At 33.6% G+C, this 57,671-nt stretch carries 51 protein-coding genes, 1 other RNA gene and 1 riboswitch (1 of these 53 running past the window's edge); of the genes, 27 read left to right on the forward strand and 25 right to left on the reverse strand.

Features of this window, described 5'->3' with window-relative positions:
• Positions 1 to 2,043 (reverse strand): hypothetical protein (locus tag ACFFGL_RS13665; protein ID WP_378928627.1); only part of this gene is annotated, 2,043 nt, incomplete at its 3' end.
• Positions 2,044 to 2,669: 626 nt separating this feature from the next.
• The gene (locus tag ACFFGL_RS13670; protein WP_309727608.1) at positions 2,670 to 3,701 is read right to left on the reverse strand and encodes a threonine aldolase family protein; all 1,032 of its coding nucleotides are present in this window, start codon (positions 3,699 to 3,701) and stop codon (positions 2,670 to 2,672) included.
• 103 nt (positions 3,702 to 3,804) lie between these two features.
• Between ACFFGL_RS13670 and prfB the strand changes: the two genes are divergently transcribed.
• The 4 genes from prfB to ACFFGL_RS13690 all read left to right on the forward strand — a co-directional run bounded on the left by prfB (position 3,805) and on the right by ACFFGL_RS13690 (position 8,347).
• Positions 3,805 to 4,900, forward strand: a protein-coding gene (prfB, locus tag ACFFGL_RS13675) for a peptide chain release factor 2 (protein ID WP_309727609.1) whose coding sequence is annotated in 2 segments (ribosomal slippage) — positions 3,805 to 3,867 and positions 3,869 to 4,900 — 1,095 coding nt in all. Because the reading frame shifts where the segments join, the coding sequence is not laid out codon by codon here.
• Between the two features lie 41 nt (positions 4,901 to 4,941).
• Positions 4,942 to 5,283, forward strand: a complete 342-nt coding sequence (arsC, locus tag ACFFGL_RS13680) for an arsenate reductase (glutaredoxin) (protein WP_309727610.1) — start codon at positions 4,942 to 4,944, stop codon at positions 5,281 to 5,283.
• Positions 5,284 to 5,352: 69 nt separating this feature from the next.
• The gene (locus ACFFGL_RS13685) at positions 5,353 to 5,733 is read left to right on the forward strand and encodes a hypothetical protein (protein WP_309727611.1); all 381 of its coding nucleotides are present in this window, start codon (positions 5,353 to 5,355) and stop codon (positions 5,731 to 5,733) included.
• A gap of 121 nt (positions 5,734 to 5,854) precedes the next feature.
• The gene (locus ACFFGL_RS13690; protein WP_309727612.1) at positions 5,855 to 8,347 is read left to right on the forward strand and encodes a TonB-dependent receptor domain-containing protein; all 2,493 of its coding nucleotides are present in this window, start codon (positions 5,855 to 5,857) and stop codon (positions 8,345 to 8,347) included.
• A gap of 75 nt (positions 8,348 to 8,422) precedes the next feature.
• Here ACFFGL_RS13690 and ACFFGL_RS13695 read toward each other — a convergent pair whose 3' ends face one another.
• On the reverse strand, positions 8,423 to 8,602 hold the full coding sequence (locus ACFFGL_RS13695) for a hypothetical protein (protein ID WP_309727613.1): 180 nt from the start codon (positions 8,600 to 8,602) through the stop codon (positions 8,423 to 8,425).
• A gap of 241 nt (positions 8,603 to 8,843) precedes the next feature.
• Between ACFFGL_RS13695 and fumC the strand changes: the two genes are divergently transcribed.
• On the forward strand, positions 8,844 to 10,229 hold the full coding sequence (fumC, locus tag ACFFGL_RS13700; protein WP_309727614.1) for a class II fumarate hydratase: 1,386 nt from the start codon (positions 8,844 to 8,846) through the stop codon (positions 10,227 to 10,229).
• A 277-nt stretch (positions 10,230 to 10,506) separates the two neighbouring features.
• Complete coding sequence (locus ACFFGL_RS13705; RefSeq protein ID WP_309727615.1) at positions 10,507 to 11,232, forward strand: PI-PLC domain-containing protein; 726 nt, start codon at positions 10,507 to 10,509, stop codon at positions 11,230 to 11,232.
• Positions 11,233 to 11,234: 2 nt separating this feature from the next.
• On the opposite strand, the gene ccsA is transcribed toward ACFFGL_RS13705, so the two are convergent.
• Positions 11,235 to 14,459, reverse strand: a complete 3,225-nt coding sequence (gene ccsA, locus ACFFGL_RS13710) for a cytochrome c biogenesis protein CcsA (protein WP_309727616.1) — start codon at positions 14,457 to 14,459, stop codon at positions 11,235 to 11,237.
• Between the two features lie 126 nt (positions 14,460 to 14,585).
• On the opposite strand from ccsA, the gene ACFFGL_RS13715 reads away from it, so the two are divergent.
• The 7 genes from ACFFGL_RS13715 (at position 14,586) to ACFFGL_RS13745 (ending at position 22,433) form a co-directional block, all read left to right on the forward strand.
• A complete protein-coding gene (locus tag ACFFGL_RS13715) occupies positions 14,586 to 15,335 on the forward strand; it encodes a Rossmann-like and DUF2520 domain-containing protein (RefSeq protein WP_309727617.1) in 750 nt (249 codons plus the stop codon).
• Positions 15,328 to 15,834: a KdsC family phosphatase gene (locus ACFFGL_RS13720; protein WP_309727618.1), complete on the forward strand. Its 507-nt coding sequence runs from the start codon at positions 15,328 to 15,330 to the stop codon at positions 15,832 to 15,834. Before ACFFGL_RS13715 ends, ACFFGL_RS13720 begins: the two co-directional genes overlap by 8 nt.
• 12 nt (positions 15,835 to 15,846) lie before the next feature.
• Entirely contained in the window at positions 15,847 to 16,758 is a 912-nt protein-coding gene (locus ACFFGL_RS13725) for a geranylgeranylglycerol-phosphate geranylgeranyltransferase (RefSeq protein WP_309727619.1), read from the forward strand.
• Position 16,759: 1 nt separating this feature from the next.
• A complete protein-coding gene (locus tag ACFFGL_RS13730) occupies positions 16,760 to 17,347 on the forward strand; it encodes a Maf family nucleotide pyrophosphatase (protein ID WP_309727620.1) in 588 nt (195 codons plus the stop codon).
• Positions 17,348 to 17,425: 78 nt separating this feature from the next.
• Positions 17,426 to 17,965, forward strand: coding sequence for a mechanosensitive ion channel domain-containing protein (locus ACFFGL_RS13735; RefSeq protein ID WP_309727621.1), 540 nt, complete (start codon positions 17,426 to 17,428; stop codon positions 17,963 to 17,965).
• A 172-nt stretch (positions 17,966 to 18,137) separates the two neighbouring features.
• Positions 18,138 to 20,627 carry a PIG-L family deacetylase gene (locus ACFFGL_RS13740; RefSeq protein ID WP_309727622.1) on the forward strand — a complete coding sequence of 830 codons (2,490 nt, stop codon included), beginning with the start codon at positions 18,138 to 18,140 and terminating at the stop codon, positions 20,625 to 20,627.
• 120 nt (positions 20,628 to 20,747) lie between these two features.
• Positions 20,748 to 22,433 carry a sodium:solute symporter gene (locus ACFFGL_RS13745; RefSeq protein ID WP_309727623.1) on the forward strand — a complete coding sequence of 562 codons (1,686 nt, stop codon included), beginning with the start codon at positions 20,748 to 20,750 and terminating at the stop codon, positions 22,431 to 22,433.
• 52 nt (positions 22,434 to 22,485) lie between these two features.
• Here the strand turns inward: ACFFGL_RS13745 and ACFFGL_RS13750 are convergent, their stop codons facing one another.
• Positions 22,486 to 23,325 (reverse strand): DUF2911 domain-containing protein, encoded by an 840-nt coding sequence (locus ACFFGL_RS13750; RefSeq protein ID WP_309727624.1) that lies wholly within the window; start codon positions 23,323 to 23,325, stop codon positions 22,486 to 22,488.
• Positions 23,326 to 23,471: 146 nt separating this feature from the next.
• On the opposite strand from ACFFGL_RS13750, the gene ACFFGL_RS13755 reads away from it, so the two are divergent.
• On the forward strand, positions 23,472 to 25,709 hold the full coding sequence (locus tag ACFFGL_RS13755) for a zinc-dependent metalloprotease (protein ID WP_309727625.1): 2,238 nt from the start codon (positions 23,472 to 23,474) through the stop codon (positions 25,707 to 25,709).
• A gap of 33 nt (positions 25,710 to 25,742) precedes the next feature.
• On the opposite strand, the gene ACFFGL_RS13760 is transcribed toward ACFFGL_RS13755, so the two are convergent.
• Positions 25,743 to 26,255, reverse strand: coding sequence for a hypothetical protein (locus ACFFGL_RS13760; RefSeq protein ID WP_309727626.1), 513 nt, complete (start codon positions 26,253 to 26,255; stop codon positions 25,743 to 25,745).
• A 122-nt stretch (positions 26,256 to 26,377) separates the two neighbouring features.
• On the opposite strand from ACFFGL_RS13760, the gene ACFFGL_RS13765 reads away from it, so the two are divergent.
• Genes ACFFGL_RS13765 through ACFFGL_RS13775 form a run of 3 tightly spaced genes read left to right on the forward strand, consistent with a single transcriptional unit; the run spans position 26,378 to position 28,850 of the window.
• A complete protein-coding gene (locus tag ACFFGL_RS13765; protein WP_309727627.1) occupies positions 26,378 to 26,842 on the forward strand; it encodes an SRPBCC family protein in 465 nt (154 codons plus the stop codon).
• Positions 26,842 to 27,540, forward strand: coding sequence for an SDR family NAD(P)-dependent oxidoreductase (locus tag ACFFGL_RS13770; protein WP_309727837.1), 699 nt, complete (start codon positions 26,842 to 26,844; stop codon positions 27,538 to 27,540). Before ACFFGL_RS13765 ends, ACFFGL_RS13770 begins: the two co-directional genes overlap by 1 nt.
• A complete protein-coding gene (locus ACFFGL_RS13775) occupies positions 27,540 to 28,850 on the forward strand; it encodes a cryptochrome/photolyase family protein (protein WP_309727628.1) in 1,311 nt (436 codons plus the stop codon). Before ACFFGL_RS13770 ends, ACFFGL_RS13775 begins: the two co-directional genes overlap by 1 nt.
• On the opposite strand, the gene kdsB is transcribed toward ACFFGL_RS13775, so the two are convergent.
• Complete coding sequence (gene kdsB, locus ACFFGL_RS13780; protein WP_309727629.1) at positions 28,847 to 29,596, reverse strand: 3-deoxy-manno-octulosonate cytidylyltransferase; 750 nt, start codon at positions 29,594 to 29,596, stop codon at positions 28,847 to 28,849. The two genes, ACFFGL_RS13775 and kdsB, sit on opposite strands and share 4 nt — an antisense overlap.
• A gap of 6 nt (positions 29,597 to 29,602) precedes the next feature.
• Positions 29,603 to 31,024, reverse strand: coding sequence for an ATP-dependent DNA helicase (locus tag ACFFGL_RS13785; protein ID WP_309727630.1), 1,422 nt, complete (start codon positions 31,022 to 31,024; stop codon positions 29,603 to 29,605).
• A 120-nt stretch (positions 31,025 to 31,144) separates the two neighbouring features.
• Here ACFFGL_RS13785 and ACFFGL_RS13790 point away from each other — a divergent pair, with 120 nt between their 5' ends.
• Genes ACFFGL_RS13790 through rsmD form a run of 3 tightly spaced genes read left to right on the forward strand, consistent with a single transcriptional unit; the run spans position 31,145 to position 33,121 of the window.
• Positions 31,145 to 31,795, forward strand: coding sequence for a hypothetical protein (locus ACFFGL_RS13790; RefSeq protein WP_309727631.1), 651 nt, complete (start codon positions 31,145 to 31,147; stop codon positions 31,793 to 31,795).
• On the forward strand, positions 31,776 to 32,594 hold the full coding sequence (locus tag ACFFGL_RS13795; RefSeq protein WP_309727632.1) for a DUF3822 family protein: 819 nt from the start codon (positions 31,776 to 31,778) through the stop codon (positions 32,592 to 32,594). Before ACFFGL_RS13790 ends, ACFFGL_RS13795 begins: the two co-directional genes overlap by 20 nt.
• Entirely contained in the window at positions 32,585 to 33,121 is a 537-nt protein-coding gene (rsmD, locus tag ACFFGL_RS13800) for a 16S rRNA (guanine(966)-N(2))-methyltransferase RsmD (RefSeq protein ID WP_309727633.1), read from the forward strand. Before ACFFGL_RS13795 ends, rsmD begins: the two co-directional genes overlap by 10 nt.
• Positions 33,122 to 33,512: 391 nt before the next feature.
• Here the strand turns inward: rsmD and rnpB are convergent.
• Positions 33,513 to 33,819, reverse strand: an RNA gene (gene rnpB, locus ACFFGL_RS13805) — RNase P RNA component class A.
• Between the two features lie 134 nt (positions 33,820 to 33,953).
• Between rnpB and dnaX the strand changes: the two genes are divergently transcribed.
• Both dnaX and miaE read left to right on the forward strand, forming a co-directional pair.
• Positions 33,954 to 35,672: a DNA polymerase III subunit gamma/tau gene (dnaX, locus tag ACFFGL_RS13810; protein ID WP_309727634.1), complete on the forward strand. Its 1,719-nt coding sequence runs from the start codon at positions 33,954 to 33,956 to the stop codon at positions 35,670 to 35,672.
• A gap of 3 nt (positions 35,673 to 35,675) precedes the next feature.
• Positions 35,676 to 36,257, forward strand: a complete 582-nt coding sequence (gene miaE, locus ACFFGL_RS13815) for a tRNA-(ms[2]io[6]A)-hydroxylase (RefSeq protein ID WP_309727635.1) — start codon at positions 35,676 to 35,678, stop codon at positions 36,255 to 36,257.
• A 3-nt stretch (positions 36,258 to 36,260) separates the two neighbouring features.
• On the opposite strand, the gene ACFFGL_RS13820 is transcribed toward miaE, so the two are convergent.
• The 10 genes from ACFFGL_RS13820 to dnaK all read right to left on the reverse strand — a co-directional run bounded on the left by ACFFGL_RS13820 (position 36,261) and on the right by dnaK (position 46,403).
• On the reverse strand, positions 36,261 to 37,166 hold the full coding sequence (locus ACFFGL_RS13820) for a Ppx/GppA phosphatase family protein (RefSeq protein ID WP_309727636.1): 906 nt from the start codon (positions 37,164 to 37,166) through the stop codon (positions 36,261 to 36,263).
• A 9-nt stretch (positions 37,167 to 37,175) separates the two neighbouring features.
• On the reverse strand, positions 37,176 to 39,245 hold the full coding sequence (gene ppk1 / locus ACFFGL_RS13825) for a polyphosphate kinase 1 (protein WP_309727637.1): 2,070 nt from the start codon (positions 39,243 to 39,245) through the stop codon (positions 37,176 to 37,178).
• Positions 39,246 to 39,731 (reverse strand): SixA phosphatase family protein, encoded by a 486-nt coding sequence (locus tag ACFFGL_RS13830; RefSeq protein ID WP_309727638.1) that lies wholly within the window; start codon positions 39,729 to 39,731, stop codon positions 39,246 to 39,248.
• A 19-nt stretch (positions 39,732 to 39,750) separates the two neighbouring features.
• Complete coding sequence (pdxH, locus tag ACFFGL_RS13835) at positions 39,751 to 40,398, reverse strand: pyridoxamine 5'-phosphate oxidase (protein WP_309727639.1); 648 nt, start codon at positions 40,396 to 40,398, stop codon at positions 39,751 to 39,753.
• Positions 40,399 to 40,457: 59 nt separating this feature from the next.
• Positions 40,458 to 41,366 (reverse strand): ribonuclease Z, encoded by a 909-nt coding sequence (locus ACFFGL_RS13840; RefSeq protein ID WP_309727640.1) that lies wholly within the window; start codon positions 41,364 to 41,366, stop codon positions 40,458 to 40,460.
• Between the two features lie 10 nt (positions 41,367 to 41,376).
• The gene (locus tag ACFFGL_RS13845; RefSeq protein WP_309727641.1) at positions 41,377 to 41,715 is read right to left on the reverse strand and encodes a ribonuclease Z; all 339 of its coding nucleotides are present in this window, start codon (positions 41,713 to 41,715) and stop codon (positions 41,377 to 41,379) included.
• A 4-nt stretch (positions 41,716 to 41,719) separates the two neighbouring features.
• A complete protein-coding gene (locus ACFFGL_RS13850; protein ID WP_309727642.1) occupies positions 41,720 to 42,649 on the reverse strand; it encodes an aspartate carbamoyltransferase catalytic subunit in 930 nt (309 codons plus the stop codon).
• Between the two features lie 3 nt (positions 42,650 to 42,652).
• The gene (pyrR, locus tag ACFFGL_RS13855) at positions 42,653 to 43,192 is read right to left on the reverse strand and encodes a bifunctional pyr operon transcriptional regulator/uracil phosphoribosyltransferase PyrR (RefSeq protein ID WP_309727643.1); all 540 of its coding nucleotides are present in this window, start codon (positions 43,190 to 43,192) and stop codon (positions 42,653 to 42,655) included.
• A gap of 113 nt (positions 43,193 to 43,305) precedes the next feature.
• Positions 43,306 to 44,301 carry an LLM class flavin-dependent oxidoreductase gene (locus ACFFGL_RS13860; protein ID WP_309727644.1) on the reverse strand — a complete coding sequence of 332 codons (996 nt, stop codon included), beginning with the start codon at positions 44,299 to 44,301 and terminating at the stop codon, positions 43,306 to 43,308.
• A 176-nt stretch (positions 44,302 to 44,477) separates the two neighbouring features.
• Positions 44,478 to 46,403, reverse strand: coding sequence for a molecular chaperone DnaK (gene dnaK / locus ACFFGL_RS13865; RefSeq protein WP_309727645.1), 1,926 nt, complete (start codon positions 46,401 to 46,403; stop codon positions 44,478 to 44,480).
• A 241-nt stretch (positions 46,404 to 46,644) separates the two neighbouring features.
• Between dnaK and ACFFGL_RS13870 the strand changes: the two genes are divergently transcribed.
• Positions 46,645 to 48,078 carry an L-serine ammonia-lyase gene (locus ACFFGL_RS13870; RefSeq protein ID WP_309727646.1) on the forward strand — a complete coding sequence of 478 codons (1,434 nt, stop codon included), beginning with the start codon at positions 46,645 to 46,647 and terminating at the stop codon, positions 48,076 to 48,078.
• A gap of 101 nt (positions 48,079 to 48,179) precedes the next feature.
• On the opposite strand, the gene ACFFGL_RS13875 is transcribed toward ACFFGL_RS13870, so the two are convergent.
• The 4 genes from ACFFGL_RS13875 to ACFFGL_RS13890 are packed head-to-tail and all read right to left on the reverse strand — an operon-like array spanning position 48,180 to position 50,190.
• Positions 48,180 to 48,710 carry a DUF4252 domain-containing protein gene (locus ACFFGL_RS13875; RefSeq protein WP_309727647.1) on the reverse strand — a complete coding sequence of 177 codons (531 nt, stop codon included), beginning with the start codon at positions 48,708 to 48,710 and terminating at the stop codon, positions 48,180 to 48,182.
• Position 48,711: 1 nt separating this feature from the next.
• The gene (locus ACFFGL_RS13880; protein WP_309727648.1) at positions 48,712 to 49,236 is read right to left on the reverse strand and encodes a DUF4252 domain-containing protein; all 525 of its coding nucleotides are present in this window, start codon (positions 49,234 to 49,236) and stop codon (positions 48,712 to 48,714) included.
• A 5-nt stretch (positions 49,237 to 49,241) separates the two neighbouring features.
• Positions 49,242 to 49,694, reverse strand: coding sequence for a hypothetical protein (locus tag ACFFGL_RS13885; RefSeq protein ID WP_309727649.1), 453 nt, complete (start codon positions 49,692 to 49,694; stop codon positions 49,242 to 49,244).
• Positions 49,681 to 50,190 carry an RNA polymerase sigma factor gene (locus ACFFGL_RS13890; protein WP_309727650.1) on the reverse strand — a complete coding sequence of 170 codons (510 nt, stop codon included), beginning with the start codon at positions 50,188 to 50,190 and terminating at the stop codon, positions 49,681 to 49,683. Before ACFFGL_RS13890 ends, ACFFGL_RS13885 begins: the two co-directional genes overlap by 14 nt.
• Before the next feature lie 109 nt (positions 50,191 to 50,299).
• On the opposite strand from ACFFGL_RS13890, the gene ACFFGL_RS13895 reads away from it, so the two are divergent.
• Positions 50,300 to 51,688: a S41 family peptidase gene (locus tag ACFFGL_RS13895; protein ID WP_309727651.1), complete on the forward strand. Its 1,389-nt coding sequence runs from the start codon at positions 50,300 to 50,302 to the stop codon at positions 51,686 to 51,688.
• Positions 51,689 to 51,741: 53 nt separating this feature from the next.
• Here the strand turns inward: ACFFGL_RS13895 and ACFFGL_RS13900 are convergent, their stop codons facing one another.
• Both ACFFGL_RS13900 and ACFFGL_RS13905 read right to left on the reverse strand, forming a co-directional pair.
• Complete coding sequence (locus ACFFGL_RS13900; protein WP_309727652.1) at positions 51,742 to 52,839, reverse strand: YncE family protein; 1,098 nt, start codon at positions 52,837 to 52,839, stop codon at positions 51,742 to 51,744.
• A 6-nt stretch (positions 52,840 to 52,845) separates the two neighbouring features.
• Positions 52,846 to 54,669: a TonB-dependent receptor plug domain-containing protein gene (locus tag ACFFGL_RS13905; protein WP_309727653.1), complete on the reverse strand. Its 1,824-nt coding sequence runs from the start codon at positions 54,667 to 54,669 to the stop codon at positions 52,846 to 52,848.
• 33 nt (positions 54,670 to 54,702) lie between these two features.
• Positions 54,703 to 54,913, reverse strand: a riboswitch (cobalamin riboswitch).
• A 68-nt stretch (positions 54,914 to 54,981) separates the two neighbouring features.
• Between ACFFGL_RS13905 and ACFFGL_RS13910 the strand changes: the two genes are divergently transcribed.
• The 3 genes in view from ACFFGL_RS13910 to ACFFGL_RS13920 are tightly spaced (at most 1 nt apart) and all read left to right on the forward strand, a layout consistent with a single transcriptional unit that may run on beyond the window.
• On the forward strand, positions 54,982 to 56,118 hold the full coding sequence (locus ACFFGL_RS13910; RefSeq protein WP_309727654.1) for an ABC transporter substrate-binding protein: 1,137 nt from the start codon (positions 54,982 to 54,984) through the stop codon (positions 56,116 to 56,118).
• Between the two features lies 1 nt (position 56,119).
• Positions 56,120 to 57,142, forward strand: a complete 1,023-nt coding sequence (locus tag ACFFGL_RS13915; protein ID WP_309727655.1) for a FecCD family ABC transporter permease — start codon at positions 56,120 to 56,122, stop codon at positions 57,140 to 57,142.
• Positions 57,143 to 57,671: the 5' portion of an ABC transporter ATP-binding protein gene (locus ACFFGL_RS13920; RefSeq protein WP_309727656.1), read on the forward strand. The gene runs 251 nt beyond the window's last position; 529 of the gene's 780 nt are visible here — the first part of the coding sequence; it begins with the start codon at positions 57,143 to 57,145; its stop codon lies beyond the right edge, outside the window.

Below are 57,671 nucleotides of genomic sequence, written 5' to 3' on the forward strand. Positions count from 1 at the left end.
GTCTTGGGTTAAAGCTCCCGTTTCATCATCATAATAAGTGATCTCATAGTTACCTTGCTCTGAAGCAGGAATGTTCGATAAAATATCCGAATCACGGCTAGTTAGATCATAAGAGATAGGGTTTGGATTACCTCCTGCATTACATTCCGGTGGAAATGGTGTTGGACAACCCGCAACAGGGCAGAATTTAAAACCGTTACTTTGAGCTTGAACATAATAGTTATAAGGAGTTCCACAGTTCATCGTGAATTCTAATTCCCCCTCAATGGTAAATTCTCCATAAGGATTAGAAATATCACTTTGGTTGATCGTGATACAAAACTCTCCAGGACTAGGCTGGGTAAAGGTACTGGCAGAATAAACAACCGTACCATTGGAAACCACGTCAATCGTAATATCCGTTACCGGAGCATCGCCTCCGTTTGGGTTACCTATTGGAGAACTATACGTTCCACAAATCTCTATTGGGAAAGTAACATTGTTTGCTGCCAAAGCTGGCGCACAATTAGGGTTTACTCCTACAGTCCCACCAAACAAAGAACAGTTCGCATAATTTCCACTGGGCTGATCGATCGGGTTTACCGCCATATAACCAAAAGCTGAGTCACAAAGACCGGGACTATCATCACCTACATAAAAATTATCAAAATAACCCACGCCCCAGTGACCAGTTAAATCACAATCACCTGTAGTAATTTCCACTCGAGCTGCTTGCCCTTGCAATTCAATAGTATTTAGTTTAATACAAGACCAATCAGTATAAACAACTGGATTAGTAATGGGAATTACTCCATTGGGATTCGTAGCAGCAGGTATCAAATTGAATATACAGTTGTCAGGATCTGCATTAATACAACGCTCCTGCACCAAATTCCCTTGTTGGTCAATAAGCCTTATGGTAACAAAAGGCTTCTCTCGTGGGAGATGATTAGCGGGGTCATTCATCAGAAAAAGAAAATCAAAAGATATTACTTCGCCAGCGACAAACTCTTTTACCATAGTTGTTCCTGTTCTTAATCCTGCAGCATCATCATTTAGTTTAATAGAACGTTCTGAACAACCAAAGGGGGAAGTTCCTGAAATATTTACACCATTTGCAGCTAACCAAGGAATATTTGCCGGGGTAGCATAGGTAACCGCCACATTATTATTATTAAAATCATATTGTTGTATTGTATTTGTATATTGAGGAGTTCCTGATAAATAATTCATGCCTTGGCAAGCACTAATACCACCCGTGAAGTTTTTAGAAAAGAAAGTGTAACCTTCTAAATTAACATTTCCAGATGCATCTTGAAAACTAGGGTTTTCTATACAAGCACATTCATTTTCAGTCATTGTAACCGGAAGAAGTGCACTTTCACATCCATTTATTTCTTGGGAGATATAGTAAACATCCCCATCGGCTAGCGTTACACTACTAGGATTAGTTATGGGTGTCGTACCAGCTGAATCACTATACCACTGCAAATTACTACCACATACAACAACTTTACTTAAATCATCACCAGAATTTGAAAAACCTGCAGCTTGCCATGTTGCCTGAGTACAAAAATCCTGCATTAATTCAACTTCAGGAGTGGGTGTAGCGTATTCAATATCTACCGGAAAAACTTGGGAACAACCGGCAATTCCTAAATCTACATAATAAGTTTGCCCTCCCTGAATCTGAGTGGTCCCTGGAATTGAAGTTGAACCTGTATCATCACTATACCAGTTTAAGTTTCCTGCACTATTATAATTTAACAAAGAAATATCATTTAAGGCTGTTACATCTCCTCTACAGAAATCATCATACGTAAAACCACCGGTTACTATGGTCAGCTGACCGGAAGTAGGTGAGCATCCGGCAGAGCCTGGAATCGTGTAGTTATAAGTATAAATATCGTGTATATTTGCACCCGCTGTAGGATGCGGATTAGAAGGGTTACTATGTGAATTACCGTTGAAATAAATATTTCCGGTAGGGTTATTACCATTGTTAGGAAGAGGGAAATTCTGATTAGCACTTACATATAAAAATGTATTAGGGGACCAATTCACAAAAGCGATAGGATTCCCACTAGCATTTTCAAAAGTAATATCAAAATCTGTGGTCGGATCAATAATGTAAACATTATTCGCAGGGTCTGAACACAGCGTTGGACCTGTATTTACATTACACTGAGCTTTAACGGCTTGCGAAGCAACTATAAGCACTAATAAGAGTAAAATTCTTCTCATCATAATCTGATTTATTTAAAAACGACTTCTTCTATTCTTAAAACAATTGAAAGTAAAAAATCCTCCTTAACAATTAAGAACATGTAAACTAATAATTTGGAAAATACCAAAACTCTTTATAATATGAAATTTATTTTGAGTGTATTTTTTGGGTCTTATAACAGTTGTCTACCCAAATTTTTATAAAAATTAATAAGTAACTGGGTAGTAAAGTAAGTGCTAGTGTATAGCTAAAGTATGGCTAGGATACGAAATCGTAAAGTGAATTAATATTTAAAAAAATCTAACATTACGTAAAGAGATGACGGAATACGAACAGAAGTGTAAACTAATTTTTAGCACAAGACTTCTGGAACCCAAAAATAGTACGTGTTAACGAATAAACACCGGCTCTTTTTATTGTTCGGTATATTTTTCACTAAACTGAAAATCATCATAATTGAAATCTATAACGTGTTTGAACCTAAATTCTTTAAAACCGACATAAATTCTTGATGCATTTGATCGGTATAATCTAAATGCGTAACAATTCTTAATTTTCCTTGTCCCATTGCGCTAATGATAATTCCTTTTTCTTCTAGCTTTTTAAGAAAATCAGCTTCTTTTATAGAATCATTTAGATAGAAAATCACAATATTGGTTTCGACCGTTTCCACTTCTTTCACATAGAATTGTTCAGCTAGGAGATTCCCTAATTCTTTCGCTTTTTGATGATCCTCAGCTAAACGCTCAATATTATTTTCTAAGGCATACAAACCGGCGGCAGCCATAAAACCAATTTGACGCATTCCGCCGCCTAAAACTTTACGAACACGCATCGCATTTTTCATCAATTTTTCATTACCAATTAAAACGGAACCCATTGGCGTTCCTAATCCTTTTGATAAACAGATAGAAATGGTATCGAAAATTTCGCCATATTGTTTTGGTGATTCGTTTTTAGCTACCAACGCGTTAAAAAGTCGAGCGCCATCTAAATGCAAACCCAAATTATGAGAATCACAAACTGCTTTTATTTTTTTTATTTCCTCAAAATCATAACAAGCTCCGCCCCCTTTATTCGTCGTATTTTCTAAACAAACAAGTGAAGTTAACGGACTATGATAAAAATCTGGTGGATTAATTGCTTCTTCAACTTGCGAAGCGGTAATCATTCCTCTATTTCCATCGATTAATTTACACGAAACTCCGCTATTAAAAGAAACTCCACCGCCTTCATAATTATAAACGTGTCCCCATTTATCGCAAATTAATTGTTCGCCGGGTTGCGTATGAAGTTTTATGGCAGCTTGGTTTGCCATGCTTCCGGTAGGAAAAAACAACGCGCTTTCTTTTCCGAACATTTCGGCTAGTTTTTCTTCTAATAAATTTACTGTTGGATCTTCTTTATAGACATCATCACCAACTTCAGCATTCATAATAGCCTCTAACATTCCAGGAGTTGGACGCGTTACCGTATCGCTTTTTAAATCTATCATTTTTTCTTTTTCATATTTAGGATAAAACTATAAAATTCCGCGGAAATAATTTTGCCAAAACCTGCGAAATCCTATTTTTGTTGAAGTATACAAAATTTCAATTATGATAACGCAAGACAGCTTAAAAGAACTCAAAGATCGTGTAACCGCCCTAAAACAATATCTTTGACATCGATGCGAAACGTGTTGAAATAAGTAACGAAGAAGAAAAGACTTTTGCCCCAGATTTTTGGGACAAACCGCAAGAAGCCCAAAAAATTGTAAGAGCGCTCAACCAAGAAAAAAAATGGGTTGAAGATTACGAAGCTGCCGTAACTTTTTATGAAGATTTAGAAGTTATTTTTGAATTTTACAAAGAAGATGAAGCTTCTGAAGAAGATTTAAATCAGCGTTACGATAAATTAAAAAACCTTTTAGAAGAATTAGAATTTAAAAATATGCTTTCTGAAGAAGGCGATGATCTTTCTGCGATCCTTCAAATAACTGCTGGCGCCGGCGGAACCGAAAGTTGTGATTGGGCACAAATGCTGATGCGCATGTATTTAATGTGGGCAGAAAAACACGGTTTTAAAGTTAAAGAACTCAATTACCAAGAAGGTGATGTTGCAGGAATTAAAACCGTTACTATTGAAATTGATGGCGATTATGCTTTCGGTTGGTTAAAAGGAGAAAATGGCGTTCATCGTTTAGTGAGAATTTCGCCGTTTGATAGCAATGCAAAACGACACACTTCATTTGCTTCTGTTTATGTATACCCAATGGTAGACGATTCTATAGAAATTGAAATTAATCCTTCTGATATTGAAATCACAACCGCGAGATCAAGCGGCGCGGGCGGACAAAATGTAAATAAGGTAGAAACTAAAGTACAATTGGTGCATCATCCCACCGGAATTCATATTTCTTGTTCAGAAACCCGCTCGCAACACGAAAATCGCGAACGCGCAATGCAAATGCTAAAATCGCAATTGTATGAAATTGAACTTCAAAAACAATTAGAACAACGCGAAGATATTGAAGCCAGCAAGAAAAAAATTGAATGGGGTTCACAAATTAGAAATTATGTAATGCATCCCTATAAATTAATAAAAGATGTACGAACTGCGGAAGAAACTGGAAATGTAGATGCGGTAATGGATGGAAATATTGATGCTTTTTTAAAAGCTTATCTTATGATGATGGGACAAAAGGAGGAATAATAATAAATTATTTTTTATATTAAGACCAAAATCAATATAAAATGATAAAAATATACCACAATCCACGTTGTCAAAAATCACGTGAAGGACTTAAAATTTTAGAAGAATCAGGAAAAACTTTTACGATTGTAAAATACTTGAATCAACCACTTTCCAAAGAAGAAATCGAAGAGCTACTAGATTTATTAGACATTTCTGCTGAAGAACTTATACGGACTAAAGAAAAAGTTTGGAAAGAAAACTACAAAGGGAAAGAACTTTCAAAAGAAGAATTGATTGAAGCGATACAAGAGCATCCAAAACTAATTGAACGACCAATTGTAGTAAAAGATGATAAAGCCATAATTGGCAGACCTCCTGAAAAAATTAAAGAAATTCTATAATATTTTAACTAGACATTAACGGGCTTCGAGTATGTTTTAAAGTAAATTGTGTTCAAAATTAAATTTGTTATGAAAAAAATAATATTACTTTTTACAGTTACTTTACTCTCGTTTCAATTTGGAGCTGCACAAGATTTGTTGCAAGGAAACCCTAGCAATACTGCTGAAGAAAACGCTAAAGAATACACACAATATCTTAAAAAAGAATTGAACTTATCAGGAAAACAGGAGGTGTTAGTCGCAAATACATTGAAAGAACATTACATGCAATTACATACTTTGCAAGAGCAAAAAAAAGCTAAAGACATGTCTAATAAGAGTTTCAGTAGTCGCTACGAAGTTCTCAAAGAGAATAACATGAATAGAATGCATAATATTTTAACTGAACCACAGTATAATAAATATATTGCGGTTACAGAAAGACAAATGAAAAAAGCTAAAAAAGAATAATTTTAGTTTTAATCATCTGAAAAAGCCACCTAAAATTTAGGTGGCTTTTTTATTAACGCAATTTTAACGACTGTCGAATTAAACGTAAAAAGCTTTCAGAAGTCAAATAATAAAACGCTAAATGAATTTAAGAACTAACGCTCTAAAAAATTCCTTAACCGGATTATTATTTTTATTTTCAACCTTACTTTTTGCTCAGCAAGAACATACTGTTTCAGGAACAGTAGTTGATAAAGACGCTGGAATTCCTTTAGAATATGCAACAATTACGTTTAAAGACCCCTCCGGAGAACTAAGTGATCAAGGTGGTGTTACCGATTTTGACGGAAATTTTAGTATTGAAGTAAAAGAAGGAACTTACAATATTTTAGTAGAATATATTTCTTTTAAGCCCAAAACTTTTAAAAATAGAACTATAAATCGTGATATTGATTTAGGCAAAATAGTTTTAGGAATTAGCGCAGATAATCTCGATGAAGTTGTGGTTACAGCTGAAACCACTCAAGTAGATGTTCGGCTAGATAAAAAGATTTATAACATCGGGAAAGATCTTACCACACAAGGCGCAACAGTTAGCGATGCATTAAGTAACGTTCCTTCGGTAACTGTAGATATTGAAGGCGGAATTAGTTTACGTGGAAATGAAAATGTTCGGATTCTTATTAACGGAAAACCTTCAGCAATGGCAGGTTTTGGTGATACAAATGTCTTTCAGCAATTGCCAGCCGATGCTATTGAACGTGTAGAAGTAATTACGAGTCCATCCGCGCGTTACGATGCCGAAGGTTCCGCAGGAATTTTAAATATTATTCTTAAAAAAGAGAAAACACTTGGTTTTAACGGTTCTGTTTCTGCCAATTTAGGATATCCTACAAATAGTCAGATTTCTACAAATTTAAATTTAAGAACAGACGATTATAACATTTTTACAACTATAGGTCGTTATTATAGAAATTCTCCGGGAAATGCTTATTTCAACAACACCTATGTAAATGATACCGGAGATTTTGATCGAATTATTGAAGATCGCGAATATGATCGACTTTATACTGGTTTCAATACAAATGTAGGAATGGAATATTTTTTAAATGATCGATCTTCCATCACAGGTAGTGTTTTTATGCGATTTGGGGATGATAAAGATGTGACGACAAATAACACAGATCGTTTTAATAACGATGTATTAGATAGTAAAACATACCGAGAGCAAATTGAAAAAGAGAGCGACGAGAGTTATCAAGGTTCTTTAAACTATGTAAATAAATTTAATGATGAAGGTCATAAATTAACTGCAGATTTTCAATATTCTTATGATAATGAAGAAAGACCTACACAAATTGAAGAAAATCAATTTTCTCCTGTAAACTCACTTCTTGCAAGAGAACGAATTTTTGAAGTTGAAACGCAAAACGAATATCTTATTCAAGCAGATTATGTTTTACCAATGGGAGAAGCTCAATTTGAAGCTGGTTTCCGTAGTAATTTTGAAGAAGAAAAAACCGATTACAAACTCAGCATTTTTGAAGACAATCAATATACGTTAGATACGTTATCGAACGTGTTTACCTACAATGAAAATGTAAATGCAGTTTATTCACAATACGGAAATAAACTTGGTGATTTTTCATTCCTTTTAGGCTTACGCTTGGAACATACACAATTAAAAGGAGATATCGATCCTTATTATAGTGAAGCAGTACTCGAAGATTTTCTTCAAATTGATTTCGATACCAATTTCGATAAAAATTATTTAGGTTTATTTCCGACGGTAAATTTAATTTATGAATTAAAAGAAGATGAAAATATTACTTTAGGCTATAACCGAAGAATTAATAGACCACGTGGTTGGTATATTAATCCGTTTCCTTCTCGTTCCAGTAGAACTAATGTTTTTCAAGGAAATCCAGACTTAGATCCAGCTTTTTCCAATCAATTCGATTTGGGTTATCTCCGAAAATGGGAAAAACTCACCTTAACAGGTTCGGTTTATTATCAGCATGAAACCGGCTCTTTTGAACGTGTTCAACTTGATCCTGAAGAAGATGAAGGTAGCGGACTCACAAAAGACGGAATTCCTATTGTGCGTATGCTTCCTATTAATTTAGCTACCGAAGATAGATTTGGTGGTGAAATTGGTACCATTTACAATCCTGCCGATTGGTTACGGTTAAACGCAAGTTTCAATTTCTTCCGTTCAATAAAAGAAGGAGAATACGATGGCGTAGATTATGGAAATGAAAACACCAGTTGGTTTGGTCGTTTTAGCGGGAAAGTAACCTTACCCGGAAAAATCGATTGGCAAACTAACGCCTTTTATCGCGGTCCAACCCAAAACGCACAAACGGAAACCGAAGGAATTTTCTCTATGAATTTAGCGTTGAGTAAAGAATTAATTCCAAATAATTTAACCGCTTCATTTAATATTAGCGACGTTTTCAATTCAAGAAAAAGGAGATCATTAACTATTACAGACGATGTAATTACCGATAGTGAATTTCAATGGAGAGTTAGACAATATACCGTTTCATTAATTTACAGATTCAATCAACCTAACAAACAAAATAGAAGAAACGAAAGTGGAAATAGTGATTTCGAAGGTGACGACGGATTTTAAAATCACCCTTCATAATACCCCAAGAAAAAGGGAAGCAAAATTGCTTCCCTTTTTCTATGATTATATTTAATTGAATTATGAATTCAATTCTTTCTTTTTACGCTTCTCCTCTCTTTTCTCCTTAATCATTTCCATTATAGAACCTCCAATCCAGTAAGGAACTACAAAACTGATTAAAAAAATCATTAACCAAAAACCAATAGTTGCAATGGTTAAAAACGCTAAAAACCCAAGATACTGATCAAATTCAAACATAATTTTTTCTTTTAACGTTAGCAAAGATAAATATTCTCTATTAGTTAACCTTCAAAAAATTTTATTTTTTTTAGCATTTCCCTTCCTCTCGTCAGGGTCGGGCTATTCGCTATATCTTTTTTGGGCAAAAAACCCAAAAAAGGATGTCGCTGCTATCCCTAATGCAAAACGTAAAAAACCAATTTAACTCACAAAAAAAAGCATCTAAATATGTAAATTTGTAAGCCTAAAATAAAAATTTATGGAATACAGAATAGAAAAAGATACGATGGGCGAAGTAAAAGTCCCAAAAGATAAATTATGGGGCGCTCAAACAGAACGTTCTAGAAATAATTTTAAAATAGGAACTCCTGCTTCAATGCCGTTAGAAATAATTTATGGCTTCGCTTACTTAAAAAAAGCCGCCGCTTATACCAACCAAGCTGCCGGGGTTTTACCTACCGAAAAAAGAGATTTAATCGCTAAAGTTTGTGACGAGATTTTAGAAGGAAAACACGACGATCAATTTCCTTTGGTAATTTGGCAAACAGGTTCTGGTACGCAAAGTAACATGAATGTAAACGAAGTAATCGCAAATCGTGCACATCAATTAGCCGGAAAAACCATTGGCGAAGGTGATAAAACGCTTCAGCCTAACGACGATGTAAATAAATCACAATCTTCTAACGATACTTTCCCGACCGGAATGCATATCGCGACTTATAAAAAGGTGGTGGAAACTACAATTCCGGGAGTAAAAAAATTACGCAATACACTTCAGAAAAAAGCAGAGGAATTTAAAGAAGTTGTAAAAATTGGGCGTACGCATTTTATGGACGCTACTCCCCTAACCTTAGGTCAAGAATTTAGCGGTTACGTTTCTCAACTTGATCACGGGTTAAAAGCCTTAGAATCAACTTTACCACATTTAGGAGAACTTGCTTTAGGCGGAACTGCCGTGGGAACAGGTTTAAACACACCAGAAAATTATGCTGAAAATGTAGCAAAATTTATTGCAGATTTTACTGAACTTCCATTTACTTCAGCAGAAAATAAATTTGAAGCCTTGGCAGCACACGATGCTTTAGTAGAAACGCACGGCGCTTTAAAACAATTGGCGGTTTCTTTAAATAAAATCGGGAACGATATTAGAATGTTAGCTTCCGGACCAAGAAGTGGAATCGGAGAAATTAACATTCCTGCAAACGAACCAGGTTCTTCAATTATGCCGGGAAAAGTAAATCCTACGCAATGTGAAGCCTTAACCATGGTTTGCGCACAAGTTATTGGTAACGATGTTGCGATGAGCGTTGGCGGAATGCAAGGTCAATTTGAATTGAACGTTTTTAAACCGGTGATGGCGGCAAATTTATTGCAAAGCGCTCAATTATTGGGTGACGCTTGTGTTTCTTTTGAAGAACATTGCGCTGCTGGAATTGAACCAAACCAAGAACGCATAGATGAGCTTTTAAAAAACAGCTTAATGTTAGTAACTGCACTCAATACAAAAATTGGTTATTATAAAGCTGCGGAAATTGCTGGAGCGGCTCATAAAAATGGAACTACACTTCGTGAAGAAGCTGTAAAATTAGGCTATACTACTGAAGAAGAATTCGATAAATGGGTAAATCCTAAAGATATGGTGTAATATATTATATCAAGTTATTTCAATTTAACCCAAATATTTTATATAATAACATTTCCACTAATCATTTTTTATGGTTAGTGGATTTTTTTATTTCAGCAACTTCAGACTCCATTTACAAAGTTTCGGATTTTTTCTGTTTACTGAAATTATCCAGTTTTGATTTTATTGTTTTTAAAATTATTAGCTTATTTTTCTTTGACTTTGTAATCAAATAAAATATAGATTTACTTTTAAAAAGAGCTACAAATTAATCCTATTTCCAACGGAATAAAAAATTATGATTCTTATCTATATATTCTTTGTTTTCGCTATTCTAATTGTAGCTTATCGATACAGTTCAAAACGAATTGAATTTTATGGCGGTTACCAAAAATTATGGGCGCATCGTGTAAATGATTTTAAAAAATTAAAGGCTAGTCAAGAAAAATTTCCAGGAATTGAATTAGATCTGGTCTATAATTCTAACGGAAATTGGCTCGATATTTATCATCCGCCTTCCAAATCAAAAAATATAAATCTTCGAGATTATATTAAGAAAATACATAAAAATAATTTGGGAGTTTGGTTAGATATTAAAAATATGGATGCTTCTAATTCAGATGAAATTTTTACCGAAATTAACGCTTCACTCGAAAACTCTTTTTTCAAAAAGGAAAATATTATTATAGAATCGCCAAACCCTTATACTCTGGAAAAATTCCACCAAAATGGTTTTAGAACAAGTTATTACTTACCCCAAAATTTATCTAGAAGCAATAAACACGAGATTGAAAATATAAAAGAATTTCTACAAAAATATCCTTTTCTAGAGATTTCAACCAGTTACGAAGATTACCAAGTTCTAAAAAAATATTTCCCTACAATTACGAAAAATTTTTGGATTTTAAACAGCAGCTATTCCATAGATATTTTAAAGAATTATAAAAGTATCCGAGAAATGGTAAATGACTCTACCGTAAAAACTTTGCTTACTCCTTATAATAACTTCAACAAATACTTTTAAGATTATTTCTTAAAAAAGCGTTTATATTTTCTGTTTGCAAAGAAACCAAGTAACAACCAAAGAACTACTGCAATTCCTATAAATTTATAACTAATTATCTGATCTCCGCTCGCGTAGGAATGTAAACCGGTAAGGTAAAAATTCACACCAAAATAAGTCATCATAATCGAAGAAAACGCAAAAACCGCTGCCCAATTAAAAGCAAATTTTCCGCGTAAACCAGGAACTAAACGCATATGAATTACAAAAGCATAAACCATTATACTTATTATAGCCCAAGTTTCTTTAGGGTCCCAACCCCAATATCTTCCCCAACTTTCATTTGCCCATTGTCCGCCTAAAAAGTTTCCAATCGTTAACATTACTAAACCAACGGTTAGCGAAAGCTCAGTAATTATGGTTAGTTCATTAATATTAAGTTTCATTTTTTTACGATTTTTTTCATTCGTAAGAATCATTAAAATCAGCGAAACCAAACCTAAAATCATACCTAAAGTAAACGGACCGTAACTGGCAACAATTACTGCCACGTGAATCATTAACCAATAGGAATCTAATACGGGAACTAAGTTAGCGATTGCTGGATCCATCCAATTCCAATGGGCGATCATTAAAATCATGGATGTAACAAAAGCTGTAGAAGCGAATGTTAAATCGCTTTTTCTTCCGAAAGCTAACCCAAAAAACATTGTTGCCCAAGCCACATAAATCATACTTTCGTATGCATCACTCCAAGGTGCGTGACCTGAAATATACCAGCGCGCAATTAAACCTGCACTATGAAGAATAAATAGAATTAATATTACAATTTTGCTAATATTCACTACAATTCTAACGCCTTTTTTATCGTAGAAAATCTGAAGAATTACAAATAAGAACATGAGCAATCCTGCCGACATATATTGCCAAAATAATCCTCTAAAAACATCATATTTGTTATAAAGAATTTCGGTGTTTATTTTCTGATCAGAAGGCATTACTTCAGCTCCGTATTTTTTCTGATAATCTTTAATACTCGCTAAAATTTCATTCGCTTTTTCATAATTTTCAGTCGATCTAGCCGTTTGCGAAACTTGCATGTAAATTGGTAAAATCTTGTTTACATAGAGCGAATCTGCTCCTTTAAATTTTCCCGTACTTTCTCGAATTTCCATATAAGAAAGCCATTTGTTATTTTCCGCATTCGGAATTGGAAAAATTTTCAGCACTTTTCCTTCTAACGCATTGTAAAGCAAATTCACTTTTTCATCGGCTGAAATAAAATCTTTTTGAAACTGATTCTTAACCTCTGCCCGGTATGCTTCTTCTAAATAAGGTGATAATTTATAAGTTCCGGTTGCATCGAAAAAGCGAGCTAACGGAATATGTTTTTTTCCTTCTTCCACTCCTAAAATATGATGCAAACTATCGTTTTTCGCTTTTACATAAATTAACGGAACATTATACCATAAACTCGGGTTTTCAGTCATCGAGAATAAAACCTGATCGCTATTTAAACCTTCGTAAGAATCGCTTTTACTGATTTTTCGTAATAATTCTGAAGAATACGTATTTGCAGGTTTCATTCTTCCGCCGGCATCTTGAATTACCAATCTTCCGAATTTTGACGCGTGTTCTTCTGAAATCGCATTTTTTTGTAAAACCGAATCAATTTTTTCTTTTGGAAACTGCATCGGTAAAGTTTGGTGAGCTTCGTGCGCGTCAACTTCAGCAATTGTATCGTGTTGTTCATTTATTTCACCCGACGTTACGTCTTGGGAAAAACCTGAAAAACTTACCAAAAGTAACAGTAAGCTTAACATTTTTGCTTTTTTACTTTTCACTTTATCAAGTTGTTTTTTGAGGTTCCCGAAGCGCGAACCTTTATCAAATAAAATAAGCATTAATCCTAAATAAAGTAAGAAATAACCGATGTAAGTAATCCAAGTTCCCCACCAATCGTGATTTACAGAGAGAATTGTTCCTTTTTCATCGGGGTCGAAAGAAGCTTGAAAAAAGCGATAACCTTCGTAATCGAGAATGTGATTCATATAAATTTCGTGCGCTGTGGTTTCTCCGTTATCTACCAAATCTACTTTACTTTTAAACGATTGGTAACTTGGTGTTGGGTTGTCTTCGGTTCCTGGATATTTTTTAGCTATAAAATCTTTTAAGCGAATAGCAAAAGGAAGCTCAAATTCTTTACTTCCATAACGCAAATTAATATCTAAACCGCCGACTTTAATAGGTTTTAAGTTATTTACAATTCCTTTAGCTCCAAGTAAATTCACGGTTTTAGATTCGCCATTACTGCTAACTTTTACAACAACGCCATCGGGTTGACCTTTTTGTTTTGTTTCCGAAGGGATCATATCGTATTTTCCTTTTACTACGGGATCTGGAAACACAAATTGCATTCCAGCCATATTATATAAAGACCGCATCATTAACGGTTGCAAAGAGTCTGAAGTAACTTCGCCTTGCTTACGATCTGCCATTCGCATATACGTTCCTTCAAAAGGGGAAGAAATTTGATAACCTTCATCGGTAACTTTAATATTTATAGCGCCTTCTGTGGGTTTATTATAAGCGAATAAAACATTGTGAATACTGCTTACTTCGCCTTCTTCTAAGTAATGATCGTGACGATTTCCGCCGCCGGCTTCAACAATTTTTAAATAATTTTTTCCGTTTTCATCTTCAACTAATCCTTCTTCGGCTCCTTCAATAAATTTTACGACTTCAAATTCAACTTCTTGTCCTTTAAAATCAGTTGTAATAGTTTTATGATTATCGATTCCAGGAGCTAATAATAATTCGTGTTCTTGCGAGCGACGAAGCGGTTTATCATTATATTCGCCATCGATTACCGTTGTCAAATAGGTTTTTTCAGAAAGCATTTTATTGGTAATCTCTCCTTCTCGAATGGGCATAATTCCTTCATAGCCAATATAACGCGTAACGCCTGCACCAATAATTATTAAGAAAAAAGCAGCATGCAATAAAAGTGTGCTCCATTTTTCACGCTTCCAGAGTTTATACCGATTAATATTTCCGGCAAAATTTATGGCAAAAAGTACCATAATGGCTTCAAACCACCACGCATTATAAATCCAAGCTTTTGCTGTTGCTGTTGTATAAGAATTTTCGACGAATGTACCAATTGCCATCGCTACAGCAAAAACAATAAATAAAAGAGCCATTAATCGTGTAGAGAAAAGAAATTTTGCAATCTTCTTTTGAATCATGAGAAGGGTATTTAAAAACGCTGCAAAGTTATTGATTTTTGTCTGATTAACGTTGCGATAATCGATTCAAAAAAGGCTAAAAATGTTAATTTTAGTCAGCTTAAAGATTTTTAATAATTTAGCGGAATGATAAAAATTGTACTTATTGGCGCGGGAAACGTTGCTTCACATTTATTTAAAGCATTTCAAACTTCAGAAAAATGTAGTGTTGCGCAAGTTTTTAGTAGAACGAAAACTAGCTTAGAAAATTTTGAAACTTCAACAGAAACTACTACAGATTTAAAAAAATTAAAAGAAGCCGATATTTATATTATTTCGGTTAAAGACGACGAGGTAGAAAATGTAATTGAACAAATAAAACACAAAAACGGATTAATTGTGCATACTTCAGGAAGCGTTCCGATGTTGAATTCAGGAAAACGAAATGGTGTTTTTTATCCGTTGCAAACATTTTCTAAAAATACTGAAATAGATTTTTCTAAAATTCCGCTTTGTATTGAAGCTGAAAATGAAAACGATTTACAAATTTTAGAAGAATTAGCAAATTCAATATCTAAATCGGTTTATAAAATTTCTTCTGAACAACGAAAATCCTTGCATTTATCGGCTGTTTTTGTGTGCAATTTTGTAAATCACCTTTATAGTATCGGCGAAGATTTGTGTAAAGAAAATAAAGTTCCGTTTGAAATTTTACACGAATTAATGAAAGAAACCACTCGAAAAGCGACGTTAAATTCTCCCGCGAAAGTACAAACCGGACCGGCAATTAGAAATGATAAAAAAACAATTGCTTTTCATTTACAACAATTAAACAAGGCTGATTATTCGAAAATTTATACCTTGCTCACCGATTCAATTCAGCATAAAAATGGATAAAAATTATAAAGAAATACTCAACGATATTACAACGTTCGTTTTTGATGTCGATGGCGTTTTAACCAACGGTTCAATTTTAGTTTCAACCGAAGGCGATTTGCTACGATCGATGAATATTAAAGATGGTTACGCTTTAAAAAAAGCGGTTAAACAAGGTTATACGGTTTGTATAATTTCCGGCGGAAAAAATGAAGGCGTGCGTAAACGTTTACGCGGATTGGGAATTACCGATATTCATTTAGGCGTTGAAAATAAAGTAGATTGTTTGGACGAATTTTTTGATGTCTACAATATAAACCCGAATCACGTAGCCTATATGGGCGATGATATTCCTGATACGCACCCAATGAAATTAATTGGTTTGCCAACTTGTCCTCAAGACGCAGTTTCTGAAGTAAAAGCGATTTCTAAATATATTTCGCATAAAAAAGGCGGTGAAGGTTGCGCACGCGATTTAATTGAACAAGTTTTGAAAGTTCAAGGAAAGTGGAATCTATAAAAATTTAAACTATTGAAATATTTAAAACTCATTCGGTTACCGGAAATTTTCTTGGTCATTTTTGTTCAATTTCTAATTAAATATTATTTATTTGAACCTTTTGCGGTTTCCATTACTTTAAACGGATTTGGCCTTTTTCTTGTGACTCTTTCTTCGGTTTGTTTAGTGATGGGAAGTCAAGTAATTTCGGCAATTTTTCAAGCAAGAGCCATTCGGGTAAATAATCCTGAAGAAGTCACCGTAGGAAAAGAAATTTCTGAAAAAGGCGCGTATAATTTTTTCATTATTTTAAATGTTATCGCTGTTGGCGTTGGTTTTTATCTTTCCAATATTATTGGACGACCGATGTTTTCAGCTATTTTTATTGTAATTTCTGCATTAACCTATATTCACGCTTCTTTTTTAAAAAATTACGCGTTAATCGATAATATTGTTATTGCTGCATTAAGCGCTTTTAGCATAATTATTTTAGCGCTTTTCGATTTACTTCCTGCAATTACACCGGAAAATCAAGTATCGCAAAACACGCTATTTTCAATTTTATTAGATTATTCACTTTTTGCTTTTTTAATGGTTTTATTAATTGAAGTCATTAACGATCAAGAAAATATAAACGGCCATCACAAAATCGGAATAAAAACCTTACCAATTCTGTTAGGAAAAGAACGTACCAATAAATTAATTTGCGCGTTTACCATTTTACCGATTTTAGCGGTCATTTATTATATGTATACATATCTTTATCACAATCAATACGCGTTACTTTATGCGTTGTTTTTAATTTTGGCTCCACTACTCTATTTTGTGGTAAAAACGTGGAATGCTTCAACCCAAAAAAATTACCGCCATTTGTCTTTTGTGTTGAAAATGATAATTTTACTAAGTATTATGTCTATCGGTTTATATCAATTTATTCTGCTGTAAAATGTTAAAAGAAAAACTTAAAAATCACCAACTCATTTTAGCATCGGGTTCGCCGAGAAGACAACAATTTTTAACAGATTTAGGACTCGATTTTTCAATTGAATTAAAACCGGTTGAAGAAATTTATCCACCAGAATTAAAAGGCGCACAAGTAGCTGAATATTTAGCTGAACTAAAAACAACACCTTTTAAAAATAAATTGAAGGAAAATGAAATTTTAATCACCGGCGATACCATTGTTTGTCTAGAAGAAAAAGTTTTAGGAAAACCCGCCAATGAAGAAGAAGCGCACCAAATGTTAGAATCTTTATCTAATAGAAGTCACGAAGTTATTTCTTCAGTTTGTTTAACTTCAGCAAAAAAAAGTGTTGTTTTTCACGATGTAACTAAAGTATTTTTTAAAGAATTAACCACGGAAGAAATTAGCTTTTATATTCAAGCGCATCAACCGTATGACAAAGCCGGAGCTTACGGAATACAAGAATGGATTGGTCAAATTGGCGTCGATAAAATTGAAGGTTCCTATTTTAATGTTATGGGGATGCCACTTCATTTATTCTACAAAGAAATTCTTGAATTTATCTCATAATCTGGGCACATAATTGTTTGCGAAAAACTATTTTTGCAAAGAAGAAAAACCGTATTTGGTTTGCTAAACCTATAACTTATGGAGGAGCTTTTTTATCCACATGTATCTGAAATTAAATATACCGTCGCGGTAATTATAATTTTATTAATACTTAGGTTTAGTTTAAAAACAACAGCAAATAGAGTTGGTAAACGCCAAGACATCAATTTAGCGCGTATAAAATTGATGTTTCGTTACATAAATTTTCTGGTCGTTTTTATAGCTATTTTCCTATTATTATTAGTTTGGGGCGTAGAAGTTACGCAACTCTCTCTGGTGTTTTCTTCTGTTTTTGCGGTAGTTGGTGTCGCTTTATTTGCGGTTTGGTCTATTTTAAGCAATATAACTTCTGGCGTTATCCTGTTTTTTTCCTTTCCTTATAAAATTGGCGATCAAATTAAAATTCATGATAAAGAAGCGCCTATTGAAGCAATTATTGAAGATATAAAAGCTTTTCAACTTCATCTTAGAACTTTAGAAGGCGAACTTATTACGTATCCAAATAGTTTACTGTTACAAAAACCGGTAACGCTTATTAAAAAAGATGCTTTTGCAGACGAAGGAAAAGACGCGCTTTAACAAAAGTTAAAAAGCTTTTCGATGCACCCAAAGTTATTATATTTGAAGTGATTTTGAAATCAAGAACCTCGGGGCAAGCCTATGAGGTATGAACTGTAAAACCTTTTTATAATTTCGAGGCAAGCCTTGCGGGCATTATACCTTTTGGCGGCGCCAGTAAAAAACCCTTCAAATGAAGAAAATTCTAGTTTTAGGTTTAGCATTTTCCATAAACTTTAGCAACGCCCAAACCCCAGAAAAACTCAACAGTTCCGAAATTTATCAAGCAATTGAACAACTCAATTTTTTGGGTTCGGTATTATATCTTGCGGCGCATCCAGACGATGAAAACACAAAACTAATTTCTTATTTTTCAAATAAAGTTCACGCCAGAACTGCTTATCTTTCTTTAACGCGTGGCGATGGCGGACAAAATTTAATTGGTCCCGAAATTAGAGAATCGCTAGGTTTAATTAGAACACAAGAATTATTAGCAGCACGTAAAATCGATGGCGGACAACAATTTTTTTCTCGTGCAAATGATTTTGGCTATTCAAAAACGCCACAAGAAACCTTAGAAATTTGGAATGAAAATGAAGTTTTAAGCGATGTAGTTTGGGTAATTCGAAAATTTCAACCCGATGTAATTATTAATCGTTTCGATCATAGGACCGAAGGAACTACACACGGTCATCATACCGCATCAGCGCAATTAAGTTTGGAAGCTTTTAAAATTGCAAATGATAAAAATGCGTTTTCCGACCAATTAAAGTTTTACGATACGTGGCAACCTAAACGCTTATTTTTTAATACGTCGTGGTGGTTTTATGGAAGCCAAGAAAAATTTGAAGAAGCCGATAAATCTTCGATGATGAGCGTAGATGTTGGAACTTATTTTCCGTTAAAAGGAATATCTAACACTGAAATTGCTTCAAAAAGTAGAAGTCAGCATAAATCGCAAGGTTTTGGAAATACACCAAATCGCGGAACTGAAAACGAGTATATTGAATTAATTAAAGGCGATTTTCCTAAAAATTCTAACTCTGTGTTTGAAGGAATCGATACCAGCTGGAATCGTGTAAAAGGCGGAAAGAAGATTGGCGAAATATTAGAAGAGGTTTTAAATAATTATGATTTTAAAAATCCTTCTAAAAGTTTACCTAATCTTGTAAAAGCTTATCAATTCGTACAGAAACTTGAAAATGAACATTGGAAACGAATTAAAACTAACGAGCTTAAAAAAATAATTTTAGCCTGTTCAGGAATGTATCTTGAAGCAGTAAGTTCGGAAGAATTAGCAACGCCTTCAGAAAAAATTCAACTTAAAATTGAAGCTATTAATAGAAGTGAAACTAACATTCAGTTAAAGGAAATCACTATAAATCCGTTACAGAAAAAACTTTCTATTCAGCAAAATTTAGCTTTCAACACCGATTTTACGCAGGAAACAACAATAGAAATTCCTGAAAATTTTTCTTACTCCAATCCGTATTGGTTAGAAGAAGAAAGTAGTTTAGGAATGTATACTGTAAAAAATCAACAACAACGTGGTTTGCCAGAAAACCAGCCAACGTTAACCGCTGAATTCACACTAGATTTTGGAAAAACTTCCATTTCATTTGAAAAACCGATCGTTTATAAAACGAACGATCCTGTAAAAGGAGAAGTTTACAAACCCTTTTCAATCGTTCCAAAAGTATCGATCGCTACAGAAAATTCTACCGTTGTTTTTAATTCAGAAGAAGCTAAAGAAATTACGGTAAATCTAAAAGCGTTTGCAGATAATGTTAAGGGAGAATTAAAAATTTCAGCACCAAAAAATTGGAAAATTTCACCTGAAAAAGTGGCGGTTGATTTCAATAAAAAAGGAGAATCTAAAAAATATACCTTTACCGTAATTCCACCGAAAGAAAAAAGTGAAGTTTTTATTTCGCCTGTTTTTAAAACTGAATCACAAACTTTCTCGCAAGAACTTGAACTTATAGAGTACGATCACATTCCTACGCAAACTGTTTTAAAACCTGCAAAAACCAAATTCATTAAACTTTCTATTGAAAAACGCGGAAATAAAATTGCTTATATTGAAGGCGCCGGAGATGTTGTTCCTGAAAGTTTACGAATAATTGGTTACCAAGTAGATATACTTACGCCAGAAGAAATAACCGCAGAAAACTTAAAAAAATACGATGCTGTAGTCATCGGAATTCGCGCTTATAATACGGTTGAAAGTTTAGCTTACAAACAACCAATTTTATATGATTTTGTTGCAAATGGCGGAAATATGATTGTACAATACAATACAAATCGCGGATTAAAAACCGATAACCTCTCTCCTTTTTCACTAGAATTATCACGTGATCGCGTAACCGATGAATATTCTAATGTTGACTTTTTAGCGCCAAAGCATCCTGTTTTAAATTATCCAAATAAAATAACTTCAGCAGATTTTGAAGGTTGGGTTCAAGAAAGAGGACTTTATTTTCCCGATAAATGGGATGAAAACTTTACGCCAATTTTTGGCATGCACGATAAAAATGAAACTGAAACAAAAGGAAGTCTTTTAGTCGCTCCCTACGGAAAAGGCTATTATATTTATACAGGTTTAAGTTTTTTTAGAGAATTTCCCGCCGGAGTTTCCGGAGCATATCGCCTTTTTGCCAATTTAATTTCAATAGGAAAATAATGAAAGAGAAACCAGAAAAATATTATTGGAAAAGTGCATATACGTTTATGCTGGTAGCGAATTTAATTTATTGGATTGGCTTTTTCATCATCATGAAATTCTTCGCCTAAACACGTACTTATGCATTATATCGATTTAATTGTACTTATAGCCACGCTTTCGTTTATCGTTATTTTTGGCTACTACAGTAATCGAAAAAACAAATCGGTTAGTGATTATTTAAAAGGCGGAAATGAAGCTCGTTGGTGGACTGTTGGCCTTTCGGTTATGGCAACGCAAGCCAGCGCAATTACTTTTCTTTCAACTCCGGGGCAAGCTTTTCATAGCGGAATGGGTTTTGTACAATTTTACATTGGACTTCCTATTGCGATGATTGTTATTTGTATGGTTTTCGTTCCAATTTATCATCGCTTAAAAGTTTATACCGCTTATGAATATTTAGAGAGCAGGTTCGATTTAAAAACCCGAACGCTTACGGCTTTATTATTTCTCGTTCAACGGGGTTTGGCGGCAGGAATCACCATTTTTGCTCCCGCAATAGTTTTGTCTGCCGTTTTAGGCTGGAATTTAGTTACGCTGAATGTAATCATCGGGATTTTAGTAATTATTTACACAGTTTCCGGCGGTACTAAAGCGGTAAGTACAACCCAAAAACAGCAAATGGCAGTAATTTTTATAGGAATGATTACCGCTTTTTTTGTCATTACAAGTTACTTGCCTGAAGATATTACTTTTTCTCATGCGCTCGAAATTGCCGGCGCAAGCGGAAAAATGGAAATTCTGGATTTTTCATTCAGTTTAGAAAATCGTTATACGTTTTGGAGCGGAATTATTGGCGGAACTTTTTTAGCACTCTCCTATTTTGGTACAGACCAAAGTCAAGTGCAACGTTATTTATCGGCGCGTTCGCTTCGGCAAAGTCAAATGGGATTAATTTTTAATGGTTTTTTAAAAGTTCCGATGCAGTTTTTTATTCTTCTGGTTGGAATTATGCTTTTTGTATTTTATCAATTTAATGATGCGCCGTTGAATTTTAATCCAGCCGCAAAAAATGCTGTGGTTAATACTGAATATGAAACTGAATATAATCAGCTTCAAGATAAATTGCATGAAAACCGACAAAAAACGTCTGAAACAGCGCTTAAATATGTAAAGGTTTCTGAAGAAAATTCCCTTCAGAAGGAGAAAATAAAAAGTCAATTAAATGAATTGAATGCGAATGAGATTCAATTACGTGAAGAGGGAAATAAATTAGTTGAAAAAGCAAATAAAACTGTTGAAACGAACGATAAAGATTATGTTTTCATTCATTTTATTCTGAATAATTTACCGCGCGGTTTAATTGGTTTATTATTGGCGGTAATTTTAAGTGCGGCAATGTCTTCGACCGCTTCAGAATTAAATTCTTTAGCTTCTACCACGGTAATTGATTTGTATAAAAGAAATGTTTCAGAAGAAAAAACCGACGCTCATTTTTTAAAAGCTTCGAAATGGTTCACGTTACTGTGGGGAATTTTAGCAATTTTATTTGCCTGTACCGCAGATTTATTTGATAATTTAATACAGATTGTAAATATTATCGGCTCGATTTTCTACGGAAATGTATTGGGAATTTTTCTACTTGCTTTCTTTATAAAATTTGTAAGAAGTAATGCCACGTTTATTGCGGCTATAATTACACAAATTATCGTAATTATTGGTTGGTGGTTCGATTGGATGCCTTATTTATGGCTGAATTTATTCGGTTGTTTATTGGTGATGATCTTGGCTATTATTCTTCAAACTTTTACAAACTCTAAAAAATAAATTAAAAAAGGGCTTTATTTTAAAGCCCTTTTTTAATTGTAAGAAATGAGTTTTACTTACTCCATTCTTCAATAGACTCTTCATTCATTTTTACATAATCATCATTTCCTGCTTTTTGCGCACTTTTTAAAGATAATTCAGCAGTTTTAATGGCATCTTTTTTCATTCCCATTTTAGCTTGAATAAGCGATTTTCTGCGAAGCATCCAAAATGGAGTTTCTTCTTGCATATCAATAGCTTTATTTATCCATTCTAACGACTGTTTCATGTCTTTTACTTCTTCAAAATAATAATTTGCCGCAGCATAATAATCGTTTGAAGTTGGGTTCGCTTTCATAGTCGTTTTTATACTTTCCATTACCATTTCGTCTGTAGGAACTTCAATTGGTAAATAAGCTACGGTTGATTCCCAAAGAAAATTAAGCACAGCAGAACTGTTGGTTAATTCGTCGATAACAATGGTGAACGTTTCCATATCGAATGGCATACTATCTGTATTCGCTTCTACTTTTAAAGCTACTTTACTTTCATCCCATTGTTTTGGTAATCCCCAATTTGAAACATCGGAATAAAAAATTACTTCCCAGTTTTCTTCCATTGGAATCGTGAAAATCGCGTAAGTACCTTTTTTTAGTTTTTTTCCTTTAATTACCACATCGTCACTAAACGTGATTTTTGTATTTTCATTGGCACCTGTTCTCCACATTTTATCATAAGGAACTAAGTCTCCGAAAATTGTTCTTCCACGCATTGAAGGTCTGGAATATTCTACAGTAATATCTGTTAAGCCTACTTTTTGCTCTAATTTACCAAATGGACTTGGTTGTGGAGCTTTTACTTGTGCGTTTACCATTGCACTAAATAAAAATAATACAAATACTAATTTTTTCATGGTTATTGGTTTACTATTTTAAAGGTAAAAATAGCCTAAATATTTTGTTTTTCAGCGTGTAGAAAACAACTTTTATAGAATGTTTCACTTAAAAAATTATCATTAAAGCGTTTTGCTTGTTATATTTACGGTATGATCTTTTTGGTATGAAAAAAACATTACTTTCTTTAGTCGCATTTTTAATTAGTTTACTAGGCTTTAGTCAAAATTATTGGACAAAAATTAGCGCTCCGCCTTCGCAAAAAAATATTTTAAATAAAAATCTAGAAGTTACTGGTAATACTTTCTACTCCTTGAATAATGAAGCTTTTGTGGCAGACTTAAATAATGCTCCTTTTAGAAATTCTACTGAAAACAGCCCTGTAAAAATTGCTATTCCTATTGGAGAAAATGAATTTAAATCTTTTGAAATTTTTAAAACACGAACGCTAAGTAAAGAATTAGCCGCAAAATTTCCCTCAATTCAATCGTTTATAGGAACAACAAGTGATAAAAAAAATAACTTAAGACTTACCATAACTCCGCATGGAATTTTCGGAATGGTAAGTACTGGAGCAAAATTAACCTATATAAATCCGAATTCTATAAACGGAAATATCTATACCGTATTTAAAAAGAATTCAATTACAGAAACAGATACATTCTTAAATTGTTTGGTAGCATCTTCTAATAATTTTGAAGAAAAAAACACACCGGTAACCCAAGCCGATGTTGATGACGCAGTTCTGAGAACTTATGAATTAGCTGTGGCAACAACTGGAGAATATGCTCAATTTCATATTTCGAATATGGGATTACAAGGCGCATCTACCACGCAACAACGTGCAGGAGTTTTATCGGCAATTGCAGCTACAATCGACAGAGTAAATGAAATATATGAGCGTGATTTAGCAGTAACTTTTACCTTAGTTCCCGATAATGAAGACATTATATTTTTGAATCCTAATAGCGACCCTTTTAGTAATTATAATACTGGTCAATTAATAGGTCAAAGTCAAAATACTATTGATAACATTATCGGTTCTGGCAATTACGATATTGGCCATACATTTAGTACTGGCGCTGGTGGTTTGGCTCAACTTTTTTCAGTTTGTAATAACTCCGTTAAAGCGTTAGGCGTTACCGGAATTTCTCAACCTATTGGCGATCCTTTCGCGGTAGATTATGTGGCGCATGAATTAGGACATCAATTTGGAGCAAATCACACTTTCAATGGTCAAAATGGAAGTTGTAGTGGAAATGAAAATAACAATACTGCTATAGAACCAGGTAGCGGAACTACAATTATGGCCTATGCAGGTTTGTGTCCCGGAGAAAATATTCAGTTTTCTAGTGATCCTTATTTTCACGCAATAAGTATTGATGAAATTTATAATAACATTTCAAATGGAAGCGGAAGTTTTTGCCCAGATAATTCCTCTATAAATAATCAGGCTCCGGTTATACAATCTATTCCAAATTATACCATTCCTAGATCTACAGCATTTGTCTTAACTGCGAATGCTAGCGATCCAGACAACGATCAATTAACCTATTGTTGGGAACAAACCGATGCTGGTTTTGCTCCTTCTCCGCCATCAGCTTTCGCTACAAGTGGTGCTTTATTTAGATCTAGAATACCTGTGAGTTCATCTAGCCGGTATTTTCCTGAATTAGCACAAATTTCAACCGGAAATTTAGATCCTGAATGGGAAGTTATTCCAATGGTTTCGAGAAGTTTAAATTTTAGCGTTACCGTAAGAGATAATAACCCGCTTGGCGGACAGAGTTCTCGAGAAAATGTAACTGTGAATGTTGTCAATAGCGGACCTTTTCGAATTTTATCTCAAAATAGCAGTGGTATTTCTTATAGTCAAAATGAAAGTGTACCGATAATTTGGAATGTTGGCGGCACAAACGGAAATGGAATAAATACTCAAACAGTCGATATTTTCCTTTCTTATGATAGTGGTGAAAATTTCACAGAACTTGTTGCCGATAATGTTCCTAACGATGGTTCGCATAATATTGTAACTCCTGTAGGAACTGCTTCTACAGAATGCAGAATAATGGTAAAAGCGGTTGATAATATTTTTTTAACTGTAAATGAAGAGGATTTTGAAATAACAACCAATGTGTTGAATACACCAAGTGTAAAAGATATAGAATTTGCGCTTTACCCAAATCCTACTTCGGGAAAATTCACCATTGATTTAATGAATACAGACGGAAAGAAACAGACCGTAAGAATTTTCGATATTAATGGAAAATTAATTCACCAAAAAGAATTGAATTCTTCCTTGGTAAGACACTCTGTTGAATTAGGAAATCCGCAAAGTGGAATTTACCTCGTTGAAATCTCTAACGGTAGTTCCAAGATTATCAAAAAATTAATTATTAAATAAACTAAAAACCGCTTCAAATTTGAAGCGGTTTTTTTAATATTTTGCTTTTATTGAATCGATTCGTTGCGAGACGTTTTCATTTTTAAATTGAAGCAAAAGTTCATTATTTTCAACTTTTAATTTGCCGTTCTTTACTTCGTAATATCCTGCGGCGCCTTTGCAATAACAAAACATTCCGTGCAATAATTTCACTTTAGATAATTCTTCATCATTCAACACCAATTTTTTTTCAGTATTAGGAATTTCAAATAAAATTTCTTCTTTATAATGACCGTCACTCGCCTGTTGATCCATATTTACAGCAAAAGTGTATTTTATAATCATCGTGTTTTCATTCGGTTTAAATTCGGGATATAATTTATTCGCGTTATCCTTTGAAAAGCTCATTGAGGTATTTTCCATAACCGTAATCGAACATTTTTCAGGCTCAGGACATTCACTTAATAAAATTAAAGAATTGGAATTCAATGAATTTTTAAAACTATCTTGTTGTGTGCTTTTACATGAAATTACCATAAAAAGGAAAAGGAAAAATGAATATTTCATACCTGAATTTTTACTAAAAGTAACTTTTTCAGATTTAATCCTGCTCTATCTAAATAAAAGAATAACTTTTGTTTAACTTTTTTATTTTTACATTAAACAATAATAATTTTATTTTAGTAGGGATGAAAATATACACGTTACATAAAAGACAAAATTTGCCGATTTCTATTGAAAAAGCATGGCAATTTTTAGCAGATCCCAAAAATTTAAAAGTCATTACTCCAGATTATATGGGGTTTGATATAAAAGGTGGTGCAGATCGCAAAATGTACCAAGGTCAGATAATTGAATATATTGTTACGCCACTTTTCGGAATTAAAACCAAATGGGTTACCGAAATTACCCACATAAAAAACAAAGAATATTTTGTAGATGAACAACGCTTCGGACCTTATAAACTTTGGCATCACAAACATTTTATAAAAGAAATTGATGGCGGCGTAGAAATGGAAGATTTATTGCATTATAAATTGCCAATGGGAAAATTAGGGCAACTCGCTCATCCTTTTTTAGTAAAACCTAAATTGGAAGAAATTTTTGCCTACAGAGAAAAAAAATTAGAAGAACTTTTCGGAAAACACAACTAATTATGAAAAATATTTTACTCATCGGCGGAAGCTACGGTATTGGTTTTCAAGTCGCTAAAGAACTTCAAAATGACTATAATATTTTTATAGCATCGAGAACCAACCAAAAATTAAATGAGTTAAAGGTAACGCATTTAGAGTTTGATGCTTACAAAGATGATATCGAAAGTTTAGATCTTCCCGAAACGATAGATGGTTTGGTTTATTGTCCGGGAACAATTAATTTAAAACCTTTCAAAATGCTTTCGGCAGAGGCTTTTGAAAAAGATATCCAAAAAAATTTCATTTCATTAGTAAATGTTTTAAAAGGTTTACTACCAAAACTTCAAAATTCAGATCAGGCAAGTTTGGTTTTTTACAGTACAATCGCTGTACAAACCGGAATGCCTTTTCATACAAGTGTTGCCGCGGCAAAAGGCGCTATCGAAGGTTTCGCAAAATCGCTTGCCGCGGAGTATGCACCCAAAATCCGGGTGAATGTAATCGCGCCGTCGTTAACCGATACGCCACTTGCTGAAAAATTATTAAATAACGAAAAGAAAAAAGAAAAAATGAGCGAACGTCATCCGCTTAAACGGGTGGGTAGAGATGAAGATTTGGCTTATATGACGTCTTTTTTACTTTCCGACAAAAGTAGCTGGATTACCGGTCAGGTTTTTGGAGTCGATGGCGGACTTTCTTCATTAAATTTAAATTAATGAGTACAGAAAATTACAGCATATTTTGGTTTCGAAGAGATTTAAGAATCGATGATAATGTTGGTTTTTTAGCCGCTTTAAAAAGTGGTTATCCGGTTTTACCTATTTTTATTTTTGATTCTGAAATATTAAACGATTTACCCAAAGATGATGCGCGTGTAACTTTTATTCATCAAAAAATTCAGGAAATAAGGAAAACTTTTCAAGAAAAATATGACAGTTCACTTGCTATTTTTCAAGGAAAACCTAAAGAAGTTTTTAAAAAAATAGTTAAAGATTATTCTGTTGCTGAAGTTTATACCAATCGCGATTATGAACCTTATGCTAAAGAACGTGATGAAAAAATAAACGATTTTTTAGCTGAAAAAAATATTGAATTTAAAACTTTTAAAGATCAAGTTATTTTTGAAAAAAGCGAGGTGGTAAAAAAAGATGAAACGCCCTATTTGGTTTACACGCCTTATATGAAGCAATGGAAGAAAAAATTTAAAGCTGAAAAATTAAAAATTCATTATACCTCACAACATTTAGAAAATTTAATTCAAAATTCACGTTTACCAAACTTATCACTTTCAGACATTGGTTTTAAAAAATCTACTATTGAAGTTCCCGAGTATGAATTAACCCCAACTTTAATGGAAGAATATGATGAAAAAAGAAATATTCCTTCAAAGAAAGGAACTTCCAATTTAAGTCCGCATCTGCGATTTGGAACGGTCGGAATCAGAAAAATTGTAAAAAAAGCCATACAAGAAAAAGACGAAACTTTCTTAGAAGAACTTATTTGGCGTGAATTTTTTATGCAAATTCTATATCATTATCCAAAAACAGTAACCGATGCATTTAAAGAAAAATACGACCGAATTGAATGGCGAAATAAAAAAGCTGAATTCAAAAAATGGAAAGAGGGAAAAACAGGCTATCCATTGGTAGATGCAGGAATGCGAGAATTAAATAATTCTGGAATAATGCACAATCGCGTTAGAATGGTGGTGGGTAGTTTTTTGTGTAAACATTTATTAATCGATTGGCGTTGGGGCGAAGCTTATTTTGCTGAAAAATTGCTCGATTACGAAATGTCCTCAAATGTGGGAAATTGGCAATGGATTGCCGGAAGTGGCGTAGATGCAACGCCTTATTTCAGAATTTTTAATCCGACTTCGCAACTCGATAAATTTGATAAAGACCGAAAATACGTTAAAAAATGGATTCCCGAATTTGACACTGAAGATTACCCAGAACCAATGGTAGATCACAAAGAAGCTCGTGAACGCTGCTTAAAAGTTTATAAAAAAGCGGTCAGCAATTAATTGGCTAATAATTTTCTCGCTTTTTCTAAATCTTCCGGCGTGTCGATACCAATAGTTTTTAAGTCGGTTTCCACCATTTTTATATTTTTTCCGTATTCGAGATAGCGAAGTTGCTCTAGTTTTTCAGCATCTTCTAAACCTAACATTGGTAAATGGTAAAAATCTAATAAAGCTTCTTTTCTAAAAGCATAAATACCAATGTGCTTATAATAGGTGATTTTTGCTTCTTTATTTCTTAAATACGGAATTGGTGATCTTGAAAAATAAAGTGCAAAATCATTTTTATTGGTGATCACTTTTACGTGATTCGGGTTTAGAATGTCTTCTTCGGTTTCTAAAGCTGTTTTTAAGGAAGCTAAATCTATTTCAGCAGCATCTTCAGCATAAAATACCTCCAATAATTTTTCTAAACTTTTCTGCTGAATAAAAGGTTCGTCGCCTTGAACATTTACCACAATATCAACATCTAAATTTTCTACAGCTTCAGCAATTCTATCGCTTCCGCAGTCATGTTCTTTTTTACTTTTTATGGCCTTCCCTCCTATTTTTTCAATTTCATCAAAAATAATATCGCTATCGGTTACCACATAAACTCCCTGAAAAAGATTGGTTTCTACCGCAGCTTCGTAAGTTCGTTGAATTACGGTTTTTCCCGCTAGATCTTTCATTAATTTTCCGGGGAAACGAGAAGCGGCATAACGCGCCGGAATCATCGCGATAATTTTTAAGTCAGAAGGTTTTTTCATAAAAAATTATTTAAAAAATTCATCTTTAAATCCAATAAGGTATAATTTATCTTTTGCACGCGTACAAGCGGTATACAGCCAACGCAAATAATCTTCTGTAATGCCATCTTTTAAATAAGGTTGTTCCACAAAAACGGTATTCCATTGTCCACCTTGCGATTTATGACAAGTCATTGCATAGCTGAATTTCACTTGCAAAGCGTTAAAATATTTATTGTTTTTTACTTTTAAAAATTTCTTGTATTTCGTGCGTTCATCTTCATAATCTTTCATCACTTCTTCGTACAAGCGGTTAGATTCTTCATATGGTAGTGACGGCGTGTTGGCTTCTAAGGTGTCGAGCATAATTACGGTTTCGAAAGGTTTCATATTGGGATAATCTACCATTTGAACTTTTACTTCAGCAAAACGGAAACCGTATAAACTTTTAATATCAAAAATTTCTAAGATCTCAACAATATCGCCATTTGCTATAAATCCTGCATCAGAATTGGGTTTAATCCAGAAATAATTATTTTTTACGACCATTAAAAAATCACCTGCGGCTATTTCGCTTTCGCGGAAAAGAATTCTGGAGCGAATTTGTTGATTGTAAACATTTGCACGTTTGTTAGAACGCACTACAATTGCGGTTTCTTCGTGACCATTATTATCATAAGCATCGTTAATGGCATCCATAATTTCGTAACCATCGATTAAACGAATAAAATCATTTCCCGCATTTTCATGAAATTTAAAAGTATTATAAAATTCAGATTTTAACGCTTCCCGGAGTAAAGTCGCATTTTCTAAAATTCCGCTTTGCTGTTGCTGCCGAACTACTTCATTCAACTCAATATGACTGACTTCTTTTTGATATGTGAGTCCTAATTTATCTTGATCTAGTGCCGGACTCAAACTTAAATTTACAGGTGGTAATTGCGCAGTATCGCCAATAAGAATTAATTTGCAATTATGACCGGAATATACATAATCTATTAAATCGTCTAACAAAGAGCCGTTTTCAAATAATTTAGCATCACTTGGGTAATCTGAAATCATTGAAGCTTCATCTACAATAAAAATAGTGTTTTTATGCTTATTGGGTTGAAGCGTAAACTGCAATTTTGCAACTCCCGATTTTTTAGGAAAATATATTTTTTTGTGAATGGTATGCGCTTGATAGCCCGAATAATTACTCATCACTTTTGCCGCTCTACCGGTTGGTGCAGCAAGTACCGGACTTTTTTTTATCTTCCATAAATTCTTAACCACCGTACCAATAATTGTAGTTTTTCCAGTTCCGGCATAACCTTTGAGGACAAATAATTGATCTTTTTGATCGGCTACAATAAATTCTGAAAGTTTTTGCAAAGCAATATTTTGCTGACTGGTGACTTCGTATTCAAAATCGTGAAGAAGAAGTTTATAAAATGCTTGTGCGGTCATTAAAATAGAGCTTTAGATAAAAACCAAAGATAAAGATGGATTTTTATCCTGGAAACTTTTACGAATAAAAAAAAGTTGTAGATTTGCGTACATACTATTAAACTATAAAAAACCTCGGGTATGAGACTTGTAATTCAATTGGTTCTTTGGGCAGTTATCGGTGTTTTAGGATACCTAACTTTTATGTCTGTTTATGATCCTATTCAATTTAATAAAATTAAAGAAGCCCGCTATCAAAAAGTGATCGATCGCTTAAAAGATATACGTAAGGCAGAATTAGCACATAAAGAAGTTACCGGTAAATTTACTGGCGATTTCGATAGCTTAGTTCGTTTTATCGATACTGCTGAATTTACGATTACGCAACGTAGAGACACTTCGTATTTAGATAAAGAATACCAAAAAAATTACGGTGTAGATAAAATGATTCAAGATGTAATAATTGATACGATTGGTTCTACTCCCGTAAAAGATTCACTTTTCAAAAATTCAGATCGATACAAGAAAATGATGTATGTACCGACAACTGATGATAAAAAGTTTAAACTTCAGGCAGGAACGGTTTATAAAAATAATAGCAATATTCCGGTATTTGAAGTAAAAGTTTCTAAAGATGTAATTTTAGCAGATCAAGATCCTGATGAAGTTTCACAAGAAAAACAAGTAGTTTCTGTAGATGGTGTAAACGGAGAATACCTAAAAGTAGGCTCGATGGAAGAAGTAAATACCAACGGAAACTGGCCTAAAGTTTATGGAGCAAACGATAAGTAAACAAAATAAGTTATCTTATAAATTGTCCATCTTGATTCGTCAAGATGGACTTTCTTTTTGTGTCTCTCAACAAAACCCGGCTAAGGTTATTTCTTTCTCAACTGAAGAATTTTCAGATAAAAAAACACCAGAAGAACTTCTTCATTTTATAGAAAATTATATTGAATATTCTCTGGCTGAATATGAAATTGAAGATGTTCTCGCAATTTATGGAAATCAATTATACAGTTTTGTACCGCGACCTATTTTTAAAGAAGAACACCTTACCGATTATTTAAAATACAGCGTAAAAATTTTAAAAACCGACGTAGCTTCTTTCGATGAACTTTCGAACCAACAGATCAATAATGTTTATATTCCGTATGTGAATATTAATAATTATTTATTTGAGAATTTTGGTGCTTTTACCTACAAACATGCGTCTACACTTTTAACGGAATTTGCTTTACAAAATTCAACAGATAAAACGAAAGTTTATGTGAATTTTCAAAATTCCTCTTTCGATGTTTGTGTAGTTTCTAAAGCTAATCTTCTACTTTGCAATAGTTTTATTCATGAAACAGCAGAAGATTTTCTCTATTATTTACTTTTTACTTTTGAGCAACTTTCACTAAGTACAGCAGAAACACCTGTTTTTTTAATGGGAAATATTGAAAAAGAAAGCGATTATTATAAATTACTCTATAAGTATATAAAAGAAGTTATCTTTGTCGAAAGAATTAAAAATATTGAAACTTCTACAATGAATTCTGAAAGTTTACACACTCATCATCTTTTACTAAGTTCTATATGCGAATAATTTCAGGAAAACACAAAGGAAAACGCATTACTGCTCCAAAAAAGCTTCCTATTCGCCCCACAAAAGATATGGCAAAAGAAGCTTTGTTCAATATTCTAGTCAATCGTTTTCAATTTTCCACTTTAAAAACACTCGATCTTTTCGCTGGTTCCGGAAATATAAGTTATGAATTTTCGTCCCGAGGAGTTCAAAATTTAACTGCCGTAGATTCAAATTTTGCATGTGTAAAATTTATAGAACAAACTGCTAAATCGCTAGAAGCTGAAATAAATACTATAAAAAGTGATGTTTTTTCTTACTTAGAGAAATCGCCACAACAATTCGATATTATTTTTGCCGATCCGCCTTATGATTTTGAAACTGAGAAATTTCAAACTATTTCCAATTTAATATTTGAAAATAATCTTTTGGCAGAAGACGGTTTATTAATTATCGAACATTCTAAACACACCGATTTATCAACCACTAAAAATTTTCAAGATTCTAGAAAATACGGCGGTTCCGTTTTTTCATTCTTTCAAAATTAAATTATAAAAAATCTATGATCGCCCCATTCAAGATTTTCGACAATGAATTAGCTTATGTCGAGCTTTACGAAAATTACATTCTTTCTTCTATAAAAGAAGGAATTTTATTCGAAGAAGATTCCCTTAATTGGTTTATTATGATTTTCGATAAATATTACCCAAACAAACCATTTGGTTACATTGCCGACAGAATATATCCATACACAATAAACCCAATGATGTACCAATTAACTTCAATGCACGAACGCTTAGATGCGATGGCAATTGTTAGTTATTCAGAATTAGGAAAGCAAAATGCCTTGTTTGAAAAAGGTTTTTTCAGCAAACCACTTGATGTTTTTTCCTCGGTACACGAAGCGAAAGATTGGTTATTTAAAACCCTGGATAAAAATAAAAAAGTAGACCTGTAAGCCGGATTCTGTTTTTCCTAAAATTTAGAAAATCCTTATCATTTATCTAGAATTTTTGTTGCCAAAAATTTCTAAGCTGCCTACCCTCCAACATCGACTGAGCAATCTCGAACGTTGGTTTACATGACATTGCACCGCATAGAGTTTACCTGATTTCACTACAGCATTACCTGTACATTCTTTCTGCTGCACTTGTCCTGATTTCACAATCGGCGGCCGTTAGCCGCTATGCCGCTCTATGGTGTCCGGACTTTCCTCTAAAAAATTAGCGATAAGGCGGTCTACTTTCGTGCAAAGATAATTTATCGAAGAACTTATCCTTTAAAATTCAGAAAAATTGTGAATAAAATTTAATAGAATTCAAGCTATTCGCTGCGTTCTTTTTCACGCTATTTATATATTTGCTTTAAGTTTAAATTTCTATGGAACAATTTGTAGTATCAGCCCGAAAATACCGCCCAGAAACCTTTAATGATGTGGTTGGACAAAAGGCTATTACAAATACCTTAGAAAATGCAATTAAAAACAATCATTTAGCGCAAGCCTTACTTTTTACAGGTCCACGTGGAGTTGGTAAGACTACTTGTGCCAGAATTCTTGCCAAAAAAATAAATCAACAAGCTACCGAAGATACCCAAGAAGATTTTGCTTTTAATATTTTTGAATTAGATGCGGCTTCTAACAACTCGGTAGATGATATTCGGAATTTAATAGATCAGGTTCGTATTCCACCACAAGTTGGAAAATACAAGGTTTACATTATTGATGAGGTTCATATGCTTTCGCAAGCGGCGTTTAACGCATTTCTAAAAACCTTGGAAGAACCACCAAAGCATGCGATTTTTATTTTGGCGACTACCGAAAAGCACAAGATAATTCCTACTATTTTATCACGCTGTCAAATATTCGATTTTAAACGAATTACGGTAAGCGATGCTAAAGAATATCTTGCAACTATCGCAAAAAATGAAGGCGTAAATGCTGAAGATGACGCGCTTCATATAATCGCTCAAAAAGCTGATGGCGCTATGCGTGACGCTTTATCGATTTACGATCGTGTAGTAAGTTTTAGCGGAAATGAACTTACGCGAACTGCTGTTACCGAAAATTTAAATGTTCTCGATTACGAAACTTATTTTACTTCTACCGATTTAATTTTAGAAAATAAAATTCCAGAACTTTTACTTCAATATAATGAGGTATTGGCAAAAGGTTTCGACGGTCACCATTATATTGCTGGTCTCGCTGCTCATTTTAGAGATTTATTGGTTTGTAAAAATCAATCTACTATTCAATTATTAGAAGTTGGCGAGGAAACAAAAACTAAGTATTTTGAGCAATCACAAAAAGCACCACAAGATTTACTTTTGGAAGGAATTGAACTCGCCAACGAATGTGATTTAAAATACAAATCGAGCAGGAATTCACGATTATTAGTTGAATTAACTTTAATGCAATTAGCCTCTATCACTTTCGATGGAGAAAAAAAAAAGTCTGAACGCTTTATAATTCCGGCTGAAAATTTTGTTTCTATTACTGAAAAAGCTACGCCGGTTTCTTCAGCTTCCAAAGAAATTATTCAAGAAAATGAACAACCTGAGGTAGTTTCTCCGGTAACTTCTGGTGAAGAAAGTTCACTTCCCACTGAAAAAAATTCAGCTAAAATAGATTTAAAAACAAAAAAGAAAACTTCCGGTCTTTCGTTAAAAAGTATTGGCGAAAAGAAAAAGCTTCAAGCAGAACAACAAAAAAAGAAAGAAGCTTCTAAAATTGAATTAGATGAAAAGTTTACCGAAGCACAAGTTTTGTCCGCTTGGGATGAACACGTAAAACGTTTAAAAAGAAAAGGAGAAAAAATATTAGCTTCAATTTTAGAAACCGATACCCCAAAAATTAACGGTAAAAAATTACAGATTGAACTGCCAAATTCAACGATGAAAGTTGAATTAAACAGAGCTAAAGGTCCGCTTTTAAATCATATTCGTAGAAAAGTAAAAAATAGTTTTATAGAACTGGAAATTGTTATAAATGAAGAAGCTTCAAAAAAATATGCGTTTACCACACGTGAAAAATTTGAAAAACTAAAGGAGAAAAATCCGCTTATTGATAAATTACGTTCCACTTTCGATTTAGATGTTTAGATTATGTTAGGTTTAAAACTTCCCACCGACCCGAGATGGGCAAATATTGCTGAAAAAAATATTAAAGAAATTTTGATAGATCACGCTTATTGCGAACAAAAAGCGGCTTCGACAGCAATTTCTTTAATTGTAAGTTTTCCGGAATATGAAGAATTAGTCATTGCAATGACTGATTTGGTTCAAGAAGAAATGAGTCATTTTAAAATGGTTCACGATAAAATTGTAGAACGCGGTTATACAATGGGGCGCGATCGGCGTGATTATTACGTGGTAGAATTAATGAAGTTTTTCCCGAAAGGTGGAAGCAGAATTAATCAAATGGTGCATCGTTTGCTTTATGCGGCTTTAATTGAAGCTAGAAGTTGCGAACGGTTTAAGCTTCTATCTGAAAAATTACAAGAAAAAGAACTGCGCACTTTTTATAAAAAATTAATGATTAGCGAAGCCAATCATTATACGATGTTTTTAAATTTTGCCCGTAAATATGGCGATACGGAAGAAGTAAATAAAAAATGGCAAGATCTTCTAACTTATGAAGCTAAAATTATGAAAAGTTTTAGCGAAGGTGAAGGAATTCACAGTTAATATTTATTTGTTTTCTTCAGCTTTTGCTTCATTGTAAAGTGATTTTATAATTCCGTCTGCCAAACCTATTTTTGGAACATACACTTTTCGAGCTCTACTCCATTTCATCGCAGAAAGATAAATTTTTGCAGCGGGAATAATAACATCCGCGCGATCTTCATTTAAATTTAATTCTGAAATTCGCTCTTCGTAAGTTAATGAATTTAAAAGTTGATAATAGGAACTTAAATAAAAGAATGAAAGTGGTTTTCCTATTTTTTTTCCGCTGGATTTAAAAATATTATTGATGTTTCCACCAGAACCAATCAATGAAATTTTGGTGTATTTTTTCGTTTCTCTTTTTATCCATTCTTCAACATCAGTCCACATTTTTTCGTCAACAATATCATTTAATAAACGAACGGTTCCTAATTTAAACGATTTTGAAGCAATAGTTTTTCCTTCAGAAAATAGGGTAACTTCGGTACTTCCGCCGCCAACATCAACATACAAATAGGTTTTATCATCTTGAATTAATTCGTGTAAATCTGTAGCAGCAATTATGGCAGCTTCGTGTTCGCCATCGATAATTTCAATTTCTATTCCAGTATCCTTTTTTACTTTTTCAGCGAGCAATTTTCCATTAGACGCATCGCGCATCGCAGAAGTCGCGCAAGCTTTGTAGCGTTCAATTTTATGAGATTTCATTAACAAATCGAAAGCTCGCATTGTGTCTTCCATTCGAAGCATATTTTCAGGCGAAATTTCTCCGTTTACAAAAACATCGGCGCCTAAACGAATAGGAACACGAACTAACGAGGTTTTCTTGAACGTTGGTTCTTTATTTTCGGGTTCTGTAATGGTAGAAATTAATAATCGAACGGCGTTGGAACCAATATCGATCGCTGCATATTTTCTGATTTTCAACACGTATATTTTTTAAGATTTAGCTAGTTTTTCAAGATAATAATCATAAGTGGCAAACTGGCTCCTCAATTTAGGTTTTTTATTTTTACGGTAATCATTTTCTTTTGCTGAAGAAAAATCTCTGGCTTTTACATTGTCGTTCCAGCAAATTTCAAATGTATCTAACAATTCTTTTTGAATGTCTTCTTGATAAATTGGACACGTGATTTCTACACGATTATCAAGATTTCTCGTCATCCAATCGGCTGAAGAAATAAAGGTTTTTCTGTTTCCACCGTTTTCAAAAATATATAATCTTGGATGTTCTAAGTATTTATCTATTATACTAATAGCTTCTATATTCTCACTCATTCCTTTAACTCCCGGAATTAAACAACAAATACCACGCACAATTAATTTTATAGGAACTCCTGCTCTACTCGCTTGGTAAAGTTTATCGATCATTTTATTATCTGATAAACTATTGAATTTTATTTTTATTCCGCTAGGTTTTCCTTCTCTAGCAAATTGAATTTCGTGGTCTATTAAACGTTCAAACGCACTTCTTGAATAATGAGGCGAAACAATAATGTGTTTGTATTTATTGACTTTGTAATTGATTTCAAAGAAATTAAAGACTTTATCGACATCTTTTAGCAACGATTGATGAGCGGTGAAAAGCGTATAATCGGTATAAATTTTAGCGGTTGTTTCGTTAAAGTTGCCAGTACTTATAAAACCATATTTTTTCAGTTTTCTATTTTCTAAACGTTCTATTACACAAGCTTTACTATGAACTTTTAAGCCGGGAACTCCAAAAATTAATTTAACGCCTTCTCGCTGCATTTGTTCTGCGTAGCGAATATTATTAGCTTCATCAAAACGAGCGCGTAATTCTATCGCCACGGTAACCGATTTTCCGTTTTTCACTGCATTGATAAGTGAACTCGCGATGTGAGAAATTTCAGCTAATCTATAAATGGTAATTTTAATACTTTTTACTTGCGGATCTAAAGCCGATTCGCGTAAAAATTTTACGGTGTACGAAAAGGTATGATAAGGCGTATATTGTAAGTAATCTTTTACTGCTATTTTTTGCAGTAAACTTCCATTTAAAGACAAACCTTCTACCGGAAGCGCAGCGTATTTTGGGTATAATAATTCTTTAGCGCCAAGACTCGGAAAATTCATATAATCTTTACGATTGTGGTAACGACCACCCGGAATTACGCTGTCGGAATCATCGATTCCCATTTTAGAAAGTAAAAATTCTAACGTGTCTTTATCGATTGTTTTATCGTACACAAAACGAACCGGTTCGCCTTCAATTCTATCTTTTATCGAGGAAAGTAATTTTTCAATATAACTTTTATCGAGATCTCCCGCCATATCTAATTCGGCGTCACGCGTAATTTTAATCATATGCGCAGAAATACTTTCATAATCGAAAATACTAAAAAGACTTTTTAAATTATACCGAATTAAATCGTCTAAAATGATGATATATTTATTGTTATCTTCTGAAGGTAATTCTACAAAACGACCGATTCCGCGAGGAATTTCAATGAGAATATAACGCTTTTCCTGACTTTTGTTTTTTTCTTTTTTAAGAATCATTTTTACCGCCAGATAAGCAGCGCTATCTTTTAAACGCGGAATTTCTTCTAAATCATTTAAAATAATGGTAACCAGCGCCGGACTTACTTTTTGCAAAAAATAGTCTTGTACAAATTGTGCTTGTTTTTGCGAAACTTCATCTTCTTTAATAATGAAAATTCCGTGGTTTTTAAGTTTATGCTGAATGTTACTCAGAATCTTTAAACTCGTACTTTGCTGTTCTATAACAATTTGTGTGATTTCCTTTAAAAGATCGCTTGCAGTAACACCGCCAAGAACTTTTTTTCCGCCTTTCCCGGCTTGATCGATTCGTTTTACAGTGGCATAACGAACTTTAAAAAATTCATCTAAATTGTTAGAAAAAATTCCTAAAAAACGAAGTCTTTCCAGTAACGGAACGCTTGAATCTGCAGCTTCTTGAAGTACGCGCGCGTTAAATTGCAACCAACTTATTTCCCGATTGATGTACGAATTGTTATTTTTCATTTATTTAAACGTTCGCGGAAATAAGGTTACTAATGTTTTTCCTTCAGCGATATCTTTCCATTTATCAACTTCAAAATCAATTACTACTAAACCTGTAGTGGGTAAATTATCTACTTCTTTATCACCTAATAAATTTACTAAAATGGTCATTGCAGGATTGTGCCCAAAAATCATTAATTTATTATTTTCATCGGGTTGATTTCTAATAACTGAAAGCAATTCGTCTTCATCAAACGTATATAAATCGTCTATAATTTTGAAATCTTTATCTTCTATCGCTAAACCTTTTTTAAATAATTTAGCGGTTTCTAAAGCTCGAACGGCTTTGCTTGAAATTAATTTAAGTGGTTTGTTAGCATAGAGTTTAAAAGCTTTAATAATTAATTCTGCATCGGTATAAGCACGTTTTTTTAACGGCCGTTTATCATCTGGCAAATTATTTTCCCAAGACGATTTTCCGTGACGGACTAAAATTAATTTCTTCATATTGCTTTATTTTTCTGAATTATGGCGCTAATCGAATAGCAGTCCACGAATTATCTTTATTCAATGTATATTTAAAACGATCGTGTAATCTATTTGGGCGACCTTGCCAAAATTCTATTGCTTGCGGTTTTACAATATATCCTCCCCAATGAGAAGGTCTTTCAACCGTTTTATCTTCATATTCTTTTTCCAGTTCTGCCAATTTTTTTTCAAGAATTTCTCGATTTTCAATCGGTTGACTTTGAGGCGAAACGAGAGCTCCCAAACGACTTCCTTTAGGTCGAGAATTAAAATAAGCGTCAGATTCTTCTTCAGAAACTTTTTCAGCTTCTCCAATAATAATCACTTGGCGTTCTGCGGCAGGCCAAAAAAATGAGAGAGAAACTTTTGGATTTTTAGCAATTGCTTTTCCCTTTTCACTTTCGTAATTGGTATAAAAAACAAAACCTTCTTCTTTAATTTTTTTCAGTAAAACCACTCTGTTTTTAGGAAATCCATCTAACCCAATTGTACTCATTGTCATTGCATTAGCTTCATCTATTTCAGTAATCGCTTCAACTTCATTAAACCATTTCTGAAATAATTGAATGGGATTTTTCTCTAAATTTTCTAAACGAAGTTCTGCCTTTTTGTAGACTTTGCGGTAGTTTTCTAAATTCTTTTCCATACTGCAATTTACAAGAATCGTAGCTAAGGAAAAAGTGAAATCAAGAAGTTTGTAACGATTTAATTAAAATTTATTTTCTTGCCGTCTTCAGCTAAAACTACGTTTTCAAAAACTGTTTCGGCTTCCGCTTTAAATAAATTTATATCGCCGTATCGCGTAGAATAATGACCAAGAATTAATTTTGAAGCTTCGGCTAATTTTGCCATTTCCGCAGCTTGTTTTGCAGTGGAATGTTTTGTTGGTTCGCACAAATGTTGATGCGTTTCTAAAAAAGTAGCTTCGTGATATAATCCGGTAACGCCTTTTATCTGCGGAATTATATCAGGTTTAAAAAATGTATCGCTGCAAAATGCATAACTTTTTGGCGGAATTGGCGGTGCGGTTAATTTTTCATTAGAAATTACGGTTCCATCTTCTAAAATGGCGTCTTTCCCTTTTTTAATGCTTCGGTAATAAGCGACATCGATTTCGTAATTTAAAACTTCGTTCATTAACAATTTTCGGTCGCCGGGTTTTTCTTTGAATAAAAATCCGTTGGTGTAAACGCGATGATTCAATGGAATTGTTTCTACGGTAACTTTTTCATCTTCAAAAATAAGTTGGGGTTCTTTGCTTTCTAATTCGTGAAAATAAAGCGGATAACTGGTCCAGGATTTTGATAATTTTAATTGAAGTGTGATTATTTCTTTAATTCCTTTTGGTCCGTGAATATGAAGTTCTGTTTTTCTATTCAGCAAACTAAAAGTCGAAATTAACCCGATTAATCCAAAAAAATGATCGCCATGTAAATGCGAAATAAAAACGTGCTTAATTCTGTTGAATTTTATTTTATTTCTGCGCAGCGCAACTTGAGTTCCTTCACCGCAATCGATTAAAAAAATATGATTATTTATTTCGAGAACTTGCGAAGTTGGATTGTTGAATGTTCGCGGAGTTGCTGAATAGCATCCTAAAATGGTGAGCTGCATAGAGCCGGTTTTAAAAAGCGCCTAAATCGCGCTCTATTTCTTCCATCTGAATAACATCTCCTGCTTCTAAAAGTGTAGGAACTACAATTAATTCTTCTGGAACTTGATCTATATTAATCGTATCATTTGCAATTACAAACGAATGATTTTGAGCACGATGTTTATTTGATAATTCTAAAAAACTGAGTAATTCTTCTAAGCTTAAACTGCCGTATTTTAAAATATCAATAACTACATTTTTATTTTCAAACTCAGCGTAAGCCTTATTTTCTAAATAACTCGCAAATGCCTTTACATTATCTTTTTCATCTTCAAGAATCCAGTAATTTTCTTGCTTGGTAATTTTCATAGGATTACTGTTTAATTTTGGAAGCTAATAAATAAATTACGGCCATTCTCACCGCTACTCCATTTTCAACTTGATCTAAAATTATAGCGTGTTCAGAGTCGGCAACGTCGCTTGTAATTTCTACACCGCGGTTAATTGGCCCGGGATGCATAATGGTAATTTCTTTTGAAAGTGAATCGAGTATTTTTTTATTCAAACCAAATTGTTGCACATATTCACGCGTACTCGGGAAATAACTAATTTCCATTCGTTCATTCTGAACCCGTAACATATTAGCAACATCGCACCATTCTAGTGCTTTTCTTAAATCGGTTTCAACCTCAACACCTAAACTTTCAATATGCTTTGGTAGTAAGGTTTTTGGTCCACATATTTTTACATTCGCACCTTGTAATTTCAGAGCAAAAATATTACTTAACGCTACACGACTGTGTAAAATATCACCGACAATTACTACATTTTTGCCTTTAACTTCTCCTAATTTTTCTCGAATGGAATACGAATCTAACAATGCTTGTGTCGGGTGTTCGTGTGCTCCATCACCCGCATTAATAATACTTGCGTCAACATGTTGTGATAGAAAAACGCCCGCTCCAGGATTTGGATGTCGAATGACAACCATATCAACTTTCATCGAGAGAATATTATTTACCGTATCGATTAAAGTTTCCCCTTTTTTTACTGAAGAAGAAGCCGCTGAAAAATTTACCACATCGGCGCTTAATCTTTTTTCGGCCAATTCAAATGAAAGTCGCGTTCGGGTACTGTTTTCAAAAAATAAATTAGCAATGGTAATATCGCGAAGCGAAGGAACTTTTTTAATCGGTCGGTTAATCACTTCTTTAAAATGATCTGCCGTTTTAAAAATCAATTCTACATCTTCTTTGGTGATGTATTTAATTCCCAGTAAGTGGTTTACACTTAATTCACTCATTTTTTATTTATTTATCAGGTAAACGCAATCTTCGCCTTCGTTTTCTTTCCAATTTACTTTTACGCGTTCTTCATTTATCGCATCGACTTGTCTTCCATTATAATCGGGTTGAATTGGTAAATGACGACTAAATCTTCTATCGATTAGCGTTAATAATTCTATTTCTTTTGGTCTTCCAAACGATTGAATTGCGGTTAAAGCCGAACGAATACTTCTACCGGTATATAAAACATCATCTATAAAAATAACGCGTTTATCTTCTACAAGAAAATCTATTCGTGTTTTATTGGCTTCTAAAGGTTTTTCACCTCGTCTAAAATCGTCACGGTAAAAAGTAATGTCTAATTTTCCGGTTTTTACTTCCGGAATTTTATAATCTTGCTCTAATTTTTGCTGAATACGATTAGCTAAAAAAACGCCTCTTGGTTGAATACCAATTAATACCGATTCTGAAAAATTATCGTGATTTTCAATAAGTTGACAAGCCAGTCGGTGAAGTATAATTTCAATTTCGTTTGCGTTCAATAAAACTTTTTGGCTCATCGATTTCAATTTGTACTTGAATTGTTCTCACAAAAGTAAGTAAAATAATTATTCTGAATCTAAACCTATCTAAGTTTTGATAGGCTTTTCACTTCAACTTTTTTACAGCAAGTCTATAATTCGTTCATAATTTCTGAAAATAACTTATAAGAATTCACCCGATCTTCGTGATTATAAATATGTGAAGCCACAATAACCTCATCAACTTTTGTTTCTTCTAAAAATGCTTTTGTTTTCTCCTTTACTGTTTCTTTACTTCCTATAAAAGCGTATTTCATCATTTGCTGAATGCTGGGATGATTTGCAATTTCTTTTAAATCTGAAGTCATTTTAGTTGGCTGTTGAATGTAATCAATATTTCCTGAAACCACGCCTAAAATCATTCGTAAAGTTGAAGTAGAAAGAATTTCTGCCTCTTCATCTGTATCTGTGGCAATCACATTTATTCCTGCAATTGTATAAGGTTTATTAAGAAATTTTGAAGGCTGAAAATTTTGATGATAAATTTGCAAAGCTTGGTGTAGTTGTGCCGGAGCAAAATGACTCGCAAAAACATACGGCAATCCTTTTTCTGCGGCTACATAAGCACTATCTGTACTTGAACCTAAAATATAAATAGGAACTTCTACACCTTCTGAAACATAGGAACGAACTTTCTGACTGTTTTCAGTTGAAAAAAAATTTTGAATTCTACTAACTTCTTGTGGAAATTGATAAACCGCTTTCATTCTGTCGGAACGAATTTCGTGAGCGGTTTCCTGATCGGTTCCCGGAGCTCTTCCTAAACCTAAATCAATTCTTTTTGGATATAAATTTCCCAACGTTCCGAATTGCTCAGCTACGATTAAAGGAGAATGATTTGGAAGCATAATTCCGCCAGAACCTACTCGAATTTTTTCGGTTCCACCAGCTATATGACCAATTAAAACAGCAGTTGCTGCACTGGCAATACTTTTCATATTATGGTGTTCTGCCAACCAAAACCGGTGGTATCCAAATTTCTCAGCTTGTTGAGCGAGATCTAAACTTTTAGCAAAGGTTTCTTGTGGATTAGAATTGCGAGCAACTGTGGCTAATTCTAAAATTGAATATGGAATATTTGTTTTCATAATTTTTTATGGTCGCCACCAAAAGGTATAATATCCAGAGGCTTGCCTCGAATTTAAAGATTTGTTCCCAATAAATGCCTCGTGAGCTTGCCCCGAGATAGTTTATTGAAAAGAAAACGCAACTCGATATGAGTTGCGTTTAACTAAGATAATTATATGTAAATGAACTTTTTGTACTATTTTACTTCTTCAAAATCTACGTCTTCAACGCCACCGTCTTTATCTTTTCCAGAATTTTCTTCGGCTCCGCCTTGCGCTCCACTTGCTCCTTGTTGAGGACCGCCTTGTTGTTGCGCTTCAGCTTGTGCTTTATACATTTCTTCTGAAACAGATTTCCAAGTTTCATTTAACTTTTCTAAAGCTGGTTCAATTTTTTCTAACTCTTTAGTTTCGTATGCTTTTTTAAGTTCTTCTAAAGCATCTTCTACCGGTTTTTTCTTGTCATCAGAAAGTTTATCTCCAAACTCTTTTAATTGCTTTTCAGTTTGGAAAATCATTGTATCAGCTTCATTAAGCTTATCTACTTTTTCTTTCGCTTTTTTATCGGCTTCAGCATTTGCTTCAGCTTCCTGCTTCATTTTCTCGATTTCCTCTTCGGTTAATCCAGAAGAAGCTTCAATACGAATATCTTGTTTCTTACCGGTAGCTTTATCTTCAGCGCTTACTTGAATAATTCCGTTTGCATCAATATCAAAAGTTACTTCAATTTGAGGTGTTCCTCTTGGCGCTGGTGGAATTCCGTCTAAGTGGAATCTACCAATCGTTTTATTGTCTGATGCCATAGAACGCTCCCCTTGCAATACGTGAATTTCTACAGATGGCTGGTTATCTGCCGCGGTAGAGAATGTTTGCGATTTTTTAGTAGGGATTGTTGTATTCGCTTCAATTAATTTAGTATTTACACCGCCCATAGTTTCAATACCTAAAGAAAGTGGCGTAACGTCTAATAACAATACATCTTTAACATCTCCGGTTAAAACACCACCTTGAATTCCAGCTCCAATCGCTACAACTTCATCTGGGTTTACACCTCTACTTGGTTTTTTACCAAAGAATTTCTCAACAGCTTCTTGTACTGCAGGAATACGTGTAGAACCACCAACTAAAATTACTTCATCGATATCGCTTTTAGAAATACCGGCATCTTTCATTGCTTTTTCACAAGGCGTGATTGTTCTTTTTACTAAATCTGCAATTAATTGCTCGAATTTAGATCTAGAAAGACTTCTTACCAAGTGTTTTGGTCCGCTTGAAGTTGCAGTTACATAAGGTAAATTAATCTCGGTTTGTGTTGAAGAAGACAATTCAATTTTAGCTTTTTCTGCAGCTTCTTTTAAACGTTGCAGCGCCATCGGATCTTTTCTAAGATCGATATCTTCATCTTTTTTGAATTCTTCAGCTAACCAATCGATAATTTTTTCATCAACATCATCACCACCTAAGTGCGTATCTCCATCGGTAGAAAGTACTTCAAAAACGCCATCTCCTAATTCTAGGATAGAAACATCGTGCGTACCACCACCAAAGTCAAATACTACAATTTTTTGGTCTTGACCTTTTTTATCTAAACCGTAAGCTAAAGCTGCTGCGGTTGGTTCGTTTATAATTCTACGAACTTTAAGACCTGCAATTTCACCCGCTTCTTTTGTAGCTTGACGTTGCGAATCGTTAAAGTATGCAGGAACTGTAATTACAGCTTCAGAAACATCTTGACCTAAATAATCTTCTGCGGTTTTCTTCATTTTCTGAAGAATCATAGCAGATAATTCTTGTGGAGTATATAAACGACCATCTACATCTACACGTGGAGTATCGTTATCTCCTTTTTTTACTTTATAAGCAACACGCTCTGCTTCTTTCTGAGATTCTGAGTATTTATTACCCATAAATCTTTTTATAGAAGAGATTGTTTTTTCAGGATTTGTTACTGCTTGTCTTTTTGCTGGATCACCAACTTTAATTTCACCACCTTCTACAAATGCAATTACAGAAGGAGTTGTTCTTTTACCTTCAGCATTAGGTATTACTGTGGGTTCGTTTCCTTCCATAACAGAAACGCAAGAGTTGGTTGTCCCTAAGTCTATACCAATTATTTTACTCATAGTTATTTATTTTTAATTTTTTTTCAATTTTAATACGCTAACAAATAGTCAATCATTATGCCAGCAGATTTTTTATGACAGGTTGTCACTTTATTTCTGAAACGCTCCTAAAAATGGCATTAAAGGTCTATTTTTTAAAAGCATTTAGAAGAATAAAAATTTTTCATATTTATATAATAGAAAGCTCAAAAAATTCTTTAATATTTGTGCTAAGTTTTGATACTTAAAAAGATAAATTTATATGAAAAAAATTGAATGCATTAGCGTTTTCGATATGCTCAAAATTGGGGTTGGTCCTTCAAGTTCCCATACTTTAGGTCCGTGGAGAGCCGGCCAACGTTGGTTAAAAGAGCTGAAAGATAAAAATGTATTTAATCTAATAGAAACCGTTAAGGTAGATCTCTACGGATCGTTATCACTTACTGGAAAAGGTCATGCCAGCGATATTGCTTCACTTTTAGGTTTATGCGGTTACGATCCTGTAACGATGGATTTAGAAAAAATTGACCCAGAAATAAAAAAAATCCAAACTGAAAAAAAACTTTTACTGAACGGTGAAAAAGAAGTGAATTTTGCTCCACAAGAACAAATTATATTCAATAAAAAATTTCTAGATTTTCATCCTAACGGAATAAAATTTACCGCAACTTTAACTAGTGGAAAAAAAATAAGTTCAACCTTCTTCTCTATCGGCGGCGGATTTGTAGTTAAAAAAGCTCGAAAAAATGCTAAAGAGAAAATAGAAGACTTTGAACATTTTCCATTTCCTGTTGAAAAAGCTACAGACTTGGTAAAATATTGTCATCAAGAAGGAAAACAAATTTCTGATATTGTTTTAGCGAATGAACTTTCCCTTAGAAATGAGGAAGAAATTGATGAAGGTTTAAAAGCAATTTGGAACGTTATGTTAGAGTCGATGTATATTGGTTGCCATACTGATGGAATTCTTCCCGGCGGACTAAAAGTACAACGACGCGCTTTTGCGATGCATCAGAAACTAATTGGCGAGGTAAAATATAATAATCCGCAAGAATGGTTAGAGGGAATTCGTAAAACCGAAGTAAAATTCCGCCAGATTTTAAAATGGGTAAGCTGTTTTGCGATTAGTGTAAATGAAGTAAATGCTTCTCTAGGACGAGTTGTAACAGCTCCAACAAATGGAAGCGCCGGAACCGTTCCAGCGGTTTTAATGTATTATATGACGATTGAAAATCATAACGCGGGTTTTGAAGAAATTAAAAAATTTATGCTCGTAGCCGGCGAAATCGGTAGTTTATTTAAAAAAGGAGCAACTATTTCTGCAGCAATGGGTGGTTGCCAAGCTGAAATTGGCGTTTCCTCGGCAATGGCAGCGGGAGCGTTAACCCAACTTATGGGGGGAACACCAGAACAAGTACTAATGGCTAGTGAAATTGCGATGGAACATCACTTAGGATTAACTTGCGACCCGATTGCAGGCTTGGTACAAATTCCTTGTATCGAAAGAAATGCAATGGGCGCGATAAAAGCGATAAATGCTGCTGAAATTGCCTTAGATAGTGACGCTACAAAAGCGAAAGTTCCATTAGATAAAGTAATTGAAACCATGTGGGATACTGCAAAAGATATGAATTCTAAATACAAAGAAACTTCTGAAGGCGGTTTAGCTGTTAAAGTAAGTTTAAGCGATTGCTAAAAAAATAAAAGCCCGATTTTTAGATCGGGCTTTTTTTAGACTCTTTATTCCACTTTTATTGAATAGAATCTGTCTTTTTTTCTATACTTTTTCCGAAGTCTTCAGAAGTCTTCAAAAACATCCATATTTACATCTATATCTCCTTCTCCAGCAGATTTCATTAATTTCATAATTGCGCCGGGATTCATATCGTCTCCTAAAATACGGGCAACTGCAAAACCTTTTTCTTCGTGAACGCCGTATAGAATAAATTCATCTATCGCATCTTCTTCACCTAAATACATTAATCGAACTCCTTTTCCTACAGAACCCATTCTAAAGAGCAATTTGTATTTTTCATCTTTAAAAATATGGTCTACCGTTTCTTTTTCCTTTTCAAATTCCTCTTTATTTTTTTCAGTTATAGGAAAAGCTAACACATTTGCCTTTTCTATACTTCCTAAAGCTTTTTGTTGTTCTTCATTTAAACTTGAATTACTGCCTAAAAAAAGACTCGAAGGTACATCGATGACAACAAAATTTACATTTTCTTGTTTCTCTACATAATACTTTTGAAGAGAAGGTTCGCTATTACAAGCTAAGGCTAGAAAAGCTATAGCGGACGCGAGTGATATTTTTATTATGTTTTTCATCTTAATTATTTTCATCTAAATTTTCTAATTCTTCTGCTCCGGGAACTTTTAAATCTTTCGCTAATTTTGAGATTTCTTTTAAGTCGATATTTCCGGTGATGGAAAGCGCTACGGTAATAGGTTTATTATCTTCCTGTCCGTTAAAAAGCATTACCAATTGTTTTACTTGACTGGGTTTACTGCCCGGTTTGGAGTAAAATCGTACATTTTTATTTTCATCTTTAAAACGCATTAATTCTTGTAAAGCATTTTTTGTGATGTAAGCGTTCATATCGTTTTCCATTTGCTTTCCTATACTGGAGTTGTGTGTGGAAATCACTTTAATATCTTCTAAACTTTCGATGAGTTTTAGATACTGTTTTACTTCTTCATCGTCGCTATCGACATCAATTTCGGCTAAGAGTTTAAACATATTGCTGGTCATAACCATTGCGCTTACTTCTCTCATATTTTCGTATTTCTGAAAATTTTGCGCTTGACTTACTACCGGAATTAGGGCTAAAAGGATTATTATTAACTTTTTCATAGCTTTTATTTTTGTTGAATTATTTGATTTTGGGTTGTATTAAATTCGTTTAAATATTGTAATTGTTTTTTTCCGTCGTTCATCACGTTGGTCATCATATATAATAAATCTTGCGTGTGCTTCATCGCGAGTTCATGGTTTACTTCAGTAGATTTAATTTTTGTTTGCTTTTGATTGAAAAAATATACTGAACAAACAATTAAAACACTCGCCGCAATGGCAGACCAACGGTAATATTTTTTGTTCAAGAAAGTAGATTTCTTTTCCGGTAAATTCACTTCACCTTCAAAAGCGGTTTTCCGTTGTTCTTCAAAAAAATTGAACAAAGGTTTATATTCTTCAAACGTGGGATCTACTTTACCTGACGCAAAATATTCATTCAAAATTTTTTCTTCAGAAAGACTGGTTTCACCTTCTAAATATTTAGTTAATAGAGGTTTTATTTTAGACCGTTCCATAACGATGTTTTTTTAAAATTTCTTTTCTAATTTTTTTTCTTGCTCTCGAAAGTGCAACTCGTATAGCAGTTTCTTTCATTTCTGCGATTTTAGCAATTTCTTCATATTCTAACTGTTCTACATCTCGCAATTGAATTAACAACTGTTCTTGTTTATTTAAGCCTTCAATAATTTCTGAAACATGAGCTAATTCATCTTTTGCTTCTATTTCTTTCTGAAGCGAACTACGTTCATCTTCATAATTATTATGTACGATGCGTAAATTATTATTCTTTTTCAACTTTAACTGATCGAGGCAATAATTTTTAGTAACTGTCATTGCAAACGCCTGCGGATTATCATAAGAATTTAATTTTCCTTTTAACTTCCATAGTTTCATAAAAACCTCTTGCGTGGCATCTTGTGCGGCTTCTTTAGAAATCAACAACCGAACAGACAAACGGTACATTTTATCTTGCAAAGGTTCTATAAATTCTAAAAATCGTTGTTGATCCATTTTGTTAGTCGGTTTCATATTGATGACGAATCATAACATATTTTGTTACAATATATTTTTAAATTACAATATTGTCTTTACTTTTAAGGTTTTATATAAAAGCTGATTTATGAAATTTCTTAAGACCTTTGCCCTATTTTTAAGCTGTAGTTTTCTATTTACTTCTTGTTTTGAAGATCAAGATGATGTTCGTGTAGCAGCATCTATTCAAGAAATTCAAGATTTTGTGTACCGCGGAATGGATTATTTCTACCTCTATAAAAGTGAAGTTCCAGAATTGGCAGAAAATGCTTTTCCTGATGACAGCAATTACCAAGCTTATTTAAATTCTTTTGCTACACCTGAAGCGCTTTTTGATGATTTGGTGGTAGAACAAGATCGTTTCAGCTTTCTTATTTCCGATTACCGAGCGCTGGAAAATGCTTTAAACGGAATTACCTTAAATAATGGAATGGAGTTTGGCTTGGTTCAATTACAAGACAACGGACAAATTTTTGGCTATGTTCGCTATGTAATCCCGAATTCTTCTGCAGCACAACAAGGTGTAGAACGCGGAATGCTTTTTAATCGAGTTGATGGAACTACATTTACTGAAAATAATTTTAATGATTTATTATCGCCAACTTCCTATACAATTGGTTTAGCCGAATACGATGGAGAAAATATTAATAATTTAGAGGAAACTATAACGCTAACAAAACAAGAAATCACAGAAAATCCGGTTTATATTTCCAAAGTAATTGAAGAGCAAAATCAAAAAATCGGCTATTTAATGTATAACGGATTTACCAGTACGTTTGATGATGAGTTAAACGCAGCGTTTGCCGATTTTAAATCTTCAGGAATTACCGATCTAGTTGTTGATTTACGTTACAACAGCGGCGGAAATATTGAAACCAGTAACGATTTAGCAAGTATGATTACTGGTCAATTTCAGGGAGAATTATTTTCAACACAAGTTTACAATGAGAATTTTGATGATGTAGAGCGTTTTTTCAACAATAAAATAAGTTCTGGAGCAACCATAAACAGTTTAAATTTGAATCGCGTTTATGTATTAACAACTGGTTCTACAGCTTCTGCCAGCGAATTATTAATTAGTTCTTTAATGCCTTATATTGAAGTTATTCAAATAGGAACAAGTACGACCGGAAAATTTCAAGGTTCTACTACATTATATGATTCTCCAGATTTTTCTAGAAATAATGTAAATATTGGTCATCGTTACGCCTTACAACCTTTAATTTTAAAATCGGTTAACGCCAATGGTTTTACAGATTATATAGACGGACTTTCACCTGATGTTGAGCAGCAGGAAGATTATTTTAATTTAGGAACTTTAGGCGATCCCGAAGAACCACTTTTACAAACGGCAATTAACCAAATTAATGGCGGAAGACCTTTTATTCCTTCACCTGAACAAGATTTTATTTCTATTGGAGAAAGCAAAATGAATAACTTAAATTATCAACGAATGTATGTTGAGGAAATAAAATAATAAAAAAAGCCGCTAACGTTAGCGGCTTTTTTATGCAATTCAATAAATCAATTTTAATCGTTAAAATAGAATCCATTAGGTCCAAGTCCTACAGAAATATTTTTAAGCAGATTTCCTTCTAAATCATATACTTCTACAAAACTATCGGAAGCAAAGTCGCCACCATCTGCAACAAAAATTCGATTATCTTCGACCTCAAAACCGTACATAACGCCATATTCAGAATCACTATTATAGGTTAAAATAGGTTCTTCAGGTTTTTCGGTGTCTTCCATTCCTAATGTATAAACCGATGTCCCTACGGTGAAGTAAATTTGATCGTCTTCAATCTCTAGTTTGCTAGCATCGCCTTCTTGATAATTTAATACAACATTACTTTCTATAGTTAATGTGTTTATATTAAATTTTTCAAGATGATTACCACTTAAAGTATAAATAAATCCATCTTCAATTTCAAATGAATTTAAACCTGGGTGATTATCATCGATATAATAAGTTTCAATAGTATTTTCAACTTCATTAGTTGTAGGATTAAATACGGCAATTTTCTTACCCAAGTTATAGCTAGACTTTTGAATATATAATTTTCCGTTCTCTTCTTCAATAAATTCCAAAGCTTCACCTTGAGCTCCAAGAGGAATGGTTTGCTCTACTTCTAAAGTTTCTAAATTAATAATGGTTAAAAAGTCATCTACACCACCATCTAACGTATCACCTTGATTAGTAACATAAGCTTTACCATTATAAATAACTCCGTAACGAGGTACTTCTAAACCACTGTCAACCTTTCCTACCAATTCAAATGTGTATCGATTTACAACAGTAATTAAATTTGATCCATTAGAGATAATATAAGCTAAATCGTCTTCAAAAAAAATAGATTGTGCATAACCACCTAAATCTTCTCCCTCATTAACGTTTTGAAAAATTGTTTGTTCTACATTTTCCAAATCATCGCTAATGTAAGTTACAGTACCAATTCCACCTTCATTTAATACAAAAATTCCATTTTTATATTTTCCTTGCTCTTCACCTGGTTCTTCAGGATTTTTAGAATCCTCCGGTGGCGTGAAATCATCATCATTACTACAAGAAGTTAAAAATAAAACGCTGCAAAAAATAAGAGCTAAAAATCGTGTTGTTTTTTTCATAATAAATTAAAAATTAAGGGTTATATAAAGTGAATAATATCTTCCCGGCATCGGGCGATTTTCTACATTTTGATAAGGCGCATCAAAAATATTATGCGATTTTATACCAACATTGTGTTGATTAAAATGATAACCAAAACCTACATTAGAAAGCGAATAAGCTTCTAAATTATAGGTTGAATTATTATCGGTTCGGGTAAAAACTTCTCCATTAAATAAAAATTGATATTCTAAAAACCAATTTTTAAATTGGTAATAAAGTGAAGTTGTTGCTTTATGATATGGGACATAAATTAACTGATTTTCAGTTGCTTTGTTTTCTGAAACCGTATATGCATAAGTTCCATTTAATTGAACTTGATGATTTTTCCAATTTTTCTTCCAATTCAGCAAAATTTCGGCGCCGTAAGTTTCTACTTCATCAACATTTTCGGGCTGCCAAAATCCGCTTCCGCTTGGTAACCAGCGAATCATATTTTCAATGGAATTATAATAACCGGTTAAACTGAATGTAAAACTGTTGAAAGAAAACTTATTTCCAATTTCAAATTGTTGCGCTTCTTCAGCAGCTAAAGTTGGATTTCCACCAGTTGACCAGTACAAATCGTTAAAAGTGGGAATTCTGAAATTTTTTGAAATTTTTGCTTGAAGTAAATAAAAATCGGTTACTTGAAAATCTGCAGCAACAGCATATAAAAACGGACTTTCATAAGCTGCAGTAACTTCTTTTCTAAAAGAAAGTTCATATTGAATTTTCTCTAAAGGCTGATGTTTAAAAAGCAATGAAGCTGAAGTAATTTCACGATTTTTTTCAGCAATATTAGTTCCCACACCGGTTGTGCTGTTGTAGGATAAAATCCCATTAAGTTGCATACCAGAAGAAATATCATAATTCAAATCATATTTTGCGATCCAAGTTTTTGCTTTGCTCGATGAAAAATTATCACGCTTTATATTCTGGAAATATTTATATTCTTCTTCTAAATAAGCAATTTTCGCTAACGAAGTAAATTTATCAAAACCTATTTCCCATTCTAATAGATTTCGACTATTAACATCATCATATTTTGTTCTATTTTCTGAAGGTCGAATTAATGAAAAATGCCGCTCGCTATCATAAAACTGACTATAAAATCGAATAATATTTGCTGAAGAAAACCTATAACCAATAGCGGTGTTTAAACTCGTGTTGTAAAATTCTCCATTTAAATTTTTTCCATCATTTTCTGGATAATCGTAATCATTATCAGATTGATTTCGCGTCACCGAAAGTTGAGTAGTCCATTTTTTAGTAGAAATATTTATACGATAGCGCGCATCCAAGGTGTTGAAACTTCCATAACTTAAATGAACTTGATTGTCCATTTTTTCCGAAAATGAAAGTCGATTATTTAAATGAACCGTGCCCCCAATTGCACCGGTTCCGTAAATAATACTTCCGCCACCGGGACGCACGCTAATTTCATTAAAACTTCCGGCATTTATCGTATTAAAATCGGTTTGACCGTTAAATTGTGAATTAATATTTATCCCATTCCAAATTACGGCAGTTTGTTGCGCAGTTGTTCCACGAAAGCTGGGAGAAGAAACCATTCCCAAGCCATTTTCTTTAAAATAAATGGGCGTGTTATAATTTAAAACCGACGTTAACGAAGGCTGATTATAATTCAGCAAAGAATCTGTAATTGTGGTTAATTGCTGACCGGTAGAAAAATCAGCTAATTTGTTATCATTCAATAAAACTGTTTGCAATTCGGTGATAGAATCCGATTGCGAAAATAATGGCAAAATCGCGCCAAAAAATAATATAAGTGCTAAAAAGTGTTTCATAAACCGAAGACCTTTTACCCGAAAGTCTTTGCGTTAAAATTTATAAAACTGGCAGGTCTCCTGGCTTGCGTCTTTTGGTAATCCTTCCCATCTAAAAAAGACAGTGGAAATGAAGTGAACCAAAAGCATTTCTTAACGAAACAAAGCTTACAGTTGCGGGAACAGCTTAGGATTTTTACACCTAATTCCCTTTTAATAAACAGCTTTTAAAAAATACTGTTTAACCAATTTGCTTGCAAAAGTAAACATTTTGTTGTCTTTGCACATTAGAAAATGAAATAATCTTACTTTTGCGGCATAAAATATTTCATTGTGAAAAAATTAATCATTCTTTTTAGTTGTCTTTTTATCTTTTCTTGTAATCAAAAAAATAAGCAAGAAAAACCTGTATCAACTACAGAAGGAAAAGAAATCGCTATTAATTATGCTGAAGGTTTTACCATAACCGATTTTGGCGATTATAAAATTATAAACGTTTCGAGTCCGTGGCCAAAAGCCGAAAAAAAATTAACCTATCTTTTAGCTGAAAAAAATGCTGAAATTCCTAAAGATGTAAATTACGATCAAAAAGTAACCATTCCAGTAGAAAAAATGGTCGTTACTTCTACTACGCATATTCCTTCCTTAGAAAGTTTAGGCGTAGAAAATACCTTAGTTGGTTTTCCGAACCTCGATTATATTTCTTCTGAAAAAACCCGAAAATTAATTAATGAAGGGAAAATTCAAGAACTTGGCGAAAATGAATCTATAAATACGGAAGTTTTATTAAATGTTGAACCTGATGTTGTGATTGGTTTTTCGGTAGAAAGCGGAAATAAAACCTTTCAAACCATACAAAAAAGTGGAATTCCGGTAATTTATAATGGGGATTGGACCGAAGCTGCTCCGCTAGGAAAAGCGGAATGGATTAAATTTTTTGGAGCCTTCTACGGAAAAGAAAAACTAGCCGAAAAAATTTTCACGGAGATCGAAAGTGAATATACTTCAGCAAAAAAACTAGCCGAAAACGCGCAAAAAAAACCGAGCGTTTTAAGCGGCGCAATGTATAAAGATGTTTGGTATTTACCAAACGGAAAATCTTGGCAAGCACAATTTATACAAGATGCCAACGCAACTTATTTATACAGAGAAACCGATGGAAACGGAAGTTTATCACTCGCTTTTGAAAGTGTTTTAGCAAAAGCGCAACAAGCCGATTATTGGATTGCGCCTGGTGCTTTCACTTCTTATGAAGCCATGAAAAATGCGAGCGAGCATTATTCGAAATTTAAAGCTTTTCAAGAAAAAGAAATCTATTCTTACGCTGGTGTAACGGGAGAAACAGGTGGCGTTTTATTTTACGAATTAGCACCTAACCGCCCCGATTTTGTGCTGAAAGATCTCATTAAAATTTTTCATCCGGAATTATTAGAAAATTATCAATTTGCTTTTTTTAAACCGCTCGATTAATTTGAAAAAAGTTTCTACATATCTTCTTGTCGGAATTATTTTACTGCTCATAGCCTTACTAATAAATGTAAGTTTAGGTTCGGTTTCCATTCCTTTAGAAGATGTGATAAAATCTTTTTTAAATCAGGAAGTTTCAAATGATACGTGGCGATACATTATTTTAGAATACCGTTTACCCAAAGCATTTACAGCAATTCTAGTAGGTTCGGGTTTAGCACTCAGTGGACTCCTTATGCAAACGCTTTTTAGAAATCCATTAGCGGGACCTTACGTTTTAGGTTTAAGTAGCGGCGCAAGTTTAGGCGTTGCTTTGGTGATTATGGGCAGCAGTTTTTTTGGCGGAATTGCCGCCGGATTATTTCTTTCAAAATGGACTTTAGTAATTGCTTCCAGTCTAGGAAGTTTTTTGGTTTTACTCGCCGTTCTAGGAACTTCGTTTAAAATAAAAGATACAATGGCTTTGCTGATCATCGGATTAATGTTTGCCAGCTTAACTTCAGCAGTAGTCAGCGTTTTGTCTTATTTTAGTTCGTCGCAACAATTGCAACAATATATTTTTTGGTCCTTTGGAAGTTTAGGGAATTTATCGTGGACAGAACTTAGCGTTTTATTCCTTTTTTGGTGCATCGGAATTTTACTTAGCATTTTTTGTATCAAGAATTTAAACGCACTTTTATTAGGCGAGCAATACGCAAAAAGTTTAGGAACCAATTTAAAACAAAATCGATTTCTAGTAATTTTAGCAACAAGTTTACTAGCGGGAAGTATCACTGCTTTTGCCGGACCAATCGCTTTTGTCGGTTTGGCCGTTCCGCATTTAATTCGGCAAATTATTCCAAAAAATAATCACTTAATTTTGATGCCTTGCGTTTTGATTGGCGGAGCAATTTTAATGCTTTTTTGCGATAGCATTTCGCAAATTCCGGGTAGTGAACTTACCTTACCAATAAACGCGATCACCTCAATTATTGGTGCGCCAGTAGTAATTTGGTTATTGGTTAGAAAAAAGAAATTGATATTTTAAATGAATAATTCAGCTTTAAATACAAAATTATCAACTAAAAATTTAAGTATTGGTTATGCTGATAAAACTGTTGCCAGCGGAATTAATCTGGATATAAAATCGGGAGAGTTAATTGCGGTAATTGGTACAAATGGTTCCGGAAAGTCGACACTTTTAAAAACAATTATTGGCGAATTAGAAGCAAAAACGGGGGAAGTTTTTTTAGAGGATGAAAAAATTCAGCAATTTTCTGCAAAAAGCATCGCCGAAAAAATCAGTATTGTTTTAACTGAAACACATTTCTCGAAAAATTTATCGGTAGAAGAATTAGTTGCCCTCGGCAGACATCCGTACACAAATTGGTTAGGAATTTTAACTGAAGATGATAAAAAAGCTATTAAAAACGCCTTAGCATTAATCGATCTCACCGACAAAACCAAACGAAAATGCAGCAGTTTAAGCGACGGACAATTACAAAAAGTAATGTTAGCACGAGCGTTGGCACAAGATACGTCGTTAATTATTTTAGATGAACCCACCACGCATCTCG

Origin of the sequence: Mesonia maritima (genome assembly GCF_042433895.1) — a bacterium.
GTDB lineage: Bacteria > Bacteroidota > Bacteroidia > Flavobacteriales > Flavobacteriaceae > Mesonia > Mesonia maritima.

Coding starts and splice junctions, on each gene's coding strand:
- ACFFGL_RS13670 (WP_309727608.1), bottom strand. CDS start 3,701: ATGATAGATTTAAAAAGCGATACGGTAACGCGTCCAACTCCTGGAATG.
- arsC (WP_309727610.1), top strand. CDS start 4,942: ATGATAAAAATATACCACAATCCACGTTGTCAAAAATCACGTGAAGGA.
- ACFFGL_RS13685 (WP_309727611.1), top strand. CDS start 5,353: ATGAAAAAAATAATATTACTTTTTACAGTTACTTTACTCTCGTTTCAA.
- ACFFGL_RS13690 (WP_309727612.1), top strand. CDS start 5,855: ATGAATTTAAGAACTAACGCTCTAAAAAATTCCTTAACCGGATTATTA.
- ACFFGL_RS13695 (WP_309727613.1), bottom strand. CDS start 8,602: ATGTTTGAATTTGATCAGTATCTTGGGTTTTTAGCGTTTTTAACCATT.
- fumC (WP_309727614.1), top strand. CDS start 8,844: ATGGAATACAGAATAGAAAAAGATACGATGGGCGAAGTAAAAGTCCCA.
- ACFFGL_RS13705 (WP_309727615.1), top strand. CDS start 10,507: ATGATTCTTATCTATATATTCTTTGTTTTCGCTATTCTAATTGTAGCT.
- ccsA (WP_309727616.1), bottom strand. CDS start 14,459: ATGATTCAAAAGAAGATTGCAAAATTTCTTTTCTCTACACGATTAATG.
- ACFFGL_RS13715 (WP_309727617.1), top strand. CDS start 14,586: ATGATAAAAATTGTACTTATTGGCGCGGGAAACGTTGCTTCACATTTA.
- ACFFGL_RS13720 (WP_309727618.1), top strand. CDS start 15,328: ATGGATAAAAATTATAAAGAAATACTCAACGATATTACAACGTTCGTT.
- ACFFGL_RS13730 (WP_309727620.1), top strand. CDS start 16,760: ATGTTAAAAGAAAAACTTAAAAATCACCAACTCATTTTAGCATCGGGT.
- ACFFGL_RS13735 (WP_309727621.1), top strand. CDS start 17,426: ATGGAGGAGCTTTTTTATCCACATGTATCTGAAATTAAATATACCGTC.
- ACFFGL_RS13740 (WP_309727622.1), top strand. CDS start 18,138: ATGAAGAAAATTCTAGTTTTAGGTTTAGCATTTTCCATAAACTTTAGC.
- ACFFGL_RS13745 (WP_309727623.1), top strand. CDS start 20,748: ATGCATTATATCGATTTAATTGTACTTATAGCCACGCTTTCGTTTATC.
- ACFFGL_RS13750 (WP_309727624.1), bottom strand. CDS start 23,325: ATGAAAAAATTAGTATTTGTATTATTTTTATTTAGTGCAATGGTAAAC.
- ACFFGL_RS13755 (WP_309727625.1), top strand. CDS start 23,472: ATGAAAAAAACATTACTTTCTTTAGTCGCATTTTTAATTAGTTTACTA.
- ACFFGL_RS13760 (WP_309727626.1), bottom strand. CDS start 26,255: ATGAAATATTCATTTTTCCTTTTCCTTTTTATGGTAATTTCATGTAAA.
- ACFFGL_RS13765 (WP_309727627.1), top strand. CDS start 26,378: ATGAAAATATACACGTTACATAAAAGACAAAATTTGCCGATTTCTATT.
- ACFFGL_RS13775 (WP_309727628.1), top strand. CDS start 27,540: ATGAGTACAGAAAATTACAGCATATTTTGGTTTCGAAGAGATTTAAGA.
- kdsB (WP_309727629.1), bottom strand. CDS start 29,596: ATGAAAAAACCTTCTGACTTAAAAATTATCGCGATGATTCCGGCGCGT.
- ACFFGL_RS13785 (WP_309727630.1), bottom strand. CDS start 31,024: ATGACCGCACAAGCATTTTATAAACTTCTTCTTCACGATTTTGAATAC.
- ACFFGL_RS13790 (WP_309727631.1), top strand. CDS start 31,145: ATGAGACTTGTAATTCAATTGGTTCTTTGGGCAGTTATCGGTGTTTTA.
- ACFFGL_RS13795 (WP_309727632.1), top strand. CDS start 31,776: ATGGAGCAAACGATAAGTAAACAAAATAAGTTATCTTATAAATTGTCC.
- rsmD (WP_309727633.1), top strand. CDS start 32,585: ATGCGAATAATTTCAGGAAAACACAAAGGAAAACGCATTACTGCTCCA.
- dnaX (WP_309727634.1), top strand. CDS start 33,954: ATGGAACAATTTGTAGTATCAGCCCGAAAATACCGCCCAGAAACCTTT.
- miaE (WP_309727635.1), top strand. CDS start 35,676: ATGTTAGGTTTAAAACTTCCCACCGACCCGAGATGGGCAAATATTGCT.
- ppk1 (WP_309727637.1), bottom strand. CDS start 39,245: ATGAAAAATAACAATTCGTACATCAATCGGGAAATAAGTTGGTTGCAA.
- ACFFGL_RS13830 (WP_309727638.1), bottom strand. CDS start 39,731: ATGAAGAAATTAATTTTAGTCCGTCACGGAAAATCGTCTTGGGAAAAT.
- pdxH (WP_309727639.1), bottom strand. CDS start 40,398: ATGGAAAAGAATTTAGAAAACTACCGCAAAGTCTACAAAAAGGCAGAA.
- ACFFGL_RS13840 (WP_309727640.1), bottom strand. CDS start 41,366: ATGCAGCTCACCATTTTAGGATGCTATTCAGCAACTCCGCGAACATTC.
- ACFFGL_RS13845 (WP_309727641.1), bottom strand. CDS start 41,715: ATGAAAATTACCAAGCAAGAAAATTACTGGATTCTTGAAGATGAAAAA.
- ACFFGL_RS13850 (WP_309727642.1), bottom strand. CDS start 42,649: ATGAGTGAATTAAGTGTAAACCACTTACTGGGAATTAAATACATCACC.
- pyrR (WP_309727643.1), bottom strand. CDS start 43,192: ATGAGCCAAAAAGTTTTATTGAACGCAAACGAAATTGAAATTATACTT.
- ACFFGL_RS13860 (WP_309727644.1), bottom strand. CDS start 44,301: ATGAAAACAAATATTCCATATTCAATTTTAGAATTAGCCACAGTTGCT.
- dnaK (WP_309727645.1), bottom strand. CDS start 46,403: ATGAGTAAAATAATTGGTATAGACTTAGGGACAACCAACTCTTGCGTT.
- ACFFGL_RS13870 (WP_309727646.1), top strand. CDS start 46,645: ATGAAAAAAATTGAATGCATTAGCGTTTTCGATATGCTCAAAATTGGG.
- ACFFGL_RS13875 (WP_309727647.1), bottom strand. CDS start 48,710: ATGAAAAACATAATAAAAATATCACTCGCGTCCGCTATAGCTTTTCTA.
- ACFFGL_RS13880 (WP_309727648.1), bottom strand. CDS start 49,236: ATGAAAAAGTTAATAATAATCCTTTTAGCCCTAATTCCGGTAGTAAGT.
- ACFFGL_RS13885 (WP_309727649.1), bottom strand. CDS start 49,694: ATGGAACGGTCTAAAATAAAACCTCTATTAACTAAATATTTAGAAGGT.
- ACFFGL_RS13890 (WP_309727650.1), bottom strand. CDS start 50,190: ATGGATCAACAACGATTTTTAGAATTTATAGAACCTTTGCAAGATAAA.
- ACFFGL_RS13895 (WP_309727651.1), top strand. CDS start 50,300: ATGAAATTTCTTAAGACCTTTGCCCTATTTTTAAGCTGTAGTTTTCTA.
- ACFFGL_RS13900 (WP_309727652.1), bottom strand. CDS start 52,839: ATGAAAAAAACAACACGATTTTTAGCTCTTATTTTTTGCAGCGTTTTA.
- ACFFGL_RS13905 (WP_309727653.1), bottom strand. CDS start 54,669: ATGAAACACTTTTTAGCACTTATATTATTTTTTGGCGCGATTTTGCCA.